Below are 57,231 nucleotides of genomic sequence, written 5' to 3'. Positions count from 1 at the left end.
TCGATGACTGTGCCAAGATCGGCAAGAAGCCGTGGACCGTCCAGTACTTCAACGACACGGCGCCCATCTTCCTGGGTCTGGCGAACGGCAAGGTCGACCTGTTCTTCGGGCCCGTACTGAGCCTGAAGTACGACGAGAAGCACGTCGAGGGAACCAAGTTCCTCGGCCAGATCAGCTCCACACCAGTCGGATTCGTCACCGCCAAAGACTCGGGCCTGGCCAAGCCGATCTCCGATGCCGTGAACAAGCTGATCGCGACCGGCGACTACGCCAAGATCTTCGCCAAGTGGGGTGTCCCGGATACCGGCGTCGAGAAGTCGACGGTCAACCCGCCGAGCACGTTCTGATCGACGGACTGCCTCGCGATCGCGGCGAGCGGGCTGGTCGCGGGGTCGTTGGCGGTGCGCCGGTCCGTGGGAAGTAGGGACGTAGGTGCTCCTCGGCCTGCGGGAAGTAGGGGAAGTCGGTGCTCCTCGGCGTGCGGGAAGTAGGGGAAGGGTTCTTTCCGCGTCTTGCTGACCTTTCCGCGAGGAACAACTCGAGGAAAGCGAAGGAACCCACCGAAAGATCCTTTCCCCTACTTTCTGTGCCTCGTGGAGCTCCTTCCCCCACTTCCTGCGCGGCGGCAGACTGTTTCCCCTAGTTTCTGCACGGTCGAGCGACCATTCCCCGACTTCCCGCACGTCCGCGCGGCGTTCAGACCGCCGCTCCGCCGTCGAACTGCGACGACCCGGCGCGCGCCTACACTTGGTCGTATGGCGATAGTGAACCGGGGGTTCGTCGGGCGTCGCGATCGGATGGCTGATCGGCTGCCGCCCGGGCAGTACTCGACCGTCGACTTTCCTGTGCTGTCCGCCGAGCCGACGCCGGCGCTGCCCCATGACCGGTGGCGGCTGACGATCCAGTCGTCGGATCATCGTGCGCACAGTCTCGACTGGTCCGACTTCCGCGACCTCCCGCACCAGGACGTCACGACCGATATCCATTGCGTGACACGCTGGTCGAAGTTCGACACACGGTGGCGTGGCGTGTCATTCGACGATTTGTTGTCGACGCTGCCGTGGGCGCCGGACGCCTACGTGATGGCACACTGCTACGGCGGATACACCACCAACGTGCCGCTCGCCGACCTCACCGACGGGAAGGCATGGCTCGCAGACACTTTCGACGGTGAGCCCCTTGCGCCAGAACACGGAGGGCCGGTCCGACTGCTCGTTCCGCACCTGTACTTCTGGAAGAGTGCCAAATGGGTTCGGCGCCTGCGGTTCATGCCCGACGACGCGCCGGGTTTCTGGGAGGAGCGCGGCTACCACATCTACGGCGACCCCTGGCTAGAGCAGCGCTACTCGTGACACCACTGCCCCCACGCGGCTAATCGTGACAGCCGTCCGGACACCGAAGGAGTGACGACCGTGGACTGGCAGATCACGACCGTGGTCGGTGCGCAGATGCAAACGCCCACAGCGCGTTCACTGCGACTCGCACTCAGCGAACCGATGAGCGCTGATGCGGGCTCGCACATCGACATCCGACTCACCGCAGAGGACGGATACTCGACGGCCCGGCCCTACTCGCTCTCCGATGTCCGCGAGAGCCGCACCATCGAGGTGACCGTCGAGAAGGTCGACGACGGCGAGGAGTCCCCGTACCTCGTCGACGTCGTCGAAGTAGGAGAACCGCTCGAGATCAGCGGACCCAACGGGCTGTGGTTTACGTGGGAACCGTCGCAGACGTGGCCGGTCCAACTCATCGGTGGCGGGTCGGGGATTGTGCCGCTCATGTCGATGATCCGACTCCGCGAGGTGAGCGCCCCGTTGACGCCCTTCAACCTCGTGTACTCGTTACGGGAGCCGAGCCGCCGCTACTTCGCCGACGAGTTGGATCAGTTGGTCGCGCACAATCGGTTGCCTGTCAACATCTTTCACACACGAGTCGCTGCGGACGAGGAGCGTCGTCGACCTGGACGCGTGACCGTCGACGAACTCGCCGCGGTGACGTTCCCACCCGAGCGGGAACCCATCGTCTACATCTGCGGACCCAACGGGTTCGTCGAACATTGTGCTCAAGCGATGCTCGACGCCGGGCACGACGCCGCACGGATCAGGACCGAGCGTTTCGGCTAGGGCAGTGCTGACATACAGCAGACGGCATGGCAACGAAGAACGCCTGGTAGTCCGTCCGGGCGCCGACGCCAGAAACACGTGTAACTGACACCCGCGAGCGGAACTTCGCGCGCAGATGTCAGAAACACGTGTTTCTTGCAGACCGCAGGCGGGCCGGGCAGACCGCAGGCGGGCCGGGCAGACCGCAGATCAACACGCCTGAGCCCTCACGCCACCGCGAGCGCGTCGACGGGGGCGACGGCGACGGCGCGACGGCTCGGCGGCAGCGATGCGGCGATCACGACGACGGCGGTGCCTGCGATGATTGCGACGAGTGCACCCCAGGGCAGTCCGACGGGGATGCCCGACGTCGCCTTGCCGATGAGCGACTGGCTGCCGACGGTGCCGAAGATGATGCCGAGTACCAGGCCGGCGATCACTGCGGTTCCGCTGAGCGCCAGTGACTCGCGGACAACCATTGCGCGCACCTGCTTCGCCGTGAACCCCATGGCACGCAGCATTCCGATCTCGCGGGTGCGGCCGATCACGGTTAGCGACATCGTCGACACGAACCCGACGGCGGCGATGATCGCCGAGATCGCAATCATGGCAAGCAGAATCGCGGTGATGACCGACAGTGAGCGTTCGGTCTCTGCCATCTCGGCGGCTGGCATGTCCCAGCTGTGGATAGACTTCGTCAGTGAGCTCATCCCCGACGCGATGGTGGTCACCAGCGTCACGCCGACGAGTAGTCCGATCGTGGAGCGGGTCGTCCGTCGTGGATCCGACACGGCGTTCTTGCGTGCCACGATCGACGGTGCGCTGGCACCGAACGCGGCACCCATCCACCGGACCAATTGCGGCACAATGCGTTGCGCGCCGATCAGCACACCCGTCGAGACCGACGCGGCTCCGAGGAAGGCGACTGCGAAGCCGGTGAGATTGCCGAACTCTCCGAGGTAGCACGCGAGCGCCAGCAACAACGCGCCGAGCACGATTGCGCCGCAGGCAACAACCGTCCGGAACGCACCTACCTTCGACCGCGCCCCGTGCGCCACCGCGGCACGAGTGAGCGTCGACCGTGTGCCCACCCGCGCAGCGACGGCCGCGATCACGACGACAGCGATGCCGGCAGCGAAGACTCCCAGTGGTAGGAGTGGGTAGTCGCCGTCGGGCAGTTTTCCGTTGTGTAGCAGTACCTCTCGAATGATGGTCATAACCACTGTCGCGCACACGACGCCGATCACGGCTCCGATGGCCGCGACAGTGACGACGGCCCGGGTGAGTCCAGCTCGCAACTGACGTGCGCTCGCCCCGATCAGGCGTAGCAGTCTCAATTGTGCTCGACGACCGGCGATGACCGTGTCGACACCCGAACTGATCACGATCCCGGAGACGAACAGGGCGATACCGATGAAGACCGCAGCAACCACCGCCAGCGCTGCACCGGCAGAACCCCCCTTCTTCTCCGAGAGCACCGACAGCATGCTCGCAGCGTCGACAAGCGTTGTCCCGTAAGCACTGGCGAGACCTGCGACGATGCCGACCGTCGACAACTCACGCAACGATCCGACGGTGAGTCGTGCCGATGTTGCCCTCATGCCGAGACCCCCTGCAAGCCGATGAGAAGCTCGGAGATCTCGCGCGCGCCGAGGCCGCGGTACTCGCCGGTGATCTCGCCGTCGGCGAGCATGATCACGCGGTCGGCATACGACGCGGCGACGGGATCGTGCGTCACCATCGCGATGCCCTGCCCGTATTCGCGAACCGCGGTGGTCAACAGCGCCAACACTTCTCGGCTGGTACGTGTGTCGAGGGCGCCTGTCGGCTCGTCGGCCAGGATGATCGTCGGACGCATTGCGAGTGCGCGCACGATGGCGACACGTTGCTGTTGGCCGCCGGAGAGTTCTGCGGGTAGGTGGTCGAGGCGTTCGTCCAGGCCGAGCGACCGCACCAGGTGCGCGATCCAGTAGCGAGTTTGAGCGTCGAGTCGTGTCCCGGCAAGTACGAACGGGAGGTTGATGTTCTCCTGAGCTGTGAGCGTCGGGATGAGGTTGAACGATTGGAAGACGAAACCGATGTGTCTGCGGCGCAGCACTGTTCGTGCTTCGTCGTCGAGTGATCCGATCGGATTTCCGTCGACCCAGATCTCACCCGAAGTGATGTCGTCGAGTCCAGCGACGACGTTCATGAGCGTCGATTTGCCCGATCCCGACGGACCCATGATTGCCGTGAACTCTCGACGTCGCAAATCGAGCGACACGTCGCGTAGCGCATGGATCGGTTGACTCGAGTCACCGTAGCTTCGGAATACGTTGCGTAGCACCACAGATGCTGGTTCATTCGTCACGCAGATAACGCTAGGGAAATCGATGGTCTCAGTCGTCAGCCATGACGATGAAATCAGCTCGGCCCGTCGGATGACATCGCGTACATCTCGAGATGTATGGCGTGGCGGTCAGACCAATCCGTGGTCGTATGCGTACACGACGAGCTGCACCCTGTCGCGCAGTCCCAGCTTGGCGAGAATACGCGAAACATGGGTTTTCACAGTGGCTTCCGAGAGGACCTCGGCGTCGGCGATCTCGGCGTTGGACAGTCCCTGTGCCGCCCGCACCAGTATTTCGCGTTCGCGTGGGGTCAGGCGGTCGTACTCGGGTCCGGGATCGCCTGCCCGCGTGCGGGTCTGCTCGAATAGCCGTCGTGTTGCCGACGCCGCGACCACCTGACTGCCATTGGCTACGGCTCGGATCGAGGCGAGTAGGAAGTCCGGCTGTGCGTCCTTGAGCAGAAATCCACTGGCCCCCGCGGCGATGGCCGACGCCGCTGCCTCGTCGGCGTCGAATGTCGTGAGTACCAGGACACGTGGGGCGTCGTCGCCGAGTGCGCTGACAAGGTCGCCGGTGGCTGTGATGCCGTCGATGCCGGGCATGCGGACGTCCATCAGGACGACGTCGGGTCGTGTGGTGCGCACGAACTCCAACAGTGAGAGAGCCGACGACTCGTGTCCGACCACCTCCATGTCGGGCTGACTGTCGACGATCATCGCGATGCCCTGGCGGAACATGGGCTGATCGTCGATGAGGGCGATTCGGATCACCGCGACAATCCTTTCGAGTCGACGTCGGAGGTGGCGGGCACGCGCAGTTCGACAAGCCAGGTGTCGTCGGCAGCGGTGCTGCGCAGGGTTCCACCGACGAGCGCGGCGCGTTCAGCCATGCCGATGATGCCGCGCCCAGCGCCACCGGGGGAGAGCGGGGTGTCGGTGAGGGCGTTGCGCACGGCGAGGTGGCAGCCGCCGCTCCAGTCGATCTCGACGGTGACGGGGGTGGCCAGGTCGCCGTATTTGAGTGCGTTGGTGAGCGCTTCGGTCAAGACGCGCTGTGCCATGCGTCCGACGGCCGGCTCGCTGGTCTCCTCGTCGCCGATCTCGCGCGTCTCGATCGTCATGCCCGCGGTACGCATCCGCTCGTACAGGGTTTCGCGGTCGGCGCGGGAGGCGGCGACGGCGTCGTCGTTGTTGAGTTGGGCGAGCAGTTCCCGTACCTCGCCGAGCGATTCGCGTGCGGTGTCGGCGATGACGGTCAGCGCATTGCGAGCGACATCGGGCGCGGTGTCGATGCTGTAGCGCGCACCCTCGGCCTGTGCGACGACGATGGTCAGCGAGTGCGCGACGACGTCGTGCATGTCGCGCGCGAGGCGGGTGCGTTCACGCTGTTCGTCGTAGAGATCCAGCAGGCGTTTGCGTTCGAGCTGCGCGATGGTTTCGGCGACGTGGGCCTGCGCGACCGTACGACGTTGATACCGGATGAACCCGAATGTCCACCCGCCGATCACCACGACTGCCGCCAGACAGAATCCGACGAACGTCGTGAACGCGCGGTTGAGCAGGGACGGCTCGACCGTATAGGCGTGTGGGAACTCCCACCCGGCGACGAGCGATCCGATAACGGCAACCGCGAGCGAGCCGCGTCGAACGCGTTGGTCTGGATGCCCGCCGAGTGTTGCGAAGATCGGGAAGTAGGCGAGCGAGGCCATGACGGCGATCTGGTCTGTTGCCACCTGTATCGCCGCGGATGCCAAGGCCAGCACGATCATCAGTGTCGGAGCGAGGCGTCGCACAGCGAGCGCGACGGTCACCAGCACGGCGGCAATGCCCGCGGGTGTCGACTGATCGAAGTGCAGCCAGATCGCAAATACACCGAAAATCAGGGCCACGGCGACGTCGAGCATGAGGCCTCGACGGGTCAGGCCGCCGGCATAAAGCGGGTCGCGCATGCGTCCAGAGTGTCAGATCGCGGGAGCGACCCGGAGACCTACCGCTTACCCGGTGAGGCAGGTGTTCCCGGTAGGCAGGTGATCGCGAAGCATCCCGGGTTGCCCTGCAGGGGCGCTCGCAACGGCGTCGAACCGCATCGCAAAACCGTGCAATTCGACGGCGCGTACGGTCCGAACCCCAACGCGCCTAACGTGATATTCGGGTCGGCGAATTGGACCGGATCGAAGTCGAGGTTCATCGTCGGACGGTACGGTCCTGGGTCGGGGATCCGCGGTGTTCGGAAGGCAGCGACGAGCTTCCGAAAGAACTCGCGATACAACTCACTGTTGAGGCTCGCGCTGAGAAGTGTTCCCGGGTCGGGTGAGACGTCGCCGAGAATTCCGTTCCAGCTCACCAACAGTCCGAGACTGGGAACGATGAAGTTGTTCTGCTGCAAGAAGCCGACCATCGCGTAGGCGTCGGAGGGCAACCCGGCGAGGGGTGCCTGCTCGATGGTCTGTCGGGAGGGAAACGACGGACCAGTGCAGGGAGAGTCGTTGACCCAGAACAGATATCCGTAGCAGCGGTTCGACGTAGATGGTGTGCGCGCCTGACGGATGTAGTCAGAACTGATGATTCGCTGGCCGCGCCAGACCCCGTCGTTGAGCATCAGCAGCCCGAGCCGTGAATAGTCCGCCGGAGGCATGAACAAGAACGCGTATCCGTAAGTGTGACCGGACCGATCGCGCGCCCAGAAATAGTCGCGTTGCTTGATTCCCAAGGGGCCGAACAGAGTTCGCTGCGCAAACTGCTGCAGATCTTCTTCGACGGCGCGCTGCACGACGTAGGCCAGGAGGTCGGGTCCGTGCTGCGTGTATTCGAAGAACGTGCCCGGTTCATGTTGAACCGGCAGCGCAAGAGCCTCTTTCGCGATATCCGGGTCGACGTCGAGGCCGGCTGTCAGCGCTTCGCTGATGATCGATTGACGCAGACCCGACGTTTGCGTGAGCAGGTCGCGCACGGTGATCGCTGCATGTGAACGATCGACAGTTCCCGCGGGGAGGTACCTTTGGATCGACGCCCCGAGATCGAGTCGCCCCTGCGTATACGCGACACCTGCGAGCATCGAGATGACGCTCTTGGTCGAGCTGAACAGACTCCACGGAATGTTTCCGGTCACGGTGTTGAGTGGGCCGTTTCCGATCAGACAGTTGTTGCGATAGACCTCGATATGCGTCCGCATTCTCGACGCGGCGAATGCGATGGCGTCGTCGAGCTTTGCCTTGTCGATTCCGACACTCGACGGCGTGGCGGAATTGGGTGCCGCAGAGCCCTGCGGAAGGGCGCACCGGGCTTGGCTCGGCGCTGCGTCGGCGGTCGGCACAGTGGTCAGCGCGACCGGTGCCACCAGTGCGATCAGTGCTGCACAGGTCAGCAGAAGTCGCCGCCGGGAAGGCGTGAAAAGCCGATGCGCCGGATGCTCGAACACTGCGCTGACCCCCTGATCGTGAGAACAACTGACGTGCAGCGTGGCACGCGACTGATCGGGTGGTGTCGGCTTCGAGAAATGGAGGGCGATTCCGTTGAGATCGTGTGCAGATCGGCCCGCGGGGTGGCCACACTGCACACATCCGGGCGCAGCAGTCGAGGGTCTGACCGAATATGTCATCGAAGTGAACGCCGGGCGGTATTTCGCCGCCACAGAACAAATGGCCTCGCGGGATCGACGTATTGCCATTAGCGTGGATCGCGCCACGTCCGAGCGCATACGGCATCGGGAGGACTGCCATGACAATCTTCGTCACCAACGCCGGGTTACAGATCCTGGCGCGTGTCACCTGGCGTCGTGCGGCCGTGTTGCTGACCACCGAAGTCGCGCGCAACGTCGAGGGCACACCGGTTGTGCGCGTCGTACATTCACCTACGGTGACGCTGCCGATTCACAAGGTGGTGGCCATCAAGCGCAACGCGTACCGACCTTATGCGGGCAAGTCGATGGATTCGTATGCCTCGACAGCGACCATTCTGCGCCGTGACCAGTGGATTTGTGCCTACTGCGACGGCCCAGCCGACACCGTTGACCACATCGTGCCGGTGTCCAAGGGCGGCAAGAGCACCTTCGGAAACCAGGTTGCGGCGTGCAAATCGTGCAACGGTTTCAAGGCCAATCGCACTCCGCGGCAGGCGGGTATGGCGATGAGGCACGCGCCGTTCGTCTACGACCCGTGGGCACAGGACCAGAAAGAGGTCTGGGAGCTGTTCACGTTGCGGCCGAAGACCGGGTAGTTGCCGTGGCGGATCACGATGAATCCGCTACGGCGCAACCACATACGTGGTGTTCCCGACGACGGCGCGAGTCTGATTCTGCGGGCTACTGATCGACGTCCACCAATACGACGTGTGCGCACCGCTGAATTTGTTGTTCGCCAACTTTTCCTGTGCGGCGGGGTTCGGCCCGTCAGGCCAGTTGTCGGTGTTCGCCCACCCGTCCCAGCGTCGACTGATGTCGGTCACCGTGTATCGAGTGTTGTCTGGTGCTGGCCGCAGTGTGACTCCGTCCAGTGTCTTCCCGAGGTCGCCGCCGAGACGTCGTTGCGGGTTCCCGATCAGAACAAACGAGAGGTCGGAGGCGCTCGGAGCCCCCGGCTTGCCCGCGTAAGCGCGGAGCCACTCGGATGCGATCTGGGCGCCCCGCGAGTAGCCGAAGACAATCTTCTTGCCTGGCGTATTGCGAATGGAGTCATTGAGATTGTCGCGACCCTTCAGCAAGCCCGCGTAGGTCAGGTCGTTCGACGCAGGCACGCCCACCGGTGTGCCATGAGCGGGCGCGAAGCCGCTCAGCGTCGTGTTCATCGTCGCGGCGGCGAAAGCTCCGAGGCCGATCAGTAGTGGTTCGCAGGTGAGTACGGTCGTGGTCTTGTTGTCCGCAGCGAGGGCGACGTCGGCTGACCGTTCGGGCGGGCCCGGCCGCGGGGTCGAAAGGAGGATGGACGCGGCAAGCAGGGCGATCATGCAGGCTGCTGATCCTGCGAAATTTCTGTGCCGTGAGCCGAGTCTTCTGCGTCGTGAACGCAGCGGGACGTTGTCGCGATGGGCGTGGTGTGTGCGGGCGAGAGACATGGACGATTCGCCGTTCGGTAGGGGATGATTTCCCCCCCGTGACCAGGATTACCAACGACTGAGAGCATGTCGCTAGCTCGGCGAACGACCGTAAGCAAACTGTTAGCGGCGGCTAACGGAACGAACTCAAATGCGACTGTGACTCCCATCACGGACTGTGTGTACACTCGTTCACTACGAGCTACCGGAGGGAGGCTGGTGAATCTTCTCAAGTGGAGTAAGCGGCCTGCGGCCGACGTCGACGCGACGCGCCCAGAGGTCAACATCCTGCGAGGCCTGATCGCGCGAGCGACGACCCCTCTGCTACCCGACGACTATCTACATCTGATCAATCCACTGTGGAGCGCCCGTGAACTACGCGGACGCGTCGAGGACGTCGTCAAGGAGACCGCCGACAGCGCGACGGTGGTGATCCGCACGGGATGGGGCTTTCCCGAGAGCTATCAGCCAGGGCAGTACGTCGGCATCGGACTCGACGTCGACGGGCGCTGGCATTGGCGGTCGTATTCGCTGACGTCATTCGGCAGCAACGACGACAAGACGATCTCCATCACCGTCAAAGCCAATCCCGACGGCTTTCTGTCGACGCACCTCGTCGACGGTGTCGCGCCCGGCACAATCATTCGCCTCGCCGCGCCCAAGGGTGATTTCCACCTGCCGGAGCCGGTTCCCGACGCAGTCCTGTTCTTGACCGCGGGCAGTGGCATCACGCCCGTGATCGCGATGCTTCGCTCGATGAAACACCGCGAACAGACGCCCGACATCATTCACGTCCACGCCGCGCCGAGCCGCGACTCGGTGATCTTCCTCGATGAGCTGGAACAACTCGACGACGAAACACCCAGCTACACACTCGATCTACGCCTCAGTTCGGAGGACGGCAGATTCGACGTCACTCAGCTCGACGCCGCGGTTCCGGATTGGCGCGAGCGCTCGTGCTGGGCGTGTGGACCCATCGAGTTCCTCGACGACATCGAGGACGTGTTTCGCGAGAACGAGCTATCGGATCAGCTGCACATCGAACGATTCGCCATCGCACGCACCGACGTCGGTGGTGAGGGCGGCACGGTGACGTTCGCGAAATCGGGTAAGTCGGCCGACGTCGACGGTGCCACCACACTCCTTGAAGCAGGCGAGGAGTTGGGAATTCAGATGCCCTTCGGATGCAGAATGGGTATCTGCCAGACCTGCGTTGTTCCGCTCGCGGCCGGCTACGTCCGAGATCTGCGCAGTGGCGACGAACGACGTGAAGGTGACCGAATCCAGACATGTATCTCGACCGTGTCGGGTGAATGCACGCTAGACCTGTAGGGAGACTCCATGGCCATCACCGACATCGATCGGTACGCCCATCTCACAGAAGCCGACGTCGAGGCACTGGGTGCCGAACTCGACGCGATCAGACGTGACATCGAAGAATCGCGAGGTGTCGCCGACGCGAAATACATCCGACGCACCATCGCATTTCAGCGTGCGCTCGCCGCCGGCGGACGCGTGGTGCTCATGTTCAGCAACCGCAAACCCGCGTGGATTCTCGGCACCGGGATGCTCGGCGTCGCCAAGATCGTCGAGAACATGGAACTCGGCCACAATGTGATGCACGGGCAGTGGGATTGGATGAACGATCCCGAGATTCACTCGTCGTCATGGGAGTGGGACACCACCTGCCCGAGCGTGCAGTGGAAGCACTCGCACAACTTTGTGCACCACAAGTACACGAACATCGTCGGCATGGACGATGACGTGGGCTACGGCATCCTCCGTGTCACGCGAGACCAGCCGTGGGAATGGTGGAACGTCGGCAATCCGGTCTACAACTTCCTTCTCGCAACGTTTTTCGAGTGGGGCGTCGCACTGCACCACCTCGAGACGGAGAAGTTGAGGACCGGCCAGAAGTCGTATCGCGCTGCGCTGAAGGATCTTCGGGTGATCGGGCGGAAGGTCGGGAAGCAGGCCGCCAAGGACTACCTGATCTTCCCCGCGCTCGCCGGACCCAACTGGTTCACCACGCTGACCGCCAACGCGACTGCGAACTTCATCCGCAACTACTGGTCGTACGCGGTGATCTTCTGTGGTCACTTCCCCGACGGTGCGGAGAAGTTCACTGTCGAGGAGTACGAGGAAGAAGACCAGCCCCGCTGGTACCTGCGACAGATGTTGGGATCAGCCAACTTTCGCGCAGGCCCGCTGATGCGATTCATGAGCGGCAACCTCAGCCACCAGATCGAGCACCACCTCTTCCCGGATCTGCCGAGCAATCGGTACGAGGAGATCGCGGTCCGCGTGCGCGAACTGTGCGACAAGTACGACCTGCCGTACACCACGGGCTCGTTGCAGCATCAGTACTGGTTGACGTTCCGGACTATCGCGAAGCTGTCGGTGCCCAACGCCATGTTGAAGGCCAGCGCCGACGACGCACCAGAGACGGCATCGGAGTTGCGCTTCAACATCATTGAGGGCACCAAGACGCACTTCGGCGTCGACCCGGATACCGGCCGCCGGCGCGGGCTGCGGTCGGCGTTGCGGGAGCTGCGGTCGTCGCGGGTGGCTGCCCACCGCTGATCGAGCTTGTCGAGATCACCTCCTCGCGGGGGTGGGGTGGTTTCGACACGGCTGCTCGCTTCGCTCGCGGCCTGCTCAACCAGCGGTGGATGATCGAGCTTGCCTACCGCTGATCGAGCTGCCCACCGCTGATCGAGCTTGTCGAGATCACCCCCGCCAGCGCAGCACCTCAAGCGCGACGCCGACGTCGAGCAGGCTCTCGTCGAGCGGACGAGGCAGTAGTTCATCGGCCCGTGCGAGGCGTCGAATCACGGTGTTGCGGTGCGTATAGAGCGCTTCTGCGGTCCGAGAAGTGTTGCACTGCAGCCTGATCCAGGTTCGCACTGTGTCGAGTAGGGCTGAGTCGGCATGTGCGAACTCGCCGAGAGTGTCGTCGACGAATGCTGCGGTGTCCTCGGCGGACGACATCAGCAGCGAGACCAGTCGGACGTCGTCGTACCTTACGAATCCGTGCGAGCCGCCTAGCTGCGCGACGATCCGCTGGGTCGCGAGCGCCTGAAAGTGGCTGGTGCGGAAGCCGTCGACGCCGTCGCCTGTTCTACCGACGGCGACGTCGATCAGTGGTGATGGCGAGACACGCGCGATGCGTGCCTCATCGGTGGGCAGCCACATCCACAGCGACGCTGCGCTGGCCACGACGGTGAGCCGGCTGGCACACCCGGCCGAGGCGGCCAGCGTGTCGGCGGCAGATTCGAGAGTTGCAGCCTGTTCGGGATGGCTGCTCCACAGGATCAACGCGGTGTGCGGGCCGAGGAGTCGGTAGCCGAGTTGGGTTTCGGCGCGATCGATGGGGATGGGTGCGCCTTCGAGAAGCAGTGCAACCGCTTCTCGACGCTGCGCGTGTGTGCCGCGGGTGAGCTCGCGTCGTTCGCTGCGCATCCTGTTGCTCGTCGCCTCAACAGTGTCGTCGATGAAGGTCGAGATGGAGATGAGTGTGATGTCGAGGAGTTCGCGCAGTTGTTGGGGGTCGTCGGTGAGGCTGAAGCAGACCTGCATCCACAGACGCCAAGCGACGCTTTGCGCGGTGCGGAAGGCGTCGAGTGCTGATTCATCGAGGCCGCGCCGGACGAGGTCGCGAGCGGTGGCGAGGATGTCGGGGCTGATCTCGGCGGGTACGCGTTCGCCGGGATGGACTACGTTGCTCCTCGCCCAACGCATGGTGTTCGCGAGGTTGGTGCGGCGAGTTCCCTCGGCGAGCACAGGGTCGTCGGCGATGGCCTTCATACGGATACCACCTAGCGAGGCGTCGTGGATGGCTTCGATCCATTCCTCGGGCGGGTCCAGGATGAGTTCGGCGCCGCGTCGGATCAGGCTTTTGATCTCGGGGGATACGTACGGCCACTCATCGGACATCCGAACAGTATGCACCTTGCACGGCGTTCATCGGGGGCACTTGGCACCTGGTGCGACGGCTGAGTGTGACGCACTCTGGAATGTAACAACGTATGGTGTCATATTTGCCGTGCGGGAAATCGAGCCAGATCTAAGGAGGCACAGGTGCCCACAACAGCAACACCTGTCGAAACGTTGGACGTTCTGATCGTCGGGGCGGGTGTCTCCGGTATCGGAGCGGCCCACTACGTGACGAAGGAGATGCCGCAGAAAAGCTTCGCGCTTCTCGAGGGTCGCGAGTCGATTGGTGGCACCTGGGACCTGTTCCGCTATCCGGGCATCCGGTCTGACAGTGACCTGCATACGTTTGGATTCGAGTTCAAGCCGTGGGTCGACAAGCAGTCGATCGCCGACGCCGACCGCATCATGCAGTACCTTCGCGAGGCCGTCGACGAGGACAAGATCAACGAGCACCTGCGGTTGCAGCACAAGGTGACCGCATTGAACTGGTCGTCGAGCGAGCAGTTGTGGACGGCAGAGATCGACCGTCTCGACACCGGTGAGCACATTCAGCTGAAGGCTAGTTGGGTGTACTGCGGGTCGGGCTACTACAACTACGACGAGGGGTTCACGCCTCACTTCGAGGGTCGCGAGCGGTTCACCGGGCAGGTCGTGCATCCGCAGCACTGGCCCGAGGATCTCGACTACAAGGGCAAGAAAGTCGTCGTGATCGGAAGTGGCGCAACGGCTGTCACGCTGCTCCCCGCGATGGCGAACGAGACCGAGCACATCACGATGCTCCAGCGCACGCCGACCTACATCCTCCCGCTGCCCAAGCATGATCCCTTCGCCAACGTGGCACGACGCATCCTCGGCGACGAGCGCGGCTATGCAGTTGCGCGGTGGAAGAACATTCTGCAGCAGCGCGTCTTGTACGAAGCGGCACAACGCTTTCCGAAGACGTCACGCAAGGTGATCCGCAAGGTCAACCAGGTCCTCCTGCCCGACGGATACGACGTAGACACCCACTTCAATCCGCCGTACAACCCGTGGGACCAGCGGTTGTGTGCGGTCCCGGATGCCGATCTGTTCAAGACGATTCGCTCGGGTAGGGCGTCGGTGGTGACCGACCGAATCAAGACGTTCACCGAGAAGGGGCTCCTACTCGAGAGCGGGACCGAACTCGAAGCCGACATCGTCGTGACCGCAACGGGTTTGAACGTACGACTGTTCGGCGGGATGGATTTATCACTCGACGGCGAGCCCGTGGTGCTGCGTGACCACGTCATCTACCGCGGCATGATGTTGAGTGGTGTTCCGAATCTCGCACTCGCCGTTGGATATACGAACTCGTCGTGGACGTTGAAAATCGGTCTGATCGGCGAGTACTGGTGCAGGCTCATGGCGTACATGGATGCGCGCGGGTACCGCGAGGTGGCGCCTGTGGTGGATCCGAACATGGAGACACGTCCCGCGCTGGACTTCGGAGCTGGCTACATCAAGCGCGTCGAGGACCAATTGCCGCGCCAGGGTGCTGAGGAGCCGTGGAAGATGTCGATGAGCTTCTACAAGGACCGCAAGGCTCTGGGCGCTGACGTAGCGGACTTCGAGAATCTGCGGTTTACGAGGGCGGCTTCGCCGGCCGACGTCGGCTCGCCCGAGGGCTCCGAGCGCGTGGAGTCTGCCGTCGGCTGACAAATCTTCTTATGGCGCAGGCGCGGGAGTCCGAGGGGGCTCTCGCGCCTTTGCCATGTGGGGCTCTGTCTACTCGGGCATCTGGTCGATCGTCGCGCGGGTGAAAGCGATTGCCTTGTCGCACAGTTTGTTGATGGGTGGGGGACTTATATTTACGGAGGCCCTCGTCGCAATAATCGCCTCGCCTGATTGCACGAAGGTCGTGCAATCAGTAGCTGACGGTGAACTTCCAACTGCAGCCCTGCGGTCACCCATTGCAATGTCAGGCAGCCATGCAACGAACCCATCTTGCCGCTGCTTGTAGATGTCCAGCTGTGGTTGGTTACCTACGATCTGCGAAAGGTAGGCGGACTCGTAGGCATTCATCGACCATCTGCAACCTCTTGCAGTCTGGTGGTCGGCTATGGCGGCGTCTTTCACGGAGTCCGGATCCAAATGGTTCGTGGACAGAATCTCTGTGGTAGCTGCAGTGCACGGCTCGTAGGTTGTCCCGTCGTTTCCGTTACTCCACCGCCTAGCGAAAGTAGTTGTAAATGGCAGATGTCTTCCAGCGTCGTCGGTTTGGCGCACAATGGTGCTTGAATCGGTACTCTCGGCGGGAGTCGCCGCCGCAGCGGTTGGTCTCCCCGGCACTACATTTACTTGGGTGCAGCCACTAATTGCCAATATGGATAGGACAAATACGCCCATGGTGCTTAGCGCATTGAACGCGCATCGGTGATTGTTAGGCAGGTCGGCCGTGTCAGGTTGCTTCAGCATGGTGAAACTCGTCGTAGCTCCTCGGCTGTGGTTTCGGTGTGCACAAGGCACAGATACAGGTAGCTCGCGCACGCCAACGATCCCGAGCTTGCGTGTCGACTACTCGGGCATCTGGTCGATCGTCGTGCGGGTGAAAGTGATTGTCCTGTTGCAGATTTCGTCAATAGGCGGAGCGTCAATGTAGATGGAGAGGTCGGTAATTACGAGTGCGTCACCAGAGCGAACAAAGGTTGTGCACTCCGGGATGGACGGGGTCGTAGACACTGCGACACGACGGCCAGACATTGAAATGTCCGCTCTCCAAGTGACGAACTGTGCATACATCTGCTTGTACGTATCAAGGTCGGGTTGGTTGCCGACATACTGAGAGAGAGATGCGTGCCTTCGATCACTTAGTGACCACATGCAGCCCCGTGCGGTTTGGTGATCAGCGGCGGCAGCGTCCTGAGCGGAGCGAGGGTCAAGGCTATTGGCGATCAGTATTGACTCGGTCGCGGCGGTGCAAGGTTCGTACGTAGTTCCATCATTTCCGTTACTCCATCTGCGCGGAAATATGGTATCGAAGGGAAGGGAGCGCCCATGGTCATCGGTTTGCCGGATTGTGTTCTTTGAAGGCGTCCCTCCGGTCGAGGCAGTAGGTGAGAATTCGGCACTCGGCTGGCCATCAACGCTGTAGCACGAGCTGAGTGTGAGCACGCATGCTAGAAGCAGCAGGGTTTTTGTGACCCCAGAACTGAACGGAGAACTCATCCATGCGCGCAAGCCGTCTGCGGTGGAGGAGTCCGCATCAGCCAGGTTGGTGCCTCTCGATCGGCGGGCCTGTGCGAGTGAAGTCAGGTCACCGGTTTGTTCCTTCAGGCTCTTTCGCCTTACCCTCGCAGCAGACTGTCGTATTTGCTTCACCGGCTACTCGGGCATCTGGTCGATCGTTGCGCGCGTAAAAGCGATCGCCTTGTCGCAGATTTCGTCGATGGGTGGAGGATCGGAATACGCTGACATGCGTGTGAAAACGATTGCGCGGCCAGAGTCCACCATCGCCGTACATTCCCCGAGTTCGTGGACCGATCCCACTGCGACTAATCTCATATTGATTGAAGTGTCTGGCCGCCAAACAAATGACGTTGATTTCTTTAGTTTGTATTCATGTAACGGCCCGTTATTACCGACTATCTGCGTAAGAGAGTGGGACGTCGAACCGGTGTAAGACCATCTGCATCCTCTCGCGGTTTGGTGGTCGGCGATTGCTGCATCTCTTGCTGACCTTGGATCAAGGCCAGCAGCTCGGAGAGTAGTGGTATCAGCTGCGGTGCAGGGTTCGTAGGTCGTTCCGTCGTTGCCGTTACTCCAGCGCCTCGGAAAAACAGTTGTGAACGGCAGCGGCCGCCCCGCTTCGTCAGTTTGGCGAACATCGGCTTTGGCATTGGCACTCTCGCCTGGATTCGCCGCCGCAGAAGTTGGTTCCCCCGGCACTACACCTACTTGACTGCATCCGCTAACTGCGAACACAGCTAGGAGAAAGATGGCCGCTGCGGTCAAAGTCGCGCCGTTCATTACGACTCTATGCTTTGAGCTCATCTGCATTCAACGAGTCTTCGAGGCTTAGACCCGCGCCTGCGGACAAGCACTTGGTGCTCAGCGAGTGCAATGTATCGATTTGTTCCCCGAGAGTGGCTCGCCATTTTTCGATCAGTGCATTCAGCCGATTGTTTACTTCCTGACCTTCAACGAAGTCTCCAAACTGATTGGCAGAGTCAATGTCGGTTAGCGCGGCGAGTGCCTCCTCCAACCCCGCCACACCGTCGGCGGCGACCCTGGCGCGCCGCTCCCAGTCGATCGTGTTGAACCGGACCGTGCCGCCGTCGTCTTTGGTGTTGCCGGGTGGTTGGACGTACGCCATCGAGCTGCGTTCCGTGCCGCCGAGGTTTGCGATCCCGTCCTCGGACTGTAGGTTCACAACTCCACCGGGCATGGTGAAGAAGTCAGTCATGTCCTTACCCCCTCGCAGCAGACTGTCGCGCAAGCGCCAAGACAGTTAACCATGACAGTGGGTGGTTCGGGTGTCGGATTTGCCAGGGTGTGGATGATCAGTCGCGGCATCCTGCGACGAGGTCCGATGGCAGTCCTCGGCCCGCTGCAAAGAGAATCCCCTCCGGAAGCGCGTTGCCTCCGAAGGGGATCTCTTCGTGTGCTGGGAGTCAGCTCGTGGGAACTTCCTCGGTCGTGGTTGTCGTTGTAGTCGTCTCTTCGGGAGTTGTCGTCTCGATCGTGGTTTCCGGCGTCGTCGTTGTCTCCGGAGTCGTTGTCTCCGTTGTTGTTTCCGGAGTCGTCGTCTCGATCGTCGTTGTCGTCGTGGAGGTGGTCGATGTCTCGACTGTGCGCCACGTCGCCGTTTCGACATCAACCGAAACCGATGACGATGAGTTCTCGGTCAGACCGAGCTTCCAGACCTGCGTCGTCGAGTCGGTCGATGACGTGACCGACGACTTCTCCAGCGACGACGAGGACACTGTTCGTGCGACGTTGTCGCTGCAGGTGAGGTCGATCGTGCCGGTCGACGCAGAGCTCGGTGCCTGGCAGCTCACGCTGCGATCGTCGACGCGGAAGGTGAAGTTGCCGATGGCGTCTCCCGTTCCGGAGAACTGAGTCGGAACGGGTGCGGCGCTGCTCGAAGAACTGGCACTCGACGATTCAGACGCTGTCGACTCTGCCGCGGATGCGCCAGGAGTCTCCGACGCTGCAGCGTTCTGCTGTTGTGCGGATGCGGCTGACGAGTCGGGTGCACCCTCTGGCACACCGCCATTCGACTGTGCACGCTCGGCGACCTCGGCTGCGGCCTCGGTGCTGCCGGCGCGCGCCAGCCCGTTCTCGGCAGCGGCCTCGTCGGACTTCGCGACGAACGGAGTGTTCAACGCAGCAGGAGTCGGCAACGTACTGGCAAGCGGCGGAAGTCCACTCACGTCGATTATTCCGCCGACCGGGCGTTCGAACTGCTGTCCATTCGCCAGGTTGAGCAGCGTGAGCACTGCCGAAGCAGGGGTTGCGGTGTTCTGGGGCGCCTGATTGAGCACGGTCGTGGTGTTGTTGACGACGGTGACGTTCTGAGTGTTGTAGGCGATCCGGGTCACCTCATGCGAGTGGTAGTCGTGCCACGGGTGTCCGCTGAGGCGATAGCCGCCGAGAGGCGTCGACGCCGGCGGTGCCAGCGGATTGCCGCACGCGCACCGCACACGCGGGACGCCAGCGCCGTCGACGAGAACCGCTGTGCCGGACTGCAACACCGACTGGTAGGCGTAGGCGCTGCCACCCTGGTACGAGTGATTGGTCACCCAGGTGTCGGCGGTCAGCACCACCGGAGTGAGGGTGTTGAGGTAGTAGGGGATCGCGGCGGTGTCGATGCCGAAGACGCTTGCCCACGCGCCGGCTTGGCTCGGGTTATTGGACAGGTAGTTTCCGAGAGCTGCTGTGTCGCAGGTCGAATCGCCACCTGCGTACAGGCCGGGCTGAGTGCCGGAGACCACGCGAGCACCGTTGTCCGCGGCACCCGCCTGCCGCGCGAGCTTGAGATTGCTCGGCAGTTCCTTGTTGGTCAGTGCGACGTTGGGGCCGAACGGATCTGGGCCCGCTTCACCGGAGGTCAGGAGACTGAGTCCGGGTATCCGAATGCCACCGTCCTTGCCTCGCAACACAAGAACGAGAACTGTGGCCAGAACCAGCGCGAACACCACGACGATCGCGACCAGTGCGATGGTCCGATTGCGTCGCTTCTGTTGGTCTCGCATCTGCTGGTACGGGCCGGTGGGCGGCATCGCCGGAGCGCCGAAGGTGCCGGAAGGGGGATATGACAATGGATACTCTCCTGGTGTGCAGACGTGTAAGCGCGCATCACCGGTTCCCGCGACCGATGTCAGACAGGCACCAGTATCGAAATGTCTGATTCGCAGAGCAACCATTTGATCGTGAATTCACCCGTTCAGACCAAGAACTCGCATGTTCGGACTACATCGACCGGACCACGTGATTGCGGGAGAACGTCGAACTCGACAGTGACGCTGCGTGCCTCGTAAACGGGTGGCGCCGACGGCGATAGTCGCGAACGATGGTCGGTATGTCTACAGCCCCTGACACCCAGCCCGACGTGCTGACCGCATTGACCCGTAAACCCGATCGTCAAGGCGATCGCGCATTGCTCGACGACATCCTCGACACAGCGCAGGTCGGAACGCTCTCGACAGTGGTCGACGGTTGGCCGTGGTCTGTGCCAATGCTGTTCGCGCGTGTCGGCGACGACATCATCCTGCACGGGTCCACCGGTGCAGGCGCACTACGACAGGTGGCGTCGGGCGCTCCGGTCGCGTTTAGTGTCTTTCTGCTCGACGGAATTGTGGTGGCCGAGACTCTGTTTGACCATTCCGCCAACTACCGGTCAGCAGTGGTACGTGGTGTGGCACGAGATGCCGAACTTCCGGCCGAAGTGTTGGATGCACTGAGCGACAAGCTGATTCCCGGTCGTGTTGCTGAAACGCCAACGACGACACGCAAAGAGCTCGCCGCGACAACCGCGTTGCGGCTGCCGATCGTCGACGGCGAGTGGATTGCCAAGGCGCGGACTGGCAGACCCGGCGCCGACACCGACGCGTGGACCGGCGTGGTACCCGTGCGCACGGTGTTCGACGACCCGATCACGTACACCGGCGATCCCGCCGCGGTCCCGGCTTCGGTGCGCGCACTGGTGGGGTGAGGGACCGGCGGGCGGGGTGGTCTTGGCTTGGGTGGTCTCGACTCGGGTGCTCGCTGCGCTCGCGCCCGCTCGACCAGCGGGGAAGGCGCCCGCTCGACCAGCGGGGGGGAGGCGCCCCGACTCGGCTTGGGTGGTCTCGACTTGGGTGCTCGCTGCGCTCGCGCCCGCTCGACCAGCGAGGGAAGGCGCCCGCTCGACCAGCGGAATGGAGCCCCGCTCGACCAGCGGAATGGTTCCCCGCTCGACCAGCTGGGGAAGGCACCCGCTCGACCAGAGGGGGGTGCCTGCTCGACCGGTGGGAGAGGCTGCCGCCCGTCAGCGCTGACGTAGGACGAACCGCTGGATCTTGCCGCTCGGCGTCTTCGGCAGCGCGTCGACGAAGTGCACCGTGCGTGGGTAGGCGTGCGCGGCGAAGCCGGTCTTGACCAGTTGTTGCAGCTCGGCCTCCAGCGCATCGTCGCCGCTGACGCCGTCGGCCAGTACGACGAACGCCTCGAGTACCTCGCCGCGCAGGTCGTCGGGTCGGCCGACCACCGCGACGTCGATAACCGACGGGTGGGTGATGAGGACGCTCTCGACGTCGAACGGGCCGATCCGGTAGCCGGCCATGATGATGACGTCGTCGTCGCGGGAGCTGAAGAAGAAGTTGCCGTCGGCATCGAGGTGGCCCGTGTCGCCGGTGAGGTACCAACGGCCGTCCTCGGTGTAGCGCGACGCGGTCTTCTCCGGGGCGTCGAGGTATCCGGCGAACCAGTAGCCGGTGCTGGCTGGGACGTCGATCGCGATCTGTCCCGTGACGTTGGGTTCGGTGACGGGGGCGCCGGCGTCGTCGACGATTCCTGCGGCGAATCCGGGCATCGGCTGTCCCATCGAACCGGGGATCAGTGGTCGACGCAGGTCGTCGGCCCAGTGGTTGTTGATGAACATGCCGTGCTCGGTCTGGCCGTAGTGGTCGCGAACCTCGGTGCCGAGAGCTGTTCGCGCCCAGGTGATCACATCGGGTGTCAACGGCTCGCCCGCCGACGATGCTCGGCGCAGCGAGAAGCCGTTGATCGCAGGGTTCTTGCTCAGCGAGCGGTACACCGTTGGCGCGGCGGCGAAGTTCGACACGCCCAGTTCGGTAAGCACCGTGGCGGTCACCTCTGGGGTGAAACCCGCCTGCAGCAACACATTTGGTCGGCCGATCGCCATCGGGCCGAGGATGCCGTAGTACAGGCCGTAGGCCCAGCCGGGGTCGGCGGCGTTCCAGAAGACGTCGGTGTCGGAGACGTCGAGGCCGTAGCGCATGTAGCAGGAGAACGACGCCAACGCGCGCAGCGGAACGGGCACACCCTTCGGAGCGCCTGTCGTGCCGCTCGTGAACAGCAGGATCAGGGTGCCGTCACCGCCGACCGCGACGGAGTGGTCGAGGGGATCGTTGTCGGCGATGAGAGCGTCGAACTGCTCGCCCGCGACGATCGTGGTGAGGCCGTCGATGTCGTCGAGCTTCGGTGCCTGGCTCGGCTCGGTGATCACGATGGAGGCGCCGCCTGCCCGCAGTCGCATTTCGATCGCGGGGGTGGCGAAGGCGGTGAAGAGCGGAATGTAGACGGCCCCGAGTCGGGCGAGTGCCAGTAGCGAGACGACGAGCTCGGTGCGCTTGCCCATGAGGACTCCGACGCGGTCGCCGCGCTCGACACCCATACCGGCGAGCGCGGTGGCGAGGCGTCGAGACTCCGCTGCGAGCTGGCCGTAGGTGATCTCGACACGCTCGATCAGCGGGGAGTGCTCGATCAGCGAGGGTTGCTCGGCCGGCGGGGACTGCTCGATCAGCGACTGCGCGGCTTGCGGGGAGCGCGGGGCCTGCGTGGACGGCACGGAATCCCGCAGCGAGACCGTGGTGAACGCGACCGATTCGGGGTCGTGGCGGTCCACCAGCAGCGACGCAGCGTTGGCGTCGGGTGAGCCGAAAAGCTCCAGCCAGGCGTCGAGGTCGGAGGTGACAGCCGGGGTCAATTGCGCCTGAATCGACTCGCGTCGCGCGCGGTCGCCGGCCAAGGACGTCTGTGTCATATCCACACCTTTACTGCCAGAGTAAGCTGAATCACATTCGAGGAGTGATTCTCGAATGCGACGTCGCATGGGCAGAACCCCCCGAAGAGGGGTCAGGAGGTAGGTGGTGACATGGCTGAGTCGTTGACCGCGCCGGTCACCGATGCGTTGCGTCGTCTGCGTCGCGGCACGGGTGTGTCGTTGGCGTTCGGTGGTGTGGTGCACGGCTCGCGCGGTCTGCGTCTCCGACATTTCGTCGGCGACACCTACGGTGCGTTGAACGGCGTTGCCGTTGATGCCGGGCACGGACTCGGCGGCAAGGTCATGGCGCTCAATCGCCCGATGGTCGTCGACGATTATCTGCGTACCCCGCGGATCACCCATCGGTACAACGCGATCATCGCGGCCGAGGGCCTGCGTGCGATGGCGGCCGCGCCGGTCATCGTCGAACGCAGGCCTGTCGCGGTGATCTACGGCGCTTTGCGAACCGACGAAGCCATCGGCGATCGGACGTTGGACGCACTCGCTGTCGAGGCGCGTGAGCTCGAACAGCAGATCGTCGCCTCGCGCGCGACGGTCGCGTCCGACGCCGCTGCGGGTGATGGACTTCGTGATCGGATCACCGAGGCCTACGCGCAGCTCCGCACACTGGCGAGAGACGTCGACGATGTCGCCGTCGCGGATCAGATCGCGCGTATCTCCGACCTCCTGCTCGACGGTGAATCGGACGAGCCCACGACGCTCAGCCTGACCCGTCGTGAACAGGATGTGGTCACCCTCGCCGCACTCGGCTACACCAATGCGAGAATTGCCGAGGAGTTGAACATCGGGGTGCAGACCGCCAAGGGATACATGAAAGACGTATTGCGCAAGCTCGGTGCGTCGAGCCGGCTGGAAGCCGTTGTCATTGCTCGACGTTCAGGGTTGCTTCCGTAGCTATGGCCGGAAACACGTCGGTTCCCGGAGCATCGGTTGCTGCGCGAACCCTCGCTTTACTCAGCACATTCGACGAGGCGCATCGTGCGTTGACGCTCAGCGAGATGGCTCAGCGCGCCGACCTTGCCGTACCCACCGCGCATCGGCTCGTCGGTGAACTGGAACGGTGGGGTGCCCTTGTTCGACGCCCCGACGGGCGGTACGTCATCGGCAGACGGGTATGGGATCTCGGCTTGCTCGCGCCGATCCAGACCGGAGTGCGCGAGATCGCCGAACCGTACGTCTACGACCTGTACGCCGCGACAAAGGCGACGGTGCATATCGCGGTGCGCGAGGGAACGTCGGTGCTCTATGTCGATCGGATCTCGGGGAACGAATCGGTGCCGGTGGTGAGCAAGGTGGGTAGCCGGTTACCAATGCCGCCGACTGGGGTGGGCAAGGTGCTGCTTGCCTACGCGCCCAAGGAGATTCGCGATGAGGTCATGGCGTCGTTGACGCGGGTTACCCCACGGACTCTGATTAGCCCGCAGCTTTTGGAGCAGCAGTTGCAGCGCGTGCGCGACGAGGGCTACGCGACGACGGCGGAGGAGATGACCGTGGGCGCGTGTTCGATCGCGGTACCGGTATGGGGACCCGACGGGGTGGTCGCGGCGCTGGGCGTGGTGGTCGGGACTCTTCGCGGAAATCGCCCGCGACTTCTCGCGGCGCTGCAGGTTGCGGCGCGAGGCATCGGGCGACAGCTCGGCGCCCCGGGGCCGGTTCCGCCCGGGCGCGCGGGGGTCGCCGACAGCGCGTAGGTGGTCTCGACAGGCTCGACCAGCGGGGAGGGGCTCGACCAGCGGGTGGTCTCGACAAGCTCGACCAGCGACGGACGGCTCGACCGGCGACGGAGGGGCTCGGCCAGCGGTCAGGCGTCTTCCGCGAACGTCTGCTGCGCGATGCGGAAGGCCGTATTGGCGTCGGGCACACCGCAATAGATCGCGGACTGCATGATGACCTCCTTGATCTCGTCCAGGGTCAGGCCGTTGCGGCGGGCGGCGCGCAGGTGCATCGCGAGTTCTTCGTGGTGTCCGCGGGCGATGAGCGCGGTCAGCGTGATCATCGAGCGGCTGCGGCGGTCGAGGCCGGGGCGCGTCCAGATGGTGCCCCACGCGTACTCGGTGATGAACTCCTGGAACTCGCGTGTCAGGTCGGTTGCGGCAGCGGTCGCGCGGTCGACGTGTGCGTCGCCGAGCACCTCGCGTCGTACTGTCATGCCGTCGTCGTAGCGGCTCATCGGGGCCTCTCTGCTAGTCGGGTTCGGGTCAGCTCTTGTGCTCTGCGCAGGGTCGCGTCGACGAGAAGTGGTGCGACGCCGACATTTTGGCCAATCGGGTCATGGCCGGCAAGCTCGGCCATCGATCGTTGTTCGGACAACACCGAAGTCCCGGCGGCCGACAGGTTGAATGCCATCGCGTCTGCATGAACGTCGAGATTGCTCACCAGGTCGGTGGTCTGCGATGCCGCGACGACGCCGCGCCGCAGCAGGATTCGCAGGGTTGCCCATTCGGCGTGCCAGCCGCCGGGTGTGCGCTCGTCCACGGCATCGGCCGATGCGAGTTGCAACGTCGATGCCAGTGCGGGAGTGGTTATCGCGGCGCGTCGAATCAGCACCGACAGTACGGGATTGGCCTTGTGTGGCATCGTCGACGACCCGCCACCCGCGCCTTCGGTGACCTCACCGATCTCCGACCTGCTCAGCGCGAGAACGTCGTTGGCGATATGACTCCACGACGACATGGCGGTGGTTGCTGCAGCCGCGAAGCGGGTGAACGGAGTACGTACGACGTGCCAGGGCGATGCTGCGTCGAGGTCGAGAGAGTGTGCGGCGCTCCGTGTCACCGCCAGCGCAGTCTCCTGCGGATTCTGTTGCGCAGCAGCTAGTTCGACGAGAGCCGACAACGTGCCCGCGGCGCCACCGAACTGGGCGGGGAACTGCAGTCCCGTGACTTCGTCGTACGCGTCGAGCACGCCGTCGAGCCAGTGCGCGACCTTCATCCCGAAGGTCGACGGCACCGCCTGCTGGGTCAGCGTCCGAGCGATCTGCGGTGTCTCCCGATGCTTCTCCGCGAGGTCGCTGAGCACATCGACCTGGGTCAGCAACTCGCCAGCGATGCGAGTGAAGGCGCGTCGCGATTCGAGGACCAGCGCGGCGTCGACGACGTCTTGGCTCGTCATGCCACGGTGGAGCCAACTCGCAGCGATGGGACTCACGCCCTTGCGGAGCGCCGAAACGAGCGGGATGACCGGGTTGCCTCCGGCCTCGGCTTCGACCGACAGCTGCTCGAGATCGAGATTGGCTGCAGCAGAGGTCAATTGGTCGACGGAGACCGCGGCGTCCGCAGGTGCCACACCGTGTTCGACGAGGGCGCGAGACCACGCCGACTCCACGCGCAGCATTGCGTCGCGGATGGCGGCGTCGGTGAAAAGGTCTCCGGCCCGGTGGTCGCCGGGCCACAACAGATCGCTCATGACTTCCAGTGTTGCAGGAACACCGTCTCCGAATCGCCCTGTAGGTGAATGTCGAAGCGGTATCCGGTGTCGTCGGGGACCGCGATCAGTGTGGCCCGACGACCGGCATCGACACCGGAGAGCACGGCGTCGTCGAGACTTTCGTGGCCGGGTACGTAGGCGCGGGTGAGCAGGCGATCGAGCAGGCCGCGAGCAAAGACGCACACGGCGAAGAACGCTGCCTCGCCAGGACGTGTCGCGCCCGGTGTGACCGTGCTGAACGAATAGTGGCCCACCCGATCGGTTTTCGCGCGACCCCAGCCGGTGAAGGTGAAGCCGTCGCGCCGCAGGGAACCGGGGGTGGTCGGGATGCTGCCGTCGGTGTCGGCCTGGCGGATCTCGATCAGGGCGTCCGGAATCGGCATGCCGTTCCCGTCGAACACAGTGCCGTGCAGGCGAATTCGATCGGGATGACCCGATGGCACGAGTTCGTTGTCGCCCGGGTAGGGCAGGGCGTAGTGGAAGAACGGTCCGACCGTCTGGCCGGGTGTCGGGGCGAGGCTCATTCTGCTTCCTCCATCGGGGTGCGTGCGCTACCGGTGAGCACGATGTCCCAGCGGTATCCGGTGCACCATTCGTGCTGGGTCAGGTCGTGGTCGTAGGTGGCGACGAGTCGAGCGCGTGCGGCAGGGTCGACGATCGACTGATAGATCGGGTCGAGGTCGAACAGCGGGTCGCCGGGGAAGTACATCTGGGTGACGAGTCGCTGCGTGAAATCGGTTCCGAACAGCGAGAAGTGGATGTGCGCAGGCCGCCACGCGTTGTGGTGGTTCTTCCACGGATACGGCCCGGGTTTGATGGTGGTGAAGTGATAGTTGCCCTCGTTATCGGTGAGGCAACGGCCGACACCGGTGAAGTTGGGATCGATGGGTGCGTGATGCTGGTCGCGCTTGTGGATGTAGCGCCCGGCGGCGTTGGCCTGCCAGATCTCCACCAGCTGGTTGCGCACCGGACGGCCGTCGGCGTCGAGCACGCGCCCGGTAACGACGAGTCGCTCGCCGACGGGATCTCCGTTGGCCTGGATGGTCAGATCGGCTTCGAGGGGGTCGACGTCGCGCTGCCCGAATGCGGGCGCCCACAGTTCGATTCCCTCGGGGTCGGCGTGGTGCGGGTCCTTGGTCGGATGCCGCAGGATGCTCGAGCGGTAGGGGGCATAGTCGAGTCGGGGTCTGAGTTCTTCAGCGGCTCCAGCAGCGCGCTCACGTCGGTATTCGGCTGCGAGCGAGCCGATTTCGGCGTTGATCTGGGCTTGTGTCCCCGTCGCGGCGTCGGACGAGATGACGGGTGGGGCGGCGTCGACGTCGGGCGCTGCCTGCTCCTGACGCGGGATCAGTGGTGTGGCCATCCTGTGTAACCTTCTGCGAGATAGGTGGATCCGGCCTCGGACGAGACCAGTGTGGTGAGCTCACCGAGCTGTCGGAGCTCATCGAAGTCTGTGGCGTCGGAGATGCGGTGGAGCATCGTCGTCATCCAGTACGAAAAGTGTTGTGCCTTCCAGACGCGTTCGAGGGCGCGCGTCGTGTAGGAGTCGAGCGCGGCGTCGTCGTTCTTGAGGAGAGCGCGTTCGATGACGTCGGCGAGGACGCGGACATCGGCGAGAGCAAGGTTGAGTCCCTTGGCGCCGGTGGGTGGCACCGTGTGGGCAGCGTCGCCTGCGAGGAGCAACTTGCCGTCGCGCATCGGTGACTGCACGAAGCTACGGAAGGGCAACACGCTCTTCTGGATGATCGGCCCCTCCTTGAGCGCGAAGCCGTCGCTGCCCGCTAGGCGGCGCTGTAGTTCTGCCCAGATGCGGTCGTCGGACCAGTCGGCCGGGTTCTCGGTGGGGTCGCATTGGAAGTACATGCGCTGCACGGTCGGGGTGCGTTGGCTGATGAGCGCGAAGCCGTGCGGCGATCGGGTGTAGATGAGTTCGGGTGCGCTCGGCGGCGCCTCGGCGAGGATGCCGAACCATGCGAACGGGTACTCCCGGAAGTAGCGCTGCGGATCGTCGACGAGATCGCGGCAGATGCTGCGCGAGCCGTCGGCTCCGACGACGAGTTCGGCCGCGATCTCGTGACGTGCGCCGTTGACGTCGGTGTAGGTGAGGCGGGGTGCCTCGCGGTGGTCGGTGACGGCCGCGTCGGAGATGCCGTAACGCAGGTCGCCACCATCGCGGATGCGTGCTGCGTGGAGGTCGAGGAAGACGTCGGTCTGTGGGTAGAGCCAGCACGACGCCCCGACGAGCTTCTGGAAATCGATGCGGTGACTGACGCCGCCGAAGCGGAGGTCGATTCCCTGATGCTCGTAACCGTCGCGCAGGACCCTGTCGGAGACGCCCGAATCGAGTAGCAGTCGAACGCTGTCGCGCTCGAGAATGCCTGCGCGATGGGTGGTTTCGATCTCGTGGTGGGTCCGGTTGTCGATGACGACGCTGTCGATTCCTGCCACCGAGAGCAGGTGCGAGAGCGCGAGCCCGGCGGGTCCGCCGCCGACGATGGCGACCCGCGTTCGCGTCGTGCTGGCGTAGTTGGTCATCTGTGACCTCCCTTCAGGGAGAACCATAGGGAGAGCTGAGTCACAGAACCTAGCAGAGCTTTTCACTGAGTGAGAAAGCAGAGCGCAAGACAACGAAATCGGTGGCACCAGTCGTCGGAAACTGTCACCGTCGCTGCATGGCGAGATCCACCGCCGGCGAGTCGGTCCTCACGCGTGCCGTACGCATACTCGAAGTCTTCGACCCGGACAACGTGGCGATCCCACTCACTGTCATCGCCGAACAGGCCGACCTCCCGCTATCGACGGCTTCGCGACTCGTCGACGAGTTGGTGGCACACGGACTGCTGCGCAGAGACCACAATCGCCGAGTTCGTATCGGAGTGCGATTGTGGGAACTCGCGTCCCGCGCGTCGCCGACTCGCGACCTCCGCGATGCCGCCATGCCATTTCTCGAGGATCTCCACGCGGTGGTTGGTCATCACGTCCAGCTCGGGGTTCTCGAGGACGACGAAGTGCTCTTCATCGAGCGACTGTCGAATCCGGGGGCGGTCATCAACGTCACCCGAATCGCCGGCCGGTTGCCTCTGCACGCCTCGTCGTCGGGCCTGGTGTTGCTCGCCAACGCCTCGCCCGTACTGCAGGACCAGATATTTCGACGTCCGTTGACGTCGTACACCGCCCAGACGATCACGGACCCGGAAAATCTGCGCGCTGTACTCGCAGAGATCCGTCGCACCGGCGTCGCCGTGTGTCCCGGGTTTATCCACGACGACGCGCTCGGGATTGCGGTCCCGTTGAAGAACAGCGCGGGCAAAGTGGCCGCGGCACTGTCGGTGATCGTGCCGTGCACCGACAATCCGATGGCTCACATCCCCGCACTCCAAGCGGCCGCACACGGAATCCGTCGCGAGCTCGGCCGACCGATCGTTCCTGCGCCACCCGAGGTCTGACCGGAACGACACAGTCGCACCCCGGCCCACTTCCATTCAATGGAAGTGACGTTGTGCTGTGCCGTACATGCAGCCACTGTGTGTGACCATGACCACAGCAACTGCACCCTCGGATGCCGCGGGTCGGGAATCCGACGTACCGCGCCTCGTCCCATCGGCCGCTGCGGACGGCCTGACGTTGAAGGTCGTCGACAAGCAGATGATCGCCGACGGCGTGTGCGCGATCACGCTCGCACACCCCGACGGGTTCAGGCTGCCCGACTGGGCGCCCGGATCGCACATCGACGTCGTCCTTCCGGGCGAAAAGGTCCGGCAGTACTCGCTTTGCGGCGACCGCTGGAACCCGTTCTGCTTCCGGATCGCCGTACTCCGGGAGCCGCAGGGTCGAGGTGGCTCGGCATACATTCACGACTGCCTGGAGGTGGGCGATGTGCTGCCGATCGGTGGACCGAGAAACAACTTCGCACTCGTACCGTCGTCGCACTACCTGTTCATCGCAGGCGGAATCGGAATCACGCCAATTCTGCCGATGATCAGCCAGGCCGACCTCCTCGGTAGTGACTGGTCGATGCTCTACGGCGGTAGAACGTGGTCGTCGATGGCCTTCGCCGACGAACTCGCCACCGACTCGCGCGTGTCGGTTCGGCCCCAGGACCAGCATGGCCTGCTCGATCTCGACGAAGCATTGGCGGCGACTCCAACAGACACCACCATCTACTGTTGCGGCCCCGCGCCACTGCTCGACGCCGTGGGAGCGGCGGCCAATCGACACCGCCCGGGCCGACTGCGTATCGAGCGGTTCGTAGCAGCCGAGTTGGCTGCGCCCGCCCGCAACTGCGACTTCGACGTGCACCTCGCCCGCAGCGAAAGGACCATCACCGTCGCACCAGGCCAGTCGGTACTCGAGGCGATCAACGCCGCCGGCATCCCGATGCTCTCGTCATGCCGTCAAGGCATCTGCGGCACCTGCGAAGCCGACGTCCTCGACGGTATTCCCGACCACCGCGATTCGCTCCTGACCGACGCTGAGCGGGCAGCCAACTCCTGCATGTTCGTGTGCGTGTCCAGGTCGCGTTCGGACCAGCTCGTCCTCGACCTCTGATTCGACCCGAAAGTTCCGCGCCATGAGTGCTTCGGCCACCACACAAGAAAAGGCAGTCCGATGACCCTGACACACCCCGAAACGCATGCACCAGATGTCGGCTCCGGCCTTCCAGAAACCGATGCCGACCCGTTCGGTTCGGAGATTCTCGAAGACCCCGGCGAGTTCCACGCGGCGCTCCGTGACGCGGGACCGTTGGTTCACCTCAAGCGATACGACGTCTACGCGATGGGCCGTTACGAGGAAGTGCATGCAGCGCTCACCGACTGGCAGTCATTCCAGTCCGGTGCCGGGGTGGGACTCAGCAACTTCCGCTTCGAAAAGCCTTGGCGCCCGCCGAGTCTGCTCTTGGAGACCGATCCTCCCGTCCATGACGCACCACGAGCTGTGCTGTCGTCGATCCTCAATCCGCGGGCCCTGCGTCGCCTACGCGAGCACTGGTTCGCCGACGCCGAGGACTTCGTCGAATCCCTCCCGGACGGCGAGCTCGACGCGATCACCGATATCGCACAAAGATTTCCGCTGCGGATCTTCCCGGATGCGGTGGGCATCGGCGCCGACGGCCGCGAGAACTTGCTTCCCTACGGCGACCATCTGTTCAACGCATTCGGACCGTCGAATGAACTTGTGCAGAAAGGGCTTCCGCGCATTGGGGAGGTCTCGGCATGGGTGAACGAACAGTGCGCCCGGGAGTCACTCGCGGCAACGGTGTACGGCGGTGAGCCTACTTTTGGCGGTCAGATCTGGGCGGCAGCAGACCGCGGCGACATCACCACCGAGCAGGCGCCGACCATCGTGCGCTCGCTCTTGTCGGCGGGCGTCGACACCACCGTGCTCGGTATCGGGGCAGTGCTCGCGAGCTTCGCCACCCATCCCGACCAATGGGAAATGTTGCGCCGCAACCCTTCTCTGGCGCGTATCGCGTTCGACGAGGCGGTGCGCCTCGAGTCGCCGGTGCAGACGTTCTTCCGCACCGCGACACACCCTGTGATGGTCGGCGATCACCTGGTGCCGGACGGCAAGAAGATCCTGATGTACCTCGGCTCGGCCAACCGGGATCCGCGCCGGTGGCGGAATCCCGACACCTTCGACCTGACGCGCGATCCTTCGGGGCACGTCGGTTTCGGCATGGGTATCCACCAGTGCGTCGGACAGCACGTCGCACGCCTGGAAGCCGAGGCGGTACTCGCTGCCCTGGTGCGCAGATTCCGTCGACTCGACGTCGTCGGCGTCCCCCGTCGCCACCACAACAACACGTTGCGTGCGTGGGAACACTTCCCCATCGCACTCGTGCCCTGACTCCGATATCTACATCCATTCCCTGACAACAACATCCAGTCCACACAGAGGAAGAAGGACCACATGATCACCTACGACAAGCTTTTCATCGGGGGATGGACGACTCCCGCGTCGAGCGAACGGATCGACGTCACCTCGGCGAGCACCGAGGAGCCCATTGGGTCGGTTCCCGCGGCTACCGAGGCAGACCTCGACGCCGCAGTTGCTGCCGCGCGTAGAGCATTCGACGATCCGCAGGGCTGGCCGAATTGGGAACCTGCCCGTCGTGCGGATGCGCTCGATCAGCTCGCCGACAAGCTCGAGGCCAAGGGTGAGGAGATGGCTCGTCGCGTATCGGCGCAGAACGGTATGCCGATCGCCATCTCCTCACAGCTCGAAGCGGGCTTCCCGCTGATTCTCCTGCGCTATTACGCGAATCTGTTGCGCGGCTTCGATTTCGAGGTCGAGCAGGACCACCTGATGGGTGGCAAGACCTACGTACGTCGCGAGCCGGTCGGCGTCGTCGGTGCCATCGCGCCATGGAACTACCCTCAGGCGTTGGCCGCGTTCAAACACGCACCCGCCCTGGCGGCAGGGTGCACGATCGTGCTCAAGCCGTCACCGGAGACAGTCCTCGACGCCTTCCTGTTCGCCGAGGCGGTGGCGGAGACCGACATCCCCGATGGCGTGGTGAACATCGTGCCGGGTGGACGTGAGGTTGGCGCCTACCTCGTTGCCCATCCTGACATCGACAAGGTGGCGTTCACCGGCTCGACGGCAGCGGGCAGGCAGATCGCCACCACCTGCGGGCAGATGCTGCGCCCGGTCACGCTGGAACTGGGTGGGAAGTCGGCGGCCATCGTGCTCGACGACGCGAATCTCGATCTATCGGTGATGGGGGAGCGGCTCTTCGAGAGCCTGCTGGTCAACAACGGTCAGACCTGTTACCTGGGTACTCGAATCCTGGCTCCGGACAACAGGTATGACGAGGTGGTCGACACACTGGCCGCATTCATGTCGAGCCTTCCGGTCGGCGACGCACTCGATGCGTCGACGATGATCGGCCCGATGGCCAGCCGCACTCATCGTGATCGTGTCGAGGGATTCATCGATAAGGGGAAGGGCGACGGCGCACGTGTGGTGGTCGGTGGCGGGAGGAGTGATCGAGACCGTGGCTGGTTCGTGGAGCCGACGCTGTTTGCCGATGTAGACAACAAGTCGACGATCGCGCAGGAGGAGATCTTCGGGCCAGTGTTGTCGGTGATCCGCTACTCCGACGATGACAACGCGATCGCGATCGCGAACGACTCCGACTACGGTCTCGGCGGTAGCGTGTGGACCTCCGATCCCGAACGTGGACGCGATATCGCACGTCGCGTGCGGACCGGCACCATCGGAATCAATCGCTACCTTCCCGACCCCGGTGCGCCGTTCGGCGGTGTCAAGGACAGCGGGATCGGACGCGAACTCGGGCCGCAGTCGCTCGACTCATATCTCGTCTACAAGTCCATCTACGCCTGATCACACGCCGGTCGTCGGCGAGGGGTGTCGACGACCGGCGTCGGCGTGTCAGGTGTCCCGGATACGTCCAATCCAGAACTCCGACAGCGCAACGAAGGGCTGTGCATGACAACAGGGGTGACGTCGGTGTCGTCGGTCGGCATGGCGGCGCATACCGAGCGTCCGAACGTTCCGCGGCAGGGCGAGATCCGCTCGACCAGCTTTGTCGGGCGTCGACGGCAGATGTCGGAGATTCGCGCGGCGCTCGGTGCGTCGAGGCTGGTCTCGCTGACCGGTCCCGGCGGGGTGGGCAAGACGCGCCTCGCGCTCGAAATGGCGCGCGAGGTGGGAAGGCTCTACCGCGACGGCGTCGGGTTGGTGGAGCTGGATTCCATTTCAGACGACGCCGAGGTCCCGGCAGCGGTTGTGCACGCACTCGGGATCAGTGATCAATCTGCCCGGGATCCGGTGCAGAAGATCGTCGACCATCTGTATGCCCGCGAAATGCTGCTCGTCCTCGACAACTGTGAGCACGTACTCGAGGGAAGTATTGCCGTTGCCGACGCGATCCTGCGGTCGTCGAGTCAAGTACACATCATGGCGACGTCGCGAATCTCTCTGGGTATCACCGAGGAACGACTGTGCTGTGTCCCGCACCTGACGATCCCGCCCGACGACGAACGCCACACGGCGGCCACGGTGGAGCAGTACGAGTCGGTGCGGCTACTCGCCGAGCGAGCGGCTGCGGCGGCACCGGAGTTCACTCTCGATGACACCACTGCCACCGACGCAGCTCAGCTCTGTATCAGGCTCGAGGGTTCGCCACTGGCCATCGAACTTGCTGTCGCGCGGCTGCGCACTTTGACGTTGTCGGAGCTCGTGGCACATTTGTCGGACCGTTTCTCCTTGTTGTCCAAGGGAAGTCGATCTGCCGCGCCACGGCAGCAGACCCTGCGCGCGATGATCGACTGGAGCTATGCGCTGTGTACGCCGTCGCAGCGTCGTCTTTGGGCGCGATTGTCGGTGTTTGCAGGCGGATTCGATCTCACCGCGGCAGAGGGGGTATGTACGGGAGAAGTCTGCGATACGTCGGGGTCGACGCCTCCCGACGACGCCGTACCGTGTGCGCCGGGGATGATCGACCTTCTCGGTGAGCTGATCGATCAATCGTTGCTGTACGTGGATACGACCGGACCCACCAGACGATTCCGAATGCTCGAGACCATCAGGGAGTACGGGGCAGAACGCCTGGCTCTGCTCGGCGAGGCGGAGGAGATCGCGCAGCGACACTGTAGGTACTATCTCGAACTCACCGAGACGATCACCGAAAATTGGTGCGGCCCTGATCAACACGGAGCTGTCTGCAGTCTTCGCGACGAACGGAGCAACGTGCGCGCGGCGATGGACTGGTGTACTTCGCGAGGCGACTACGAGACAGCGCTGAGGATCTTCAGCGCACTTCGGTTTCGGTGGTACGCCGACGGCCACATTGCCGAAGGTCGACGCCGCGCAGATGAGCTCCTCGACAACGCGGCGTCGGACCGCGTTGCTCCACATGTCCGCGCGAATGCACTCTGGGTTGCCGCATGGGTGTGTCTGCTCCAAGGTGAGCACCGCGCCGCCGACCGTCGACTCGGCGAATGCGCGCGCCTGGCAGAGCAACTCGACGATCCGCTGATCGACGGCTACGTACACAAACTGCGAGGACTGACGGCACTGTTCACCGGTGAACTAGACCTCGCCGTCGACCATTATCGCGCCGCGACATCGGCGCTACGTGACTGCGACGAATGGCCGGGATACTTGTCGGCGTCCTTCCAGTACGCGCTGGCCCTGGCGTTGTCAGGACAGAGCGACGACTGTCGTGCAGTGACGTCCGACGCCTTGGCGGTGTGCGCCGAACACGACGAAAGGTGGGACCGCTCCTACATCCAATGGGTTCGCGCACTGGATGATTGGCTGCGCGGCGACTTGCAGAATGCCGAAGCCCTGGGACGTGAGGCTGTATCTCTCCACGTGATCTTCAACCATTCCGTCGGTACCGCGCTGATGACCGAGTTGCTCGCGTGGATCGCACAGTCGGCTCGTCTGTCAGATCGGTCCGCTGAACTGCTCGGCGCGGCAGGCGCGCTGTGGGACCGGTCGGGGACATCGATTGCCGCCTTCGGTCCCGATCTGTCCGGCCTACACGCCCGGTGTGAACTCGAAGTTCGAACTGAGCTGTCTCCCAGCGGGTTACGAGATCACCTGCGCGGCTTCTCCGAACGATCTCACGAGGAACTGCTCACACGAGTGCTGGCGGACGAGCCGGCGAGTTCATCCTCTGAGGTCGACGGTGGCTGCTGCCCACTGTGTGGTGATGAATGCGCCGGGGATGGTCACGAGTTATGGCCGCAACCTTCGGCGATGAGTTCTGCACACGAAAACCCGCTCACGAGTAGGCAGACCGAGATAGCCTCGATGGTCGCACGCGGCATGAGCAATAGGCAGATCGCCGAGCGCCTCGTGGTGTCGGTGCGCACCGTGGAGAGCCACGTCGAACGGTCCTTGGTGCGATTGGGTTTTCACACCAGGACCGAACTCGCTTCGTGGTACGTGGCCGCACATCCCAGCGTGACGTAGCGCTGGCGCCGCATGTTCATGACCACCGTGCAGTAGCCCAGCTGCAGTAGTGACTGCAGTAGTCCTACGGACGCCCCAAACCTCGAGTGTGACGACGATTGCATCAGCGCTGATTGAGTGCGCTACATCACGTCCACCACTGGAGGAGGAACGATGCGTGTCGAGTTCGACGAACCGCGTTGCGACGGATTCGGTTTCTGCGAGGAGGTCGCTCCCGAGGTCTTCGAGACCGACGACGAGGGAATGCTGACCGTTCTCATGGAGGAGATTCCCGATGAGCTCGCCGACAAGGTCGAAGCCGCGACCCGCGCCTGCCCGGTCGCTGCGCTCAAACTGGCGAAGACGCAGCAATGAGTGCACGCGGTGCCGTCATCGTCGGGGGTGCTCTTGCCGGAATGACGGCGGCCAGCGAGCTTGCCGACCTCGGATACCCGCATCCGATCACAGTTCTCGGGGACGAAGCACACCAAGCATATGCGCGCCCACCGCTGTCGAAAGGTGTGCTCAAGGGGACCGACGAGGAACAGTCGGTGCTGTTGCCCGATTGTCCCAGCGGCCAGATCAGGGTTCGTGTGTCGAGCGCGGTCACCGGACTCGACGTCGGGGCCAGGCAGGTTTCATTAGCCGATGGGCGCGTGCTCGGCTACGACCACCTCATCATCGCCAGCGGTGGACGTCCTCGCCGACTCGGAGACGGCACCGGACAGCACGTCGTGCGCACGATCGACGACGCGCTCCGGCTGCGTGATGCGCTCGGTGAAGCCGATGACGTCGTAGTGATCGGCGGTGGCTTTCTCGGAATGGAAGTCGCTTCTGCTGCAGTCTCATTCGGCGCTCGCGTCCGCATCATCGACGTCCGCACACCGTTGGTGCAGGTTCTGGGCGAGACGCTCGGCAGCCTGACACTGGCGGCCGCACGCGAGCACGGGGTCAGCATCGAGGTTTGTCCCGGAGGAGTCGCCGTCGAATGCGAGGACTCGGGACAGGTCCGGAGGGTGACGTCGCGCGACGGGCGAGCATTTCGGGCGGACGTGGTGGTCACGGCGATCGGCGACGTCCCCAACACCGAGTGGTTGCGTGGAAGCGGAGTGACGCTCGACGCGCAGGGCTGGGTGGTTGTCGACGGCTATGCGAGGGCACAGGGCGACGGCTTCGCGTCCGGCGAGATACTCGCCGCGGGCGATGTTGCCATGCTTCCACAGAATGGTGAGCTTCGGCGAATGCCGCACTGGGAGAACGCCATCGGACAGGCCAAGGCTGTCGCACGAACCTTGGTCGAGGGGCCAAGAGAGAAGTACACACCAGACCCCTACTTCTGGACCGAGGCGTTCGGCATCGCCTACAAGATTGCCGGACCGATCCCGCCACAAGGCGACTTGGAGGTCATCTCCGGCGACCTCAACGAGCGTCGCGCGCTGGTCCGGTGGTCATCTCCGGCGGGAACGACCGTCGCCGCGGTGAACCACCGCATTCCCGTCTCCAGGCTCCGCAAACAAGCACGAGAGCAACAAAACGTCCCAGCAGTTCAGTTTCAATGAGGAAGGAACCGTCACAATGACAACAGCCCCGATCTCGGTCGACAGTGACATCGATCTGTTCACCGATGAGGCACTGGACAATCCGTTTCCGCTGTACAAAACGCTGCGTGATCTCGGACCTGCGACTCACCTGAGTGCACACGACATCTGGTTCCTGTCACGCTACGACGTCGTTCGTGAGGCGCTCAGCGATTGGGAGACCTTCTCGTCGGCGGCAGGACCAGGACTGAATCCGATCATCAACGAGGCATGGGCGCACGCGATCATCGCGGTCGACCCTCCTGTACACACCAAACTGCGCAAACTGTTCACCGACCGCCTCGGACCACGTCAGCTTCGTCCGTTGGCCGAGACGATCGACCAGCGTGCAGAAGAACTCGCCGACCGGCTCGTCGAGATGGGCGAATTCGACGGCGTCACTGACCTTGCCGAGGATCTGCCGGTCAACGTAATCATGGATCTTGTCGGCTGGCCGGCGGACGAGCGGGCGAAGCTCCTCGACTTCGCGGCCGGCAGCTTCGACTGCTGCGGACCACAGAACGAACGCATGGCCAACGCCATGCCCAAGCTGGCCGGGTCGGTCGAGTACGTCACCGAGATGTTTGATTCTCGACGCCTCGCTCCAGGAACATTCGGAGCAACGATCGCCGACGCTGCATATGAGGGTGAGATTTCCAAGGACGACGCGCTCGGGCTGCTGCTGGCCTACGTGGTCGCCGCATTCGACACCACCATCAACGCGATGTCGACCGGAACATGGCTGTTTGCAAGGCATCCCGAGCAATGGCAGAAGCTGCGCGACGATCCGTCGAAGGTTGCCGCTGCGTTCAATGAAATCATCCGTCTCGAAAGCCCTATCCAGTACTTCTCCCGAACCACGACCCGCGACGTGGATCTCGGCGAAGGGGTCGTGATCCCGAAGGATTCGCGGGTGCTGCACAGCTACGGCTCGGCCAACCGCGACGAGCGTCACTACGACGCTCCTGATGTCTTCGACATCGATCGAAACCCAATGGATCACCTGGGATTCGGACTTGGCAACCACGGTTGTGCCGGACAAAACCTGGCACGGTTGGAGGCCCTCGCGGTATTCAAGGCGCTGGTTCCGCGTGTACGTGGTTTCGAGTTGACCGGCGAACCGGTGCGCGCCCTCAACAACGTCACCCGCGGATTCGCCTCCGTCCCGGTGCGGATCTCCTGACCTCACGCATCACCACACCTGCTCACCGTCACCACCATCCGAGAAAAGGACCAGACAATGACCGAAACACGTGCGGCAGTCATCGAATCCACTGGTGCGCCGTTCACCATCGACACAATCACGCTCGACGAACCGCGCGCAGACGAGGTGGTGGTCCGCATCGTTGCAGCGGGCCTGTGCCATACGGACCTCGTAGTGCAGGGCGGCGCGATTCCCTTCAAGTTCCCTGGAGTTCTCGGCCACGAGGGAGCGGGCGTCGTGGAGCGCGTGGGCAGTGGCGTCACCAAGGTGAAGCCGGGAGACAAGGTGCTGCTCAGCTTCACCAGTTGCGGGCGGTGCGTGAAGTGCCGGGCAGGGCATCCCGCGTACTGCCTCGAGTTCGTGCCGCGCAACCTCATCTGCGGTACGCGGCCCGACGGCAGCGCACCACTGCACCGCGGCGATGAGGAGATTGGTGGCAGCTTCTTTGGGCAGTCGTCGTTCGCCGAGCTTGCCTTGGTAACCGAGCGCAGCGTCGTCAAGGTTGCCGACGACCTGTCCGATGAGGATCTGTCGGTCATCGCGCCGCTGGGCTGCGGTGTGCAGACCGGCATCGGCGCGATCTGGAACATCTTGAAGCCAGAACCCGGGTCGACCATCGCCGTGTTCGGGAATGGCGCCGTTGGTTTGTCGGCGATCTACGCGGCGTCGCAAACTCCCGACGCCACGATCGTCGCGATCGATCTGGTCGCCGAGCGTCTGGACACCGCGCGGGAGTTCGGCGCCACCCATACGATCAACGCGTCGATACAGGATGTGGCAGACGAACTCGGCGCACTCACCGGAGGACTCGGACTCGACTACGCCGTCGAGACCACAGGGGTGCCCGCGGTGCTCAAGACAGCGGTTCTGGCGCTTGGAGTCGACGGCACCTGCGGTGTCATCGGAGCACCTTCCGTCGCTGGTGCAGAGGTCTCGCTCGGTGTCCAAGACATGCTGGTGGGCAAGAAGGTCATCGGTATCACCGAGGGCGACAGCGAACCCGAGACGCTCCTGCCGGTGCTGGTCGAACTGTATCGGAGCGGATCATTCCCGCTGCGGTCGATCGTGGCGCACTACAAGCTCGACGAGATCAACGCCGCGACCGACGATATGCACCACGGCAAGACCATCAAACCGGTTATTCGACTTTGATCGTGGAGGGTTCGGCGGGTCTGCGGCTCGATGCCGCAGGCCCGTCGTCGTTTCTCGTTAGGTACCCGCGCGTCGTCAGTGCTCGCGCAGTTTGTCGATGAGGTCGTCCTTCTTCAGGTCCGAGTAGTTGTGGAGCCCGAGTTCCTTTGCCCGCGAGCGTAGTTCGTCGACGGTCCAGTCTTCATATGATCCGGACTCGCCACCTTTCTCGCCGATCTTGGAACGGCCTTGCGCGGCAGCGGCATTGGCGATACGCGCGGACTTCTCCTTGGAGTTTCCCTCGTCGCGAAGCTTCTCGTAGAGCTCGTCATCTTTGATGGACGGGCCCGGATCGCGCTCTGGCATGGATGCCTCCTCGTCGGATTGAATCGGTCGGATTGTGGCGCTTTCAACGCTACGCGCCGAGCGGATACACGACGACGTGCTCCATCGCGACACGACAAGGTCGGCGAAAATCCGCCTCTAGCAGCAGGGGAGTGCCTACCCTCGGGTACGGGGGTCCTGCAATCTACGGCGACGAAGGGCAGAAGGCATGGGCGAGAAGAAGGCGATCAAGCGTCTGCAGAAGCAGATCGGCGAACTCCAACAGAGCCTCGACGATGTGCGGAAGCTGGCAGAGAAGCAACTCGGAAAAGCTGCGAGCGAAACCGACGCGCTGCGTCGAGAACTCTTGAAGCGCATAGGCGCGATCTCTGGTGAATCCGACGACAAGAAGGTCGAGTCGTCTGACGCGCCGCGTGCCGTCGTCGCACCGAAACCAACACCGAGCGCATCCGCGTCGAAGCCTAAGCCTGCCGCGAGTGCGAAGCCGGCCGAGTCGAAGACAGCCGTGCCAAAGACTGCGGCACCAAAGACTGCGGCGCCGAAGACAGCGGCACCCAAGACGTCGGCATCGAAATCTGCGGAACCCAAGGCGTCGACAGCGAAAAGTGCGGCACCCACGGCCAAGCCGTCTGGGACCACGCAGGCGGCGAAGTCGACGGGAGCCAAGTCGCCGACGGTCAAGGAGTTGCGCGAGCAGGCGAAGGCCAAGGGAATCAAGGGCTACTCGTCGATGACCAAGGCGGAATTGCTGAGCGCAATCGGCAGCGCGTGACGCCCGGCTCTGACCTGTTGCTACGCCTCGCGGCGGGGCTCGACGACGGTGAAGAAGCAGATCTCTCCCGAGACGGGGAAGCCCGGTAACTCGTCGATTTCGCGTCGAATGCGTTGCAGGACTTCATCTCGTGGGAGTTGCCACGGTGCGAAGGGCGTGGTCTCTGAGGCGGTCAGGTCGCCCGCTGGCGCGCCGTTGTCGAGGAGGTCTGACACCAACTGCAGGATCGTCGCGTTCAGCTTGTGGCGGCTGTAGTCGTGCTTGGTCAACGAGGCGGCGGCGCCGACGATGGGGGAGAAGCCGACCCAATCCGCTTGTGCGTACTCGACGAGGTAGTGAAGCTCGGAGGCGTAGGTGGAGTCGCTACCCGTTGTGTCAGTGGCATTGTGATCAGTCACTCGTGAACCAGCAGATCTCGCCAGATACGGGTCCGTGTGGGTAGTGGTCGAACTCGTCGGAGATCTTCTGCAGGACCGCCTGCTTGTGAGGCGGCCAGGGAGCGAACCCCCGCTCGGTGGCGTTCGTCAGGTCGCCTGCTTCGACTCCCGCGTCGAGCATGTCGGAGATGATTCTGAGGCTGAGTGACTTGATGGGTTCGGTGACCGTGAAGTCGCGGACGTACGACGCGGCCGTGGAGGTGATCGTCGAGAATCCGACCCAGTCGTCCCGGCACTCGTGTATCAAGGCCTCGACGTCCGCTGCGTACTGCGTCGAAAATTCTGCGTGTGGCGTGTTCGTCATGCGGTCGGTCACTTCTGCCCTCTCTCGGGCCTTCCGTAGCGTTGGGCGACGTCCCTCAGATGTCGCGAGGCGCTCGCCATGTCTGCGGCATATTCATCGAATTGCGCGTGTGCCGCGTCCAGAGACTGTGGGGCGATCGCAGTTGCCAACGCTTGTCGCGATCCGGCGAGCAGCGCGTACTCGTCCACCGTGATGAGTAGTAGCGCGTGGAGGTCGGGGGATGCGATCAAGACGTCAAAGGGAGCGTGATCCCAGAACCAGTCGCTCACCTGGGCGACCGGAATCTGAACTCCCTGGTTCTGACTCTGCTCGCCGATGTCTGCGGTGGTGATGCAGACGAGGTCGTCGGAAACCTTTGCCAGAAAGCGCAACTCGTCTGACGAGGAAAGCTCTGTGATCTCTTCTCGCGGAAGGACGTGAATCGCGTTCTCTCGCAACCAGGACCTGGAGATATGTTGTGTTCCCTCAAGGACGGTGTGGCGGATCGCGTTCGCACTCATGCGTGAAGTTGGAAGATCCGGTCCGAAGTCGCCCATGTCGGCTACATCCTTTCAGACCCACTCTTGCCAGCACCTAGAGGCGCCCGAACCCGCGGCGTCGCGCACTTGTCAGATCTAGGCCAAGGTTGTTCGTCTCAACATGAGATCGCCCTCGCGAAGCCAACCACCATTCATGCGGTTCATCGCATACTGGAGTGGGGAATCCGGGGGACACGCCGCACCGTCGTGCGGCCCAAAGGAGGCCAGGTATGAAAGCGCTTGTCTATCACGGTCCGGGAAGCAAGGCGTGGGAGGACGTTCCAGATCCCGTTCTGAAGGACCCGACCGATGCGATCGTGCGCGTCGAGACGACGACCATCTGCGGCACCGATCTACACATCCTGTCCGGCGACGTACCAGCGGTGACCGACGGGCGCGTACTCGGGCACGAGGGCGTCGGGGTCGTCACCGAAGTGGGGCCGGAATGTACCCGCGTCAAAGTCGGTGACCGCGTCATCATTTCGTGCGTCACCAAGTGTGGCTACTGCGAATACTGCAAGCAGGGGATGACGTCGCACTGCCAGACGGTCGGCGGAATCGGGTGGATCTTCGGGCATCTCATCGACGGCACGCAGGCGGAGTTCGTGCGGGTTCCGTTCGCCGACAACGGACTCATCCCGCTTCCCGCGGACGTCACGGCCGAGCAGGGCGTGATGCTCAGTGACATTCTCCCGACCGGTTTCGAGATCGGTGTGCTCTACGGGGCCGTGAAGGAAGGCGACGTGGTGGCCGTGATCGGTGCCGGGCCGGTGGGGCTCGCGTCGGTGATGACTGCTCGCTCGCGCGGAGCGTCGAAGGTTATCGCGGTGGACGGCAACAAGTTCCGTCTCGAGCGTTCACTGGACTTCGGTGCGACCGACACCATCGACATTCTTGCGGGAGGCAACACCGTCGAACAGATCAAGGAACTCAGTCGCGGTGGGCTCGGTGTCGACGTCGCGATCGAGGCGGTCGGTTTGGGCCCTGCGTTCCGTACCTCGCTCGACTGTCTACGTCCCGGCGGGCATCTCGCGAACGTCGGTGTGCACGGGAAGCCCGTCGAATTCCCGATCGACCGGGATTGGATCAACAACTTGACCCTGACGACCGGCCTGGTCAACGCAACGACAGCTCCCGAACTGCTCACAGAGATCGAACAGGGCAAGATCGCGCCCGAGAAGTTCGTGACCCATCACTTCACCTTCGACGAGTTCGATCGCGCCTACGACACCTTCTCCAACGCCGCCGACGAGCACGCACTGAAGGTGATCATCAGCAACGGGTGACAATGGTGAAGTGACGAGCGAAGGACTGTCCGAACGTTCGGGCGAGGTGACGACGACGCTGTCGGCAAGCCGGTGGCAGCAGTTCGCCGCCGTGGTGGATGGTCCGTTGCCGCAGATCGCCGAACGCTTCTCTAAGTTCCTGGCGTCGGCGCATCCGCACGACGCGCTGATCATCTACACCCGTGAGTGCACCGGCCGCCCGCGCAAGGTGGCCGGTGCCCCGGCGGTTGTCGAGCGAGTAACCATCGCCGAACTCGACGCGATCAAGGAGTCGGTTGAGCGAGGCGGCACTCTGCGCGGGCAGGTGGTCGTCGGCGGATCGCGGCGAAAGGTGCTCGTGGTCCGCGATCCCACCGACACGTTGTTGGTCCTGGTACCCAGGTCGGTGAAGTCGCGGACGGAGAATGTCGACGAATTGCTGACCGCTTGGTTCGCGCTGGTGGCGACGTCGATTCGACAGCAGGTGGCGCAAGCAAGCCCCGACTATCTGGCCGAGTCGCGCGCGGCGTCGACCGAACGGGCTCGGACGATCACCCAACTGACCGAGACACACGAGGACACGTTGTCGTCGATTCTCGGGACGCTGCGATCGCGCGACCTCGATGACGGGGTCGCACGCACGCTCGCGGCGGAGACGGCGTCAACCGCGTTGATTGCGTTGCGGTCGGTCGGTGATACCGATCGTGCGCTTGCGACCGAACAGATCGGCGTTGCCTTCCGACGGCTCCGCGCCGAACTCGAACCGGTGCTACGCGACCTCGACGCTGACGTCGAGTTTGTGGAGCCGGAGGTCGACGCGACGCTGTCGGGCGAGATTGCGCACGCCGCGAGAGCCATCGTGCGCGCGGTCGCCGTGGCCGTCGCCGCCCAACCGGCCGTCGAGCGGTTGCGGGTGGCGTGGGAGATCAGTGGTGACGATCTGCTCGTCGACGTGCGCGATCGAGGTCGGGGTGAACTCGACGGCGATGCGTTGTCGCGACAGCTCGCGGGACGGTTGCGCGCGGTGGACGGGACGCTGGACGTCGAGTCGCTTGCCGGGTGGGGTAGTCGCGTGTGCGCTCGAATTCCGTTGGAAGCGAATATCTCTCGTCCCGAGAAGGATCTGCTCGCGTCGTTGAATCCGCGTGAGCTCGAGGTGCTCGGGCATCTAGCGCTCGGTCGGCGCAACAAGGCCATCGCCGCGGAGCTCGGGGTGAGTGAGAGCACCATCAAGTTCCACGTGGCGGCGATTCTGCAGAAGCTGCAGGTGTCCAACCGCGGCGAGGCCGGGCTGCTCGCCGCGGGCGCGGGGATCACGGCGGGGTGATCTCGACAAGCTCGATCAGCGGGTGGGGCGCTCGATCAGCGGGTGGGGTGATCTCGACAGGCTCGATCAGCGGTTGGGGCTCGATCGGCGGTGGGGGCGTTCGATCGGCAGTGGGGGTCGACCAGCGGTTGGGGGGCTCGATCAGCGGGTGGGGGTCGATCGGCGGTGGGCTGCTCACACCCCGGTGATGCCGTAGGTGTGGATCTTGCGGTAGATCGAGCTGCGCGACATGCCCAGCACTTGCGCGGCGCGGGCTCGGTTGCCGCCGCACTCTCCGAGCACACGGACGATGGCGTCGCGCTCGGCGATCTCCAGGGTGGTGAGCACCCGGTGGGCGGTGGTTCGGCAGAAGCCGGGGAGGTCCTCGGGTTGTATTTCTCCGACAGGACGACGATGAAGCGCGGACTCGAGCGCTGTGTGTAGTTGTGCCAGGTTCTGCGGCCACGAGTAGGCCGAGATGACGCGCATGGCCTGCGGGCTGATCCGGGTATTACGTTGCGGTGCAATCGACTTCAAGATGCGTTCGACCAGGAGTTGCAGGTCTGGCCCACGAAGCCGCAGGGGAGGCAATGTGACCGAATGGTCGAATCGTGCGACCAGCCCGCCGTAGGTCGTGGCCGTCGTCGAAGGGCGCGACGACGAGGTCGCGGCGAGAATATATCCGGTGGCCACTGCGTCGTCGATGACGGATCGCAACTCCTGTGGAACCTGTGCGGGAAGGCTGTCGATGTGTCGCAGGACCAGGAGGCCGCGACCATCAGCAGGAGTTGGCGGGGACGTGGTCTGCGTGGTCTGTCGGGGGTCCGCTGCGTCGATGACAACGATTGGGGCCGCGGGGCTCTCGATGCGGAATGCGTCGGTGAGAATCGAGAGGCGCCCGCTTCCCGGCTCGCCCAGGACGATCACGCTGGTGTTTCGCGTGAGCGAGTGTGCGACCTCGTTGTACGCCGAGATCCAGCTGGGACTGCGCATGCCGCCCGCGGAGATCGTCGGCAATGATGCAATCCGGGAGTCGGTCTCGTCGGCCCCGCGATGGCCGAACCGATCCTCGTCGAGTACAGCCACCACGCCAACGACATCACCCCGGCTTGTGATGTGTTTGGTCCGCATTCGAATCTGCCGCCCGCTGTCGAGCGTGACTGTGTGCAGGGCGTTGTCGTGTTTGGACATGAGGTACTCGGCGTACTGGCCGATGATCGCCTGCTCGTCGGGGTTCAGCAGCGACCGTGCGGCCTCGTTCGCCATCACGGTCTCACCCAAGGCGATCACAGCGCGACCCGGTCGCGCGGAGGCACGAAGATACGTTTCGAATACCGCGCGCGTGTCCTGGCTCCGGTCGAGGAGGAGGTTGCGACTGATGTCGGTTGCTGCCGAGCGCACCAGAGCATCAACAAGGCTGTTCCAACTCTCTGCCAACATGCTTGCGTCGAGAACCCCGGCAACCCGCCCGGTCAGCGGATCGAGAATGGGCGCACCTGTGCACGCGAACTGAACGAGCGACTGGTTGAAGTGTTCGGAACCGACGACGCTCACCGGCGCACCCACTTCGAACACCGTTCCCACCCCGTTGGTCCCGATGGTGCTCTCCTCGAACGAGTACCCCCGGTCGAAGTCCACGCGGTCGAGGACTCGCCCGACCGCCGTCGAACAATCGCGGCGGTCGACGATCCTGGCCTGGGCATCGGTGAGAGCGATGGTGACGGGAACGTCGGACATGTCGCCGGTGAGTCGCTCGAGTACCGGTCGGGCGCAGCGTGCGAGACGCGAGTCGAAGTCGATGTCGTCGTGGAAGGCGACCGTGTACTTGTCGGCATCGAGTCCAGCGGAAGCGCTCCTCGACCAGGACGCCGCCACGACGTCGCCGACGCCAGCGGCTCCCTGCGGTCCGTACTCCAGAAAATCGGCGCGAGCAGCAGCGATACGGAGTTGCTCGTCCCGCCTGTCACGCACGTCGACGACTCCTTCCTGCCCTGAGGTGCACCAGTGTGACGCACGGCACAGCCGATTATTCATTGGTCGACGCCCCTGCGGCCACCACCGATCGGACAGGATTGCTGTCCCAATTTGGGACACCTCAGATTTGTGAGACAGCACAAACATTCTCCACTACGTGACCACAATCACATCAATGGAGGAGCACGATGTCAGACAAGACGCTCGACGCTGTGGTGATCGGAGCCGGCGTGGCCGGTCTCTACCAACTGCATCAGCTGCGCGAACAGGGCCTCGACGTTCGGGCCTTCGACACCGCGTCCGGTGTCGGCGGGACGTGGTACTGGAATCGCTACCCCGGCGCGAAGTTCGATTCGGAGGCCTACATCTACCAGTACCTATTCGACGAGGACCTCTACAAAGGCTGGAGCTGGAGTAGCCGATTCCCCGGCCAGAGCGAGATCGAGGAGTGGCTTAACTATGTCGCGGATACGCTCGACCTTCGGCGCGACATCTCGTTCGACACCACGATCACGAGCGCCGTATTCGACGACGACACCAACCGCTGGACCGTGACCACCGACAGTGGCGAGACCATCGACACCCAATACCTCGTCACATGCTGCGGAATGCTCTCGGCGCCGATGGCCGACCTCTTCCCGGGACAGAGCGACTTCGCCGGCGAGATCTTCCACACCGCGCGTTGGCCGCGTGACGGCGTCGACCTGTCGGGCAAGCGGGTCGGCGTCATCGGCAACGGAGCGACGGGCATCCAGGTCATCCAGACGATCGCCGATCAGGTCGACCAACTGAAGGTGTTCATCAGAACGCCGCAGTACGCGCTGCCGATGAAGAACCCCAGCTACGGTCCCGACGATGTCGCTGCGTACAAGTCGCGCTTCGACGAGCTGAGGGAGAACCTGCCGAACACGTTCACGGGTTTCGAGTACGACTTCACCGTCGCCTGGGCCGATCTCACGCCCGAGCAGCGTCGAGCACGTCTGGAAGCCGACTACGAGAACGGGTCGTTGAAACTCTGGTTGGCGTCCTTCGCCGAGATCTTCTCCGACGAGGAGGTCAGTGAGGAGGTCTCGGAGTTCGTGCGCGAGAAGATGCGCGCTCGACTGCAGGACCCGGAGCTGTGCGAGCTGCTGATCCCCTCCGACTACGGTTTCGGTACCCACCGCGTTCCGTTGGAGTCCGGCTATCTCGAGGTGTATCACCGCGACAACGTTCAGGCGGTGCCCGTCAAGAACAATCCGATCGCGAGGATTGTCCCCGAGGGAATCGTGCTCGAGGATGGATCACTCCACGAACTCGACGTGATCGTCATGGCGACCGGTTTCGATGCAGGCACAGGCGCACTGACGCGGATCGACATTCGTGGACGTGACGGACGTTCCCTCCGTGAGGACTGGGGCCGTGACATCCGCACCACCATGGGCCTGATGGTGCACGGCTATCCGAATCTGCTGACCACCGGCGCGCCGCTGGCGCCATCGGCCGCGTTGTGCAACATGACGACCTGTCTGCAGCAGCAGACCGAATGGATCAGTGATGCGATCCGGCACATGCGTGCCAACGGCAAGTCGGTCATCGAGCCCACTGAAGAGGGGCAGGACGCGTGGGTGGCCCACCACGACGAACTGGCAGACGCCAACCTCATCTCCAAGACGAACTCCTGGTACGTCGGCTCGAACGTCCCGGGCAAGCCGCGCCGCGTTCTCTCGTACGTCGGCGGGGTCGGGGCATACCGTGCCGCGACATTGGAGGCCGCAGCAGCAGGCTACAAGGGGTTCTCCCTGTCATGACGAAAAGTGTTGTTAAACAGAGAGATTCATCGAAAGGACAGATGAGATGACAAGTTCAGTCACTGGAGTTGACCGTGGTGTACTCAAGCGGTCGGACGACGCCATTCTGAAATCAGCAGTCGACGCAGACATGCCCGTGGCGGGCGTGGTGGCGATGGTGACGGATCGGAACGGCAACATCTACGAGGGTGCCGCAGGCAAGCGTCGAATCGACGGCGACGCCGCGATCACCACCAACGACGTCTTCGCCCTCTTCTCGACCACGAAGGCGATCACCGCGACCGCGGCATTGCAGCTCGTCGAAGAGGGCGCACTCGACCTCGACGCTCCCGCATCCGAGTACGCGCCCGAGATCGGCGAATTGCAGGTGATCGAGGGCTTCGGCGACGACGGTGCGCCACAGCTGCGCGCGCCGAGGTCGATTCCGACGACGCGCCAACTTCTCACGCACACAGGAGGTTTCGGGTACGACTTCTTCGACGAGGTCTACTCCCGACTGGCCGACGAACAAGGTCAGCCCAGCGTCATCACCGCGACGAAAGCCGCACTCACGACGCCTCTGCTCTTCGATCCGGGCGAGCGGTGGCAATACGGCACCAACCTCGACTGGGTCGGGCAGGTCGTCGAGCGCCTTCGCGGTAAGCGACTGGGCGAGGTATTCGAGGAACGGATCTTCCAGCCCCTGGGTATCCAGAACATGAGTTTCGTTCTGCGAGAGGACTTCCGCTCGCGGCTCGCGGAGATGCATGCGCGCAACGCCGACGGCACGTTGACACCGATGGACTTCGAGTTGCCGACGCCACCGGAGGTCGATTTCGGTGGGCACGGGCTGTATGGCACCGTCGGTGACTACATGAGGTTCATCCGGATGTGGCTCAACGACGGAGCCGGTGAACACGGCCGTGTGCTCAAGCAGGAGACCGTCGAGATGGCGGTTCAGAACCACCTCGGCGATCTACCGGTGACCATGCTGCCCGGCGTGATCCCGTCATTGTCCAACGACGCGGAATTCTTTCCGGGCCAATCGAAGTCGTGGTCGTTGCCGTTCATGATCAACAACGAAGAGGCACCCACAGGTCGACCTGCTGGGGCGCTGGGCTGGGCAGGCCTTGCGAACCTCTTCTACTGGATCGATCGAGAGAACGGCTACGGCGGCTTCTGGGCGACGCAGATACTGCCGTTCGGTGATCCGACGTCGTTCACGAAGTACATGGACTTCGAGACCGCGCTGTACCGGTCGCTGGACCACTAGGGCCGTCGAACGGCATTCCTGTACTTTCGACCAGGTAGAACCATCCATTCGGACGGATGCATGTCTCGTGCCATGCCACAAGACTGTGTTGAGTACAAGGTTCTCACCATCGAGAGGTTGAAAGCGGAATGTCGCAGACGGTCAAGGGAGTCATCTCGCGTAGCAAGGGCGCGCCAACGGAACTCGTCGACGTGGTGGTGCCCGACCCCGGGCCCAACGACGTCGTCGTGGATATCCAGGCGTGCGGTGTCTGCCATACAGATCTCGCCTACAAAGAGGGCGGCATCAACGACGAGTATCCGTTCCTCCTCGGGCACGAGGCTGCGGGCGTCGTCGAGGCGATCGGTTCGGATGTCACTCACGTCGAGGTCGGCGATTTCGTCGTCCTGAACTGGCGTGCGGTGTGTGGTGAGTGTCGGGCGTGCAAGCGCGGGAAGCCCTGGTACTGCTTCGACACCCACAACGCGTCGAAGTCGATGACGCTCACCGACGGGACCGAACTGACGGCTGCGCTGGGTATCGGCGCGTTCATTGAGAAGACCCTCGTTCACGAGGGGCAGTGCACCAAGGTCAATCCCGAGACCGATCCCGCGGTGGCCGGCCTGCTCGGCTGCGGCGTGATGGCCGGCCTCGGCGCTGCGATGAACACCGGCAACGTCGGACGCGGAGACTCCGTCGCCGTCATCGGTTGCGGTGGCGTCGGTGACGCCGCGATCGCCGGTGCGCGCCTGGCCGGTGCCACCAAGATCATCGCGATCGACCGCGATCCGGCAAAACTGCAGTGGGCAACCGAACTCGGCGCAACCCACACCATCAACGGCGCAGAAGTCGACGACGTCGTGACAGCCGTCCAGGACCTCACCGACGGCAACGGGGTTGACGTCGTCGTCGACGCCGTCGGGCGACCGGAAACGTGGAAGGAAGCCTTCTACGCCCGCGACCTCGCCGGAACCGTTGTGCTCGTTGGTGTTCCGACACCCGAGATGAAGCTCGAGATGCCGCTCGTCGACTTCTTCTCGCGCGGCGGATCGCTCAAGTCGTCGTGGTACGGCGATTGCCTGCCCGAGCGCGACTTCCCGATGCTCATCGACCTCTATGAGCAGGGTCGACTCCCGCTCGACAAGTTCGTCACCGAGCGCGTCGGACTCGGCGATGTCGAGGCAGCGTTCGAGGCGATGAAGGGCGGCAAGGTGCTTCGCTCGGTGGTAGAGCTGAAGTCATGAGCAACGCGAGCATCGACAACGTCGTCACGTCCGGCACCTTCTCGCTCGACGGCGGAACGTGGGACGTCGACAACAACGTCTGGATCGTCGGCGACGACAGTGAGGTCGTCATCATCGACGCCGCGCACAGCGCAAAGCCGATCCTCGACGCTGTCGGCGACCGGACGGTGAAGGCGATCGTGCTGACACACGGCCACAACGACCACATCACCGTGGCCCCGGAGTTGTCGAACGAGACCGGCGCGCCCATCCTGCTGCACCCCGGCGACACCATGCTGTGGAAAGAAACGCACCCCGACGTGACGCCCGGCAACCTCGACGACGGGCAGGAAATCGACGTCGCGGGAACGTCGTTGAAGGTCATCAACACGCCGGGGCATTCGCCGGGCTCGTCGGTGATCTACGCGCCAGAGCTCGGTGTGTTGTTCAGTGGCGACACGTTGTTCCAGGGCGGACCGGGAGCGACGGGACGGTCGTTCTCGAGCTTCCCGAAGATCATCGAGTCCATCAAGGAAAAGATCTTCGTGCTCGACCCGGAGACCAAGGTCTACACCGGGCACGGAGACGGCACGACGGTCGGCGCCGAGGCGCCGCATCTCGAAGAATGGATCAAGCGGGGTAGCTGAGTGTGCCCAGTGCCGTGTTTCCGAGTCTCCATGTGAGCTCGGAAACACGGCCTGGTGCCCCGAAAACCTACCCACCTGCGAAGATCCCGATGGGCGGGCGCGTAACCTCTCCGCGGTGAGTGAAGCCACTGTCCCTTCAACGGGTTCTGCTCCCGTCGATCCCGCTCGACCCGCAGTTCCGCGTAGCCGCATCGTCATCGCATCGATGGTCGGCACCAGTATCGAATTCTTCGACTTCTACATCTATGCGACGGCAGCCGTCCTCGTGTTTCCGACGCTGTTCTTCCCGAAGGGCAACGACACCGCCGCGCTACTCTCGTCGTTCGCGACGTTCGGCCTCGCATTTGTCGCGCGGCCGATCGGATCGGTGTTGTTCGGACACTTCGGAGATCGCGTGGGGCGCAAGGCGACCCTGGTCGGTTCGCTACTCACGATGGGTATCGCCACCTTCGCGATCGGGTTGCTGCCGACCTTCTCCCAGATCGGTTATGCCGCACCGGCTCTGCTCGCGCTGCTGCGGTTCTGCCAGGGTCTCGGACTCGGCGGCGAATGGTCGGGGGCCGCGCTGTTGGCCACCGAGACCGCAGAGAAGGGCAAACGCGCCTGGGCGGCGATGTGGCCGCAGCTCGGTGCGCCGATCGGCTTCTTCTTCGCCAACGGCATCTTCCTGCTGCTGATGCTCGGAATGGACTTCGACGCCAAGAGCGCTGCGACCAACCACGCATTCCTGACCTGGGGTTGGCGAATTCCGTTCCTGGCAAGCGCAATCATGGTGGTCATCGGGCTCTACGTGCGGTTGAAGCTCACCGAGACGCCCGTGTTCGCCAAGGCTGTCGAAGAGGGTAAGAAGGTGCGCGCACCTTTGGCCGAGGTCGTCAAGACCAGTTGGCGCCCGCTGATCGCCGGCACGTTCATCATGCTGGCCACGTACACGCTCTTCTACATCGTGACCACATGGACGACGTCGTACGGAACCGGCAAGGTGACCGACGCGTCGGGCGTCAAGCTCTCCATCAGTTACGTCGACTTCCTTGGGCTGCAGCTTATTTCGGTGCTGTTCTTCGCAGCGTGCGTCCCGCTCTCGGGATGGCTCGCCGACCGGTATGGCCGACGTGTGGTGCTTCTGGTCATCACCGGTGCGATCGTCATCTTCGGTCTGTGCTTCGGGTGGCTGCTCAACCCGTCGTCGGTGACCGACGGCGTGATGCTGGGCTTCCTCATCCTGGGTATGGCGCTGATGGGACTGACCTTCGGGCCGATGAGCGCGATCCTGCCGGAGTTGTTCCCGACGAACGTGCGCTACACGGGATCTGGGATCGCCTACAACGTCGCGTCGATCCTCGGCGCTGCCGTTGCGCCGTTCATCGCGACGTGGTTGGTTGCCGACTTCGGTGTGGCGTGGGTTGGGGTTTACCTCGCGGTGGCAGGAGTGCTGACGCTGCTGGCGTTGTGGTCGGTCCAGGAGACGCGGTCGGTGGACTTGTCGGAAGTCTGAGTGCAAGGCGTCTGAGCGTCGAAAGTCTGGGCGTCGAAAGTCTGGGCGTCGAACTTCAAGCGCGATTCCCTCGGAATCGGGTTTCTGGGGTTGCGATGCGGGAACCAGACCCTCATAGTTAGGCAATGCTTACCTCACTTGAGAAGGTCGCGCCATGGGCGATCGGCCTATTTCGTATCGTCATCGGCTTCCTGTTCTTCTGTCACGGCGCGTCGACGCTGTTCGGATGGCCGGTCGCGCCGTACGGCGGCGAGACCGCGGCGTTCGGAGCGTGGCCGTCGTGGTGGGCGGCTGCGATAGAGCTGGTCGGCGGCATGCTGGTCATGCTCGGACTCGGCACGCGCGTCGCTGCGTTCATCGGTTCCGGTGCGATGGCCGTCGCCTATTTCTGGAAGCACCAGGGCGACGGTCTGCTGCCCATCGCGAACGAGGGCGACTCGGCCGCGCTGTACTGCTGGGCATTGTTCCTGTTGGTCTTCATCGGCTCGGGACGTCCGGCACTGGAGAACGTACTTGTGCGTAAGCGCGCGGAACAGTCCGACGCCGCAGCATCACAAGACTCGGCAGTGCGCACCGCTGCCTGATCAACGCGGGTAACGTCAGCGGAGTGAGGGAACCGCTGAGCCCGGGCGAACGGCAGTGAGCCCGACGCGGGCCGCCGGATCGGAGCGCGCGTCCTCGACGTCGCTGCAACGCTTGCTGCCACCCGCGTTCCGTGGTTACCAGCGCGGGTGGTTGCGGGCGGACGTCCTTGCGGGCATCACGCTCGCGGCCGTCGCCATTCCGGAATCGATGGGCTACAGCACAATTGCCCACGTTCCGGTGGTTGCGGGAATCTATACCATCATCCTTCCGACAATCGTGTTCGCTGTTCTGGGTGCGTCACGGCTCATGGTGACCGGTGCCGACTCGGCGACCGCGGCGATCATCGGATCGGGCATCGCGGGCATCGGAGTCGCAGGCCTGCAACCGAACTCGGCGGAGTGGTTGGGTTTCGCGTCATTGATCGCAATCGTGACGGGACTGATGCTGGCAGTGGCCAGGATCGCGCGACTTGGGTTTCTCGGCGACTTCCTCTCCACCGCTGTGCTCGTCGGCTTCCTCGCAGGCACCGGGATCAGTGTGCTGACCGGGCAGATTCCCGGCATGCTCGGGATCTCCGGTAGCGATGGTCGGATATGGGAGCGTTGGGAACACCTTGCGCGCGAACTCGGCTCCATTCGATGGACCGCGGTGGCGTTCGCCGTTGCGACGCTGGCGTTGCTGATCGTAGGCAAGCGGTGGGTGCCCCGCCTTCCGATGCCGGTCATCGTTGTGGTGGCGTCGATCGTGCTGGTATACGCCTTCAACTGGTCCGATGATGTGCCGGTGATCGGCGAGTTGCACGGCGGTTTTCCCGAATTCGGACTTCCCGACTACGTCACGTGGCGCGACATACCGAAGGCCGCGACGGTTGCGATCGGCTGCGCGGTGGTCATTCTCGCCCAAAGTGCGGCCACAGCACGAAGTTTCGCGCAGCGTCACGGAGAGAACGCCGACGTCAATCGCGACATCGTCGGACTGTCTGCGGCCAACATCGTGGCAGGGTTCTCGTCGACATTCGTGGTCAACGGCAGCCCCACCAAAACCGAACTGCTCGAATCCGAACATGGTCGGACCCAGGTCGCCAACATCACGATGGCGCTTATCGCGCTGATCGTCGTGGTCTTTTTCGACGGTGCGCTCGCCTACATGCCACACGCCGTGCTGTCCGCGATTGTCGCGGTGGTGGCGGTGCGGCTGATCGACATCGACCAGTTCCGTCGGATGTGGCGGGTGTCGAAGTACGACTTCACCATTGCCCTCCTGACCGCAGTGGTGGTGCTGGTTCTCGGCGTGCAGAACGGCGTGGTCGTTGCGATGGGTGTGTCGCTTCTGGCGATAGTGCGCAGACAGTATCGTCCCGAGCGGTTCGTGGTCGGGGTATCCGACCACGGGCGTCGTCGACGATACGAGTCGGCCAAGCCGGGCGCCGAGTCGATGCCAGGACTCATCGTGTTCCGCTACGACGCGGATCTGTTCTACGCCAACGCCAGTCGCTTCTCCGATGAGGTGGCCGCGCTGGTTCGGGCGGCACCCCACCCGGTGCGTTGGCTGATACTCGACTGCACAGTGATCGGCGACGTCGATTACACGGCCTCGGTCATGCTGAAGGATCTGATCACCTTCGTGCACAAGCGGAATGCTCATTTTGTCCTCGCTGGCGTGGATCCCGAACTCGGGGACACACTTTCCGACGAGGGAGTGCTCTCGGAGCTGAACTCCGACCACGTGTACCCGACGGTCGGCGCCGCGGTACGTGCGTACGAGGCGGCGTATCCCGACGCGGTAGAAGCGGCACGGTCGGAGGGCTCGTCGGATGTATCGCCGGATGCATGGAAGCAGGAGTCGTGAAACTCGGGCAGGTCGTGGAAGCGTCGGCGCAGATGGCTGCGACTCGGTCACGCAAGCTCAAAACAGCCGAGTTGGTTGTGCTCCTTGGTGCCGCGTCGAAGGATGAACTACCCATCGTGGTCACATGGCTCTCCGGCGAGGTGCCGCAGGGCAAGCTGGGGGTCGGCTGGCGGTCGCTGGTGAACCTCGATGTGGACGGGGCCGAGGAGTCGCAGCTCGAGGTGATCGATGTCGACGACGCGTTCGAGCAGCTCGCCGCGGCCAGGGGAGCGGGGTCGACAGCAGTCAGAAACAGCGTGTTGACAGGGCTTTTCGCGAACTCGACGCCGCCCGAACAGGACTTCTTGAGGCGGTTGCTGACCGGTGAATTGCGGCAGGGATCGTTGGCGGGGCTGATGGTCGACGCGGTGGCGCAAGCGACGGGTCAACCCGTCGATTCGGTGCGACGCGCGCACATGCTGACCGGATCACTATCGGAGACAGCGGTATTGGCCGCACATGGCGGCGATGAGGCGTTGCGTGGAGTGCGGTTACAGGTCGGACGCGCGATCGCACCGATGCTTGCGACTCCCGCCGACGACCTGCCGAGCGCGCTTGCCGACCTCGGCCCCGACGTCGTCGTCGACTTCAAACTCGACGGAGCACGAATTCAGGTGCACCGTAACGGCGGTGACGTGCGGGTGTTCACCCGCACGTTGCGGGACGTGACCGATAGGGTGCCCGACCTTGTCGAGGTTGTGCTCGGGTTGCCCTGTGAGACGGTCATTCTCGACGGTGAAACGCTGATGCTCAGCGACGACGGCCGTCCGCGGCCGTTCCAGGAGACCATGAGCAGGTTCGGATCTGCCGCGGACGAGGCGAACCCTCGACTGCTGCAACCGTTCTTCTTCGACTGCCTGCATCTCGACGGCCGCGATCTGATCGACCTGCCGCTGTCGGAACGACTCGAAGCGCTGGACTCGGTGGCGCCGGGTCTCCGCATTCCGTCTGTGGTCGACCCCGATGTCGAAGCGGCACAAGCACAATTCGCCGAGGCCATCGCGGAAGGCCACGAAGGGGTCATGGTCAAGTCGCGCAGCGGTGTGTACGCGGCTGGCCGTCGTGGCCGGACGTGGCAGAAGGTCAAACCGGTGCACACTCTTGATCTAGTAGTACTCGCCGCCGAGTGGGGATCGGGGCGTCGACGCGGCTGGCTATCGAATCTGCACCTGGGCGCACGCGACCCCGACGGCGGGCCGCCGGTGATGGTCGGCAAGACGTTCAAGGGCCTGACCGATGAGCTATTGCGTTGGCAGACAGAGGAGTTCCCCAAGTACGAGGAGTCGCGTACGGAGTGGGCGGTGTTCCTGCGGCCGGAGATAGTCGTGGAGATCGAACTCGACGGTGTGCAGCGCAGTACCCGGTATCCGGGCGGGGTTGCCCTGCGGTTCGCCCGGGTGCTGCGGTATCGGCCCGACAGGACCGCCCCCGACGCCGACACCATCGACGCCGTCCGCGGGCTGCTGCCGTAGGGGGTGCTGGTCGAGCCACCCCTCGCTGGTCGAGCCGCACCTCGCCGGTCGAGGTAACCCCGCTGGTCGAGCCAAC

53 protein-coding genes (1 of these 53 only partly in view) are annotated in these 57,231 nt (G+C 63.7%); 30 read left to right on the top strand and 23 right to left on the bottom strand.

The features are described from left to right. From ACRVY7_RS17215 to ACRVY7_RS17205, 3 genes are all read left to right on the top strand, one after another. Positions 1–347: the final stretch of a transporter substrate-binding domain-containing protein gene (locus ACRVY7_RS17215; RefSeq protein WP_431817935.1), read on the top strand. Its footprint begins 592 nt before the window's first position; 347 of the gene's 939 nt are visible here — the last part of the coding sequence; its start codon lies off the left edge, out of view; its stop codon occupies positions 345–347. Positions 348–755: 408 nt separating this feature from the next. Beyond that, positions 756–1,352: a sulfite oxidase-like oxidoreductase gene (locus tag ACRVY7_RS17210; RefSeq protein ID WP_431817934.1), complete on the top strand. Its 597-nt coding sequence runs from the start codon at positions 756–758 to the stop codon at positions 1,350–1,352. A 96-nt stretch (positions 1,353–1,448) separates the two neighbouring features. Beyond that, positions 1,449–2,123 (top strand): FAD-binding oxidoreductase, encoded by a 675-nt coding sequence (locus ACRVY7_RS17205; RefSeq protein ID WP_431818240.1) that lies wholly within the window; start codon positions 1,449–1,451, stop codon positions 2,121–2,123. Positions 2,124–2,329: 206 nt separating this feature from the next. Here the strand turns inward: ACRVY7_RS17205 and ACRVY7_RS17200 are convergent, their stop codons facing one another. The 5 genes from ACRVY7_RS17200 to ACRVY7_RS17180 form a co-directional block, all read right to left on the bottom strand. Further along, positions 2,330–3,703: an ABC transporter permease gene (locus ACRVY7_RS17200; RefSeq protein WP_431817933.1), complete on the bottom strand. Its 1,374-nt coding sequence runs from the start codon at positions 3,701–3,703 to the stop codon at positions 2,330–2,332. Beyond that, positions 3,700–4,452, bottom strand: a complete 753-nt coding sequence (locus ACRVY7_RS17195; protein ID WP_431817932.1) for an ABC transporter ATP-binding protein — start codon at positions 4,450–4,452, stop codon at positions 3,700–3,702. Before ACRVY7_RS17195 ends, ACRVY7_RS17200 begins: the two co-directional genes overlap by 4 nt. A gap of 108 nt (positions 4,453–4,560) precedes the next feature. Further along, on the bottom strand, positions 4,561–5,202 hold the full coding sequence (locus ACRVY7_RS17190) for a response regulator (protein ID WP_431817931.1): 642 nt from the start codon (positions 5,200–5,202) through the stop codon (positions 4,561–4,563). Further along, positions 5,199–6,380 (bottom strand): sensor histidine kinase, encoded by a 1,182-nt coding sequence (locus ACRVY7_RS17185; RefSeq protein WP_431817930.1) that lies wholly within the window; start codon positions 6,378–6,380, stop codon positions 5,199–5,201. Before ACRVY7_RS17185 ends, ACRVY7_RS17190 begins: the two co-directional genes overlap by 4 nt. Before the next feature lie 38 nt (positions 6,381–6,418). Then, a complete protein-coding gene (locus tag ACRVY7_RS17180) occupies positions 6,419–7,849 on the bottom strand; it encodes a serine hydrolase domain-containing protein (RefSeq protein ID WP_431817929.1) in 1,431 nt (476 codons plus the stop codon). A 299-nt stretch (positions 7,850–8,148) separates the two neighbouring features. On the opposite strand from ACRVY7_RS17180, the gene ACRVY7_RS17175 reads away from it, so the two are divergent. Then, positions 8,149–8,646, top strand: a complete 498-nt coding sequence (locus ACRVY7_RS17175) for an HNH endonuclease (protein ID WP_005206366.1) — start codon at positions 8,149–8,151, stop codon at positions 8,644–8,646. Positions 8,647–8,673: 27 nt separating this feature from the next. Here ACRVY7_RS17175 and ACRVY7_RS17170 read toward each other — a convergent pair whose 3' ends face one another. Further along, positions 8,674–9,372, bottom strand: a complete 699-nt coding sequence (locus ACRVY7_RS17170) for a PE-PPE domain-containing protein (RefSeq protein WP_431817928.1) — start codon at positions 9,370–9,372, stop codon at positions 8,674–8,676. Between the two features lie 306 nt (positions 9,373–9,678). On the opposite strand from ACRVY7_RS17170, the gene ACRVY7_RS17165 reads away from it, so the two are divergent. Next, the gene (locus tag ACRVY7_RS17165) at positions 9,679–10,791 is read left to right on the top strand and encodes a ferredoxin reductase (RefSeq protein WP_064868622.1); all 1,113 of its coding nucleotides are present in this window, start codon (positions 9,679–9,681) and stop codon (positions 10,789–10,791) included. 9 nt (positions 10,792–10,800) lie between these two features. Continuing rightward, entirely contained in the window at positions 10,801–12,042 is a 1,242-nt protein-coding gene (locus tag ACRVY7_RS17160) for a fatty acid desaturase family protein (RefSeq protein ID WP_431817927.1), read from the top strand. A gap of 147 nt (positions 12,043–12,189) precedes the next feature. Here ACRVY7_RS17160 and ACRVY7_RS17155 read toward each other — a convergent pair whose 3' ends face one another. Continuing rightward, positions 12,190–13,395: a PucR family transcriptional regulator gene (locus ACRVY7_RS17155; RefSeq protein WP_431817926.1), complete on the bottom strand. Its 1,206-nt coding sequence runs from the start codon at positions 13,393–13,395 to the stop codon at positions 12,190–12,192. 144 nt (positions 13,396–13,539) lie between these two features. Here ACRVY7_RS17155 and ACRVY7_RS17150 point away from each other — a divergent pair, with 144 nt between their 5' ends. Continuing rightward, entirely contained in the window at positions 13,540–15,069 is a 1,530-nt protein-coding gene (locus tag ACRVY7_RS17150; RefSeq protein WP_431817925.1) for a flavin-containing monooxygenase, read from the top strand. A gap of 69 nt (positions 15,070–15,138) precedes the next feature. Here the strand turns inward: ACRVY7_RS17150 and ACRVY7_RS17145 are convergent, their stop codons facing one another. The 5 genes from ACRVY7_RS17145 to ACRVY7_RS17125 form a co-directional block, all read right to left on the bottom strand. Next, complete coding sequence (locus ACRVY7_RS17145) at positions 15,139–15,759, bottom strand: DUF3558 family protein (protein ID WP_431818239.1); 621 nt, start codon at positions 15,757–15,759, stop codon at positions 15,139–15,141. 168 nt (positions 15,760–15,927) lie between these two features. Beyond that, positions 15,928–16,578: a DUF3558 family protein gene (locus ACRVY7_RS17140; RefSeq protein ID WP_431817924.1), complete on the bottom strand. Its 651-nt coding sequence runs from the start codon at positions 16,576–16,578 to the stop codon at positions 15,928–15,930. A gap of 156 nt (positions 16,579–16,734) precedes the next feature. Further along, positions 16,735–17,379 carry a DUF3558 family protein gene (locus tag ACRVY7_RS17135; RefSeq protein ID WP_431817923.1) on the bottom strand — a complete coding sequence of 215 codons (645 nt, stop codon included), beginning with the start codon at positions 17,377–17,379 and terminating at the stop codon, positions 16,735–16,737. Positions 17,380–17,386: 7 nt separating this feature from the next. Beyond that, on the bottom strand, positions 17,387–17,815 hold the full coding sequence (locus tag ACRVY7_RS17130; RefSeq protein WP_431817922.1) for a hypothetical protein: 429 nt from the start codon (positions 17,813–17,815) through the stop codon (positions 17,387–17,389). 208 nt (positions 17,816–18,023) lie between these two features. Next, entirely contained in the window at positions 18,024–19,673 is a 1,650-nt protein-coding gene (locus tag ACRVY7_RS17125; RefSeq protein WP_431817921.1) for a DUF6777 domain-containing protein, read from the bottom strand. Between the two features lie 260 nt (positions 19,674–19,933). Between ACRVY7_RS17125 and ACRVY7_RS17120 the strand changes: the two genes are divergently transcribed. Next, the gene (locus ACRVY7_RS17120) at positions 19,934–20,566 is read left to right on the top strand and encodes a pyridoxamine 5'-phosphate oxidase family protein (protein WP_431817920.1); all 633 of its coding nucleotides are present in this window, start codon (positions 19,934–19,936) and stop codon (positions 20,564–20,566) included. A 315-nt stretch (positions 20,567–20,881) separates the two neighbouring features. Here the strand turns inward: ACRVY7_RS17120 and ACRVY7_RS17115 are convergent, their stop codons facing one another. Then, positions 20,882–22,618, bottom strand: coding sequence for an AMP-binding protein (locus ACRVY7_RS17115; RefSeq protein WP_431817919.1), 1,737 nt, complete (start codon positions 22,616–22,618; stop codon positions 20,882–20,884). A 111-nt stretch (positions 22,619–22,729) separates the two neighbouring features. Here ACRVY7_RS17115 and ACRVY7_RS17110 point away from each other — a divergent pair, with 111 nt between their 5' ends. Together ACRVY7_RS17110 and ACRVY7_RS17105 are read left to right on the top strand one after the other, a co-directional pair. Then, the gene (locus ACRVY7_RS17110; protein ID WP_431817918.1) at positions 22,730–23,533 is read left to right on the top strand and encodes a LuxR C-terminal-related transcriptional regulator; all 804 of its coding nucleotides are present in this window, start codon (positions 22,730–22,732) and stop codon (positions 23,531–23,533) included. Between the two features lie 2 nt (positions 23,534–23,535). Continuing rightward, on the top strand, positions 23,536–24,330 hold the full coding sequence (locus tag ACRVY7_RS17105; protein ID WP_431817917.1) for an IclR family transcriptional regulator: 795 nt from the start codon (positions 23,536–23,538) through the stop codon (positions 24,328–24,330). Positions 24,331–24,440: 110 nt separating this feature from the next. Here ACRVY7_RS17105 and pcaC read toward each other — a convergent pair whose 3' ends face one another. Genes pcaC through ACRVY7_RS17080 form a run of 5 tightly spaced genes read right to left on the bottom strand, consistent with a single transcriptional unit; the run spans position 24,441 to position 28,600 of the window. Further along, positions 24,441–24,809 (bottom strand): 4-carboxymuconolactone decarboxylase, encoded by a 369-nt coding sequence (gene pcaC, locus ACRVY7_RS17100; protein ID WP_431817916.1) that lies wholly within the window; start codon positions 24,807–24,809, stop codon positions 24,441–24,443. After that, positions 24,806–26,044, bottom strand: a complete 1,239-nt coding sequence (locus ACRVY7_RS17095) for a lyase family protein (RefSeq protein ID WP_431817915.1) — start codon at positions 26,042–26,044, stop codon at positions 24,806–24,808. The genes pcaC and ACRVY7_RS17095 overlap by 4 nt, the downstream gene beginning before the upstream one ends. Beyond that, the gene (pcaG, locus tag ACRVY7_RS17090; RefSeq protein WP_431817914.1) at positions 26,041–26,589 is read right to left on the bottom strand and encodes a protocatechuate 3,4-dioxygenase subunit alpha; all 549 of its coding nucleotides are present in this window, start codon (positions 26,587–26,589) and stop codon (positions 26,041–26,043) included. The genes ACRVY7_RS17095 and pcaG overlap by 4 nt, the downstream gene beginning before the upstream one ends. Beyond that, on the bottom strand, positions 26,586–27,428 hold the full coding sequence (gene pcaH / locus ACRVY7_RS17085; RefSeq protein WP_431817913.1) for a protocatechuate 3,4-dioxygenase subunit beta: 843 nt from the start codon (positions 27,426–27,428) through the stop codon (positions 26,586–26,588). The genes pcaG and pcaH overlap by 4 nt, the downstream gene beginning before the upstream one ends. Next, a complete protein-coding gene (locus ACRVY7_RS17080) occupies positions 27,413–28,600 on the bottom strand; it encodes a 4-hydroxybenzoate 3-monooxygenase (protein ID WP_431817912.1) in 1,188 nt (395 codons plus the stop codon). Before ACRVY7_RS17080 ends, pcaH begins: the two co-directional genes overlap by 16 nt. Before the next feature lie 137 nt (positions 28,601–28,737). Here ACRVY7_RS17080 and ACRVY7_RS17075 point away from each other — a divergent pair, with 137 nt between their 5' ends. The 9 genes from ACRVY7_RS17075 to ACRVY7_RS17035 all read left to right on the top strand — a co-directional run bounded on the left by ACRVY7_RS17075 (position 28,738) and on the right by ACRVY7_RS17035 (position 39,925). Further along, positions 28,738–29,511: an IclR family transcriptional regulator gene (locus tag ACRVY7_RS17075; protein WP_431817911.1), complete on the top strand. Its 774-nt coding sequence runs from the start codon at positions 28,738–28,740 to the stop codon at positions 29,509–29,511. An 88-nt stretch (positions 29,512–29,599) separates the two neighbouring features. Next, positions 29,600–30,613 carry a PDR/VanB family oxidoreductase gene (locus ACRVY7_RS17070; RefSeq protein ID WP_431817910.1) on the top strand — a complete coding sequence of 338 codons (1,014 nt, stop codon included), beginning with the start codon at positions 29,600–29,602 and terminating at the stop codon, positions 30,611–30,613. 60 nt (positions 30,614–30,673) lie between these two features. Further along, positions 30,674–31,912 carry a cytochrome P450 gene (locus ACRVY7_RS17065; RefSeq protein ID WP_431817909.1) on the top strand — a complete coding sequence of 413 codons (1,239 nt, stop codon included), beginning with the start codon at positions 30,674–30,676 and terminating at the stop codon, positions 31,910–31,912. A gap of 63 nt (positions 31,913–31,975) precedes the next feature. Further along, entirely contained in the window at positions 31,976–33,412 is a 1,437-nt protein-coding gene (locus ACRVY7_RS17060) for an aldehyde dehydrogenase (RefSeq protein WP_431817908.1), read from the top strand. Positions 33,413–33,517: 105 nt separating this feature from the next. Then, a complete protein-coding gene (locus tag ACRVY7_RS17055; protein ID WP_431817907.1) occupies positions 33,518–36,013 on the top strand; it encodes an ATP-binding protein in 2,496 nt (831 codons plus the stop codon). A gap of 153 nt (positions 36,014–36,166) precedes the next feature. Further along, positions 36,167–36,367: a ferredoxin gene (locus tag ACRVY7_RS17050; RefSeq protein ID WP_270485212.1), complete on the top strand. Its 201-nt coding sequence runs from the start codon at positions 36,167–36,169 to the stop codon at positions 36,365–36,367. Further along, positions 36,364–37,551 carry an NAD(P)/FAD-dependent oxidoreductase gene (locus ACRVY7_RS17045; protein WP_431817906.1) on the top strand — a complete coding sequence of 396 codons (1,188 nt, stop codon included), beginning with the start codon at positions 36,364–36,366 and terminating at the stop codon, positions 37,549–37,551. Before ACRVY7_RS17050 ends, ACRVY7_RS17045 begins: the two co-directional genes overlap by 4 nt. Before the next feature lie 16 nt (positions 37,552–37,567). Further along, the gene (locus tag ACRVY7_RS17040) at positions 37,568–38,752 is read left to right on the top strand and encodes a cytochrome P450 (RefSeq protein WP_431817905.1); all 1,185 of its coding nucleotides are present in this window, start codon (positions 37,568–37,570) and stop codon (positions 38,750–38,752) included. 57 nt (positions 38,753–38,809) lie between these two features. Beyond that, positions 38,810–39,925 carry an NAD(P)-dependent alcohol dehydrogenase gene (locus tag ACRVY7_RS17035; protein WP_431817904.1) on the top strand — a complete coding sequence of 372 codons (1,116 nt, stop codon included), beginning with the start codon at positions 38,810–38,812 and terminating at the stop codon, positions 39,923–39,925. A gap of 75 nt (positions 39,926–40,000) precedes the next feature. Here the strand turns inward: ACRVY7_RS17035 and ACRVY7_RS17030 are convergent, their stop codons facing one another. Beyond that, entirely contained in the window at positions 40,001–40,270 is a 270-nt protein-coding gene (locus tag ACRVY7_RS17030) for a DUF7218 family protein (protein WP_049699098.1), read from the bottom strand. A 187-nt stretch (positions 40,271–40,457) separates the two neighbouring features. Here ACRVY7_RS17030 and ACRVY7_RS17025 point away from each other — a divergent pair, with 187 nt between their 5' ends. After that, the gene (locus tag ACRVY7_RS17025) at positions 40,458–41,021 is read left to right on the top strand and encodes a Rho termination factor N-terminal domain-containing protein (protein ID WP_431817903.1); all 564 of its coding nucleotides are present in this window, start codon (positions 40,458–40,460) and stop codon (positions 41,019–41,021) included. A gap of 20 nt (positions 41,022–41,041) precedes the next feature. Here ACRVY7_RS17025 and ACRVY7_RS17020 read toward each other — a convergent pair whose 3' ends face one another. The 3 genes from ACRVY7_RS17020 to ACRVY7_RS17010 are packed head-to-tail and all read right to left on the bottom strand — an operon-like array spanning position 41,042 to position 42,262. Beyond that, positions 41,042–41,419 carry a hypothetical protein gene (locus ACRVY7_RS17020; protein WP_431817902.1) on the bottom strand — a complete coding sequence of 126 codons (378 nt, stop codon included), beginning with the start codon at positions 41,417–41,419 and terminating at the stop codon, positions 41,042–41,044. After that, entirely contained in the window at positions 41,412–41,762 is a 351-nt protein-coding gene (locus ACRVY7_RS17015; RefSeq protein WP_431817901.1) for a hypothetical protein, read from the bottom strand. Before ACRVY7_RS17015 ends, ACRVY7_RS17020 begins: the two co-directional genes overlap by 8 nt. Positions 41,763–41,770: 8 nt before the next feature. Continuing rightward, the gene (locus tag ACRVY7_RS17010) at positions 41,771–42,262 is read right to left on the bottom strand and encodes a hypothetical protein (RefSeq protein WP_431817900.1); all 492 of its coding nucleotides are present in this window, start codon (positions 42,260–42,262) and stop codon (positions 41,771–41,773) included. Between the two features lie 248 nt (positions 42,263–42,510). Between ACRVY7_RS17010 and ACRVY7_RS17005 the strand changes: the two genes are divergently transcribed. Both ACRVY7_RS17005 and ACRVY7_RS17000 read left to right on the top strand, forming a co-directional pair. Further along, positions 42,511–43,566, top strand: a complete 1,056-nt coding sequence (locus ACRVY7_RS17005) for an alcohol dehydrogenase catalytic domain-containing protein (protein ID WP_049699093.1) — start codon at positions 42,511–42,513, stop codon at positions 43,564–43,566. A gap of 10 nt (positions 43,567–43,576) precedes the next feature. Then, a complete protein-coding gene (locus tag ACRVY7_RS17000) occupies positions 43,577–44,872 on the top strand; it encodes a helix-turn-helix transcriptional regulator (RefSeq protein ID WP_431817899.1) in 1,296 nt (431 codons plus the stop codon). 174 nt (positions 44,873–45,046) lie between these two features. Here ACRVY7_RS17000 and ACRVY7_RS16995 read toward each other — a convergent pair whose 3' ends face one another. After that, entirely contained in the window at positions 45,047–46,822 is a 1,776-nt protein-coding gene (locus ACRVY7_RS16995; RefSeq protein ID WP_431817898.1) for a sigma-54-dependent Fis family transcriptional regulator, read from the bottom strand. 191 nt (positions 46,823–47,013) lie between these two features. On the opposite strand from ACRVY7_RS16995, the gene ACRVY7_RS16990 reads away from it, so the two are divergent. From ACRVY7_RS16990 to ACRVY7_RS16955, 8 genes are all read left to right on the top strand, one after another. Beyond that, complete coding sequence (locus tag ACRVY7_RS16990; protein WP_431817897.1) at positions 47,014–48,615, top strand: flavin-containing monooxygenase; 1,602 nt, start codon at positions 47,014–47,016, stop codon at positions 48,613–48,615. A 46-nt stretch (positions 48,616–48,661) separates the two neighbouring features. Then, positions 48,662–49,867, top strand: coding sequence for a methyl acetate hydrolase AcmB (acmB, locus tag ACRVY7_RS16985; RefSeq protein ID WP_431817896.1), 1,206 nt, complete (start codon positions 48,662–48,664; stop codon positions 49,865–49,867). A 128-nt stretch (positions 49,868–49,995) separates the two neighbouring features. After that, entirely contained in the window at positions 49,996–51,090 is a 1,095-nt protein-coding gene (locus ACRVY7_RS16980) for an S-(hydroxymethyl)mycothiol dehydrogenase (RefSeq protein WP_267625661.1), read from the top strand. After that, positions 51,087–51,716: an MBL fold metallo-hydrolase gene (locus tag ACRVY7_RS16975; RefSeq protein ID WP_431817895.1), complete on the top strand. Its 630-nt coding sequence runs from the start codon at positions 51,087–51,089 to the stop codon at positions 51,714–51,716. The genes ACRVY7_RS16980 and ACRVY7_RS16975 overlap by 4 nt, the downstream gene beginning before the upstream one ends. Positions 51,717–51,921: 205 nt before the next feature. After that, positions 51,922–53,211, top strand: coding sequence for an MFS transporter (locus ACRVY7_RS16970; RefSeq protein ID WP_331710811.1), 1,290 nt, complete (start codon positions 51,922–51,924; stop codon positions 53,209–53,211). A 125-nt stretch (positions 53,212–53,336) separates the two neighbouring features. Continuing rightward, positions 53,337–53,795 (top strand): DoxX family protein, encoded by a 459-nt coding sequence (locus tag ACRVY7_RS16965; RefSeq protein ID WP_431817894.1) that lies wholly within the window; start codon positions 53,337–53,339, stop codon positions 53,793–53,795. A gap of 55 nt (positions 53,796–53,850) precedes the next feature. Continuing rightward, entirely contained in the window at positions 53,851–55,644 is a 1,794-nt protein-coding gene (locus ACRVY7_RS16960) for a SulP family inorganic anion transporter (RefSeq protein WP_431817893.1), read from the top strand. Beyond that, complete coding sequence (locus ACRVY7_RS16955) at positions 55,641–57,155, top strand: ATP-dependent DNA ligase (protein ID WP_431818238.1); 1,515 nt, start codon at positions 55,641–55,643, stop codon at positions 57,153–57,155. The genes ACRVY7_RS16960 and ACRVY7_RS16955 overlap by 4 nt, the downstream gene beginning before the upstream one ends. Positions 57,156–57,231 lie beyond the last annotated feature (76 nt).

This window comes from Gordonia jacobaea (genome assembly GCF_965344965.1).
Lineage (GTDB): Bacteria > Actinomycetota > Actinomycetes > Mycobacteriales > Mycobacteriaceae > Gordonia > Gordonia jacobaea.
This window is presented reverse-complemented; position numbering and strand designations above follow the sequence as displayed.

Coding starts and splice junctions, on each gene's coding strand:
- pcaG (WP_431817914.1), bottom strand. CDS start 26,589: ATGAGCCTCGCCCCGACACCCGGCCAGACGGTCGGACCGTTCTTCCAC.
- ACRVY7_RS17210 (WP_431817934.1), top strand. CDS start 756: ATGGCGATAGTGAACCGGGGGTTCGTCGGGCGTCGCGATCGGATGGCT.
- ACRVY7_RS17145 (WP_431818239.1), bottom strand. CDS start 15,759: ATGGGCGTATTTGTCCTATCCATATTGGCAATTAGTGGCTGCACCCAA.
- ACRVY7_RS17065 (WP_431817909.1), top strand. CDS start 30,674: ATGACCCTGACACACCCCGAAACGCATGCACCAGATGTCGGCTCCGGC.
- ACRVY7_RS17105 (WP_431817917.1), top strand. CDS start 23,536: ATGGCCGGAAACACGTCGGTTCCCGGAGCATCGGTTGCTGCGCGAACC.
- pcaC (WP_431817916.1), bottom strand. CDS start 24,809: ATGAGCCGCTACGACGACGGCATGACAGTACGACGCGAGGTGCTCGGC.
- ACRVY7_RS17035 (WP_431817904.1), top strand. CDS start 38,810: ATGACCGAAACACGTGCGGCAGTCATCGAATCCACTGGTGCGCCGTTC.
- ACRVY7_RS17095 (WP_431817915.1), bottom strand. CDS start 26,044: ATGAGCGATCTGTTGTGGCCCGGCGACCACCGGGCCGGAGACCTTTTC.
- ACRVY7_RS17060 (WP_431817908.1), top strand. CDS start 31,976: ATGATCACCTACGACAAGCTTTTCATCGGGGGATGGACGACTCCCGCG.
- ACRVY7_RS17170 (WP_431817928.1), bottom strand. CDS start 9,372: ATGATCGCCCTGCTTGCCGCGTCCATCCTCCTTTCGACCCCGCGGCCG.
- ACRVY7_RS17030 (WP_049699098.1), bottom strand. CDS start 40,270: ATGCCAGAGCGCGATCCGGGCCCGTCCATCAAAGATGACGAGCTCTAC.
- ACRVY7_RS17135 (WP_431817923.1), bottom strand. CDS start 17,379: ATGAACGGCGCGACTTTGACCGCAGCGGCCATCTTTCTCCTAGCTGTG.
- ACRVY7_RS17025 (WP_431817903.1), top strand. CDS start 40,458: ATGGGCGAGAAGAAGGCGATCAAGCGTCTGCAGAAGCAGATCGGCGAA.
- ACRVY7_RS17015 (WP_431817901.1), bottom strand. CDS start 41,762: ATGACGAACACGCCACACGCAGAATTTTCGACGCAGTACGCAGCGGAC.
- acmB (WP_431817896.1), top strand. CDS start 48,662: ATGACAAGTTCAGTCACTGGAGTTGACCGTGGTGTACTCAAGCGGTCG.
- ACRVY7_RS17185 (WP_431817930.1), bottom strand. CDS start 6,380: ATGCGCGACCCGCTTTATGCCGGCGGCCTGACCCGTCGAGGCCTCATG.
- ACRVY7_RS17075 (WP_431817911.1), top strand. CDS start 28,738: ATGGCGAGATCCACCGCCGGCGAGTCGGTCCTCACGCGTGCCGTACGC.
- ACRVY7_RS17140 (WP_431817924.1), bottom strand. CDS start 16,578: ATGAGTTCTCCGTTCAGTTCTGGGGTCACAAAAACCCTGCTGCTTCTA.
- ACRVY7_RS17120 (WP_431817920.1), top strand. CDS start 19,934: ATGTCTACAGCCCCTGACACCCAGCCCGACGTGCTGACCGCATTGACC.
- ACRVY7_RS16980 (WP_267625661.1), top strand. CDS start 49,996: ATGTCGCAGACGGTCAAGGGAGTCATCTCGCGTAGCAAGGGCGCGCCA.
- ACRVY7_RS17115 (WP_431817919.1), bottom strand. CDS start 22,618: ATGACACAGACGTCCTTGGCCGGCGACCGCGCGCGACGCGAGTCGATT.
- ACRVY7_RS17040 (WP_431817905.1), top strand. CDS start 37,568: ATGACAACAGCCCCGATCTCGGTCGACAGTGACATCGATCTGTTCACC.
- ACRVY7_RS17070 (WP_431817910.1), top strand. CDS start 29,600: ATGACCACAGCAACTGCACCCTCGGATGCCGCGGGTCGGGAATCCGAC.
- ACRVY7_RS16965 (WP_431817894.1), top strand. CDS start 53,337: ATGCTTACCTCACTTGAGAAGGTCGCGCCATGGGCGATCGGCCTATTT.
- ACRVY7_RS16970 (WP_331710811.1), top strand. CDS start 51,922: ATGGTCGGCACCAGTATCGAATTCTTCGACTTCTACATCTATGCGACG.
- ACRVY7_RS17200 (WP_431817933.1), bottom strand. CDS start 3,703: ATGAGGGCAACATCGGCACGACTCACCGTCGGATCGTTGCGTGAGTTG.
- ACRVY7_RS17045 (WP_431817906.1), top strand. CDS start 36,364: ATGAGTGCACGCGGTGCCGTCATCGTCGGGGGTGCTCTTGCCGGAATG.
- ACRVY7_RS17175 (WP_005206366.1), top strand. CDS start 8,149: ATGACAATCTTCGTCACCAACGCCGGGTTACAGATCCTGGCGCGTGTC.
- ACRVY7_RS17055 (WP_431817907.1), top strand. CDS start 33,518: ATGACAACAGGGGTGACGTCGGTGTCGTCGGTCGGCATGGCGGCGCAT.
- ACRVY7_RS17155 (WP_431817926.1), bottom strand. CDS start 13,395: ATGTCCGATGAGTGGCCGTACGTATCCCCCGAGATCAAAAGCCTGATC.
- ACRVY7_RS16975 (WP_431817895.1), top strand. CDS start 51,087: ATGAGCAACGCGAGCATCGACAACGTCGTCACGTCCGGCACCTTCTCG.
- ACRVY7_RS17080 (WP_431817912.1), bottom strand. CDS start 28,600: ATGACCAACTACGCCAGCACGACGCGAACGCGGGTCGCCATCGTCGGC.
- ACRVY7_RS17160 (WP_431817927.1), top strand. CDS start 10,801: ATGGCCATCACCGACATCGATCGGTACGCCCATCTCACAGAAGCCGAC.
- ACRVY7_RS17205 (WP_431818240.1), top strand. CDS start 1,449: ATGCAAACGCCCACAGCGCGTTCACTGCGACTCGCACTCAGCGAACCG.
- ACRVY7_RS17005 (WP_049699093.1), top strand. CDS start 42,511: ATGAAAGCGCTTGTCTATCACGGTCCGGGAAGCAAGGCGTGGGAGGAC.
- ACRVY7_RS17050 (WP_270485212.1), top strand. CDS start 36,167: ATGCGTGTCGAGTTCGACGAACCGCGTTGCGACGGATTCGGTTTCTGC.
- ACRVY7_RS17010 (WP_431817900.1), bottom strand. CDS start 42,262: ATGAGTGCGAACGCGATCCGCCACACCGTCCTTGAGGGAACACAACAT.
- ACRVY7_RS17110 (WP_431817918.1), top strand. CDS start 22,730: ATGGCTGAGTCGTTGACCGCGCCGGTCACCGATGCGTTGCGTCGTCTG.
- ACRVY7_RS17130 (WP_431817922.1), bottom strand. CDS start 17,815: ATGACTGACTTCTTCACCATGCCCGGTGGAGTTGTGAACCTACAGTCC.
- ACRVY7_RS16990 (WP_431817897.1), top strand. CDS start 47,014: ATGTCAGACAAGACGCTCGACGCTGTGGTGATCGGAGCCGGCGTGGCC.
- pcaH (WP_431817913.1), bottom strand. CDS start 27,428: ATGGCCACACCACTGATCCCGCGTCAGGAGCAGGCAGCGCCCGACGTC.